The 57,671-nt window shown below is 43.5% G+C and carries 56 protein-coding genes, 1 pseudogene and 1 riboswitch (1 of these 58 running past the window's edge); of the genes and pseudogenes, 42 read left to right on the top strand and 15 right to left on the bottom strand.

All coding sequences use genetic code 11. From position 1 onward, the window contains the following. Positions 1-587: the 5' portion of a flagellar motor protein MotB gene (gene motB, locus LRR81_RS18080; protein ID WP_231790802.1), read on the bottom strand. Its footprint begins 160 nt before the window's first position; 587 of the gene's 747 nt are visible here — the first part of the coding sequence; its start codon is at positions 585-587; its stop codon lies off the left edge, out of view. Further along, positions 580-1,371 carry a flagellar motor stator protein MotA gene (gene motA / locus LRR81_RS18075; RefSeq protein ID WP_231790849.1) on the bottom strand — a complete coding sequence of 264 codons (792 nt, stop codon included), beginning with the start codon at positions 1,369-1,371 and terminating at the stop codon, positions 580-582. Before motA ends, motB begins: the two co-directional genes overlap by 8 nt. Positions 1,372-1,543: 172 nt before the next feature. Here motA and LRR81_RS18070 point away from each other — a divergent pair, with 172 nt between their 5' ends. From LRR81_RS18070 to LRR81_RS18060, 3 genes and pseudogenes are all read left to right on the top strand, one after another. Beyond that, positions 1,544-3,241 (top strand): M3 family oligoendopeptidase, encoded by a 1,698-nt coding sequence (locus LRR81_RS18070; protein ID WP_231790801.1) that lies wholly within the window; start codon positions 1,544-1,546, stop codon positions 3,239-3,241. A gap of 21 nt (positions 3,242-3,262) precedes the next feature. Beyond that, positions 3,263-3,571 (top strand): annotated as a pseudogene (locus LRR81_RS18065) (VOC family protein); the annotation flags it as partial. Positions 3,572-3,922: 351 nt separating this feature from the next. Continuing rightward, positions 3,923-4,300 carry a VOC family protein gene (locus LRR81_RS18060; RefSeq protein ID WP_231790848.1) on the top strand — a complete coding sequence of 126 codons (378 nt, stop codon included), beginning with the start codon at positions 3,923-3,925 and terminating at the stop codon, positions 4,298-4,300. Between the two features lie 39 nt (positions 4,301-4,339). Here the strand turns inward: LRR81_RS18060 and LRR81_RS18055 are convergent, their stop codons facing one another. After that, on the bottom strand, positions 4,340-6,472 hold the full coding sequence (locus LRR81_RS18055; protein WP_231790800.1) for an ATP-dependent Clp protease ATP-binding subunit: 2,133 nt from the start codon (positions 6,470-6,472) through the stop codon (positions 4,340-4,342). Positions 6,473-7,477: 1,005 nt separating this feature from the next. Between LRR81_RS18055 and LRR81_RS18050 the strand changes: the two genes are divergently transcribed. The 10 genes from LRR81_RS18050 to LRR81_RS18005 all read left to right on the top strand — a co-directional run bounded on the left by LRR81_RS18050 (position 7,478) and on the right by LRR81_RS18005 (position 15,848). Beyond that, entirely contained in the window at positions 7,478-8,512 is a 1,035-nt protein-coding gene (locus LRR81_RS18050; protein ID WP_231790799.1) for a YkvI family membrane protein, read from the top strand. Positions 8,513-8,551: 39 nt separating this feature from the next. After that, positions 8,552-9,289 carry a metallophosphoesterase family protein gene (locus LRR81_RS18045; RefSeq protein ID WP_231790798.1) on the top strand — a complete coding sequence of 246 codons (738 nt, stop codon included), beginning with the start codon at positions 8,552-8,554 and terminating at the stop codon, positions 9,287-9,289. 290 nt (positions 9,290-9,579) lie between these two features. After that, positions 9,580-10,932 carry a hemolysin family protein gene (locus LRR81_RS18040; protein ID WP_231790797.1) on the top strand — a complete coding sequence of 451 codons (1,353 nt, stop codon included), beginning with the start codon at positions 9,580-9,582 and terminating at the stop codon, positions 10,930-10,932. Between the two features lie 119 nt (positions 10,933-11,051). Then, positions 11,052-11,807: a hypothetical protein gene (locus LRR81_RS18035; protein ID WP_231790796.1), complete on the top strand. Its 756-nt coding sequence runs from the start codon at positions 11,052-11,054 to the stop codon at positions 11,805-11,807. A gap of 12 nt (positions 11,808-11,819) precedes the next feature. Continuing rightward, a complete protein-coding gene (locus tag LRR81_RS18030) occupies positions 11,820-12,299 on the top strand; it encodes a hypothetical protein (protein ID WP_231790795.1) in 480 nt (159 codons plus the stop codon). Between the two features lie 74 nt (positions 12,300-12,373). After that, positions 12,374-12,418, top strand: a riboswitch (PreQ1 riboswitch). A gap of 93 nt (positions 12,419-12,511) precedes the next feature. Beyond that, complete coding sequence (gene queC, locus LRR81_RS18025; RefSeq protein WP_331716355.1) at positions 12,512-13,201, top strand: 7-cyano-7-deazaguanine synthase QueC; 690 nt, start codon at positions 12,512-12,514, stop codon at positions 13,199-13,201. Then, on the top strand, positions 13,198-13,644 hold the full coding sequence (gene queD / locus LRR81_RS18020) for a 6-carboxytetrahydropterin synthase QueD (RefSeq protein WP_231790793.1): 447 nt from the start codon (positions 13,198-13,200) through the stop codon (positions 13,642-13,644). The genes queC and queD overlap by 4 nt, the downstream gene beginning before the upstream one ends. Continuing rightward, entirely contained in the window at positions 13,634-14,365 is a 732-nt protein-coding gene (queE, locus tag LRR81_RS18015) for a 7-carboxy-7-deazaguanine synthase QueE (RefSeq protein WP_231790792.1), read from the top strand. Before queD ends, queE begins: the two co-directional genes overlap by 11 nt. A 14-nt stretch (positions 14,366-14,379) precedes the next feature. Beyond that, positions 14,380-14,877, top strand: a complete 498-nt coding sequence (gene queF, locus LRR81_RS18010; RefSeq protein WP_231790791.1) for a preQ(1) synthase — start codon at positions 14,380-14,382, stop codon at positions 14,875-14,877. A 323-nt stretch (positions 14,878-15,200) separates the two neighbouring features. Further along, positions 15,201-15,848, top strand: a complete 648-nt coding sequence (locus LRR81_RS18005) for an esterase/lipase family protein (RefSeq protein WP_231790790.1) — start codon at positions 15,201-15,203, stop codon at positions 15,846-15,848. A 308-nt stretch (positions 15,849-16,156) separates the two neighbouring features. On the opposite strand, the gene LRR81_RS18000 is transcribed toward LRR81_RS18005, so the two are convergent. Then, a complete protein-coding gene (locus LRR81_RS18000) occupies positions 16,157-16,726 on the bottom strand; it encodes a GNAT family N-acetyltransferase (protein ID WP_231790789.1) in 570 nt (189 codons plus the stop codon). Positions 16,727-17,005: 279 nt separating this feature from the next. Here LRR81_RS18000 and LRR81_RS17995 point away from each other — a divergent pair, with 279 nt between their 5' ends. Continuing rightward, positions 17,006-17,797, top strand: a complete 792-nt coding sequence (locus LRR81_RS17995; RefSeq protein ID WP_231790788.1) for a peptidoglycan-binding protein — start codon at positions 17,006-17,008, stop codon at positions 17,795-17,797. Between the two features lie 54 nt (positions 17,798-17,851). On the opposite strand, the gene LRR81_RS17990 is transcribed toward LRR81_RS17995, so the two are convergent. Next, positions 17,852-18,034, bottom strand: coding sequence for a YkvS family protein (locus tag LRR81_RS17990; protein WP_231790787.1), 183 nt, complete (start codon positions 18,032-18,034; stop codon positions 17,852-17,854). A 165-nt stretch (positions 18,035-18,199) separates the two neighbouring features. On the opposite strand from LRR81_RS17990, the gene LRR81_RS17985 reads away from it, so the two are divergent. The 3 genes from LRR81_RS17985 to LRR81_RS17975 all read left to right on the top strand — a co-directional run bounded on the left by LRR81_RS17985 (position 18,200) and on the right by LRR81_RS17975 (position 20,090). Beyond that, positions 18,200-19,054 carry a patatin-like phospholipase family protein gene (locus tag LRR81_RS17985; protein ID WP_231790786.1) on the top strand — a complete coding sequence of 285 codons (855 nt, stop codon included), beginning with the start codon at positions 18,200-18,202 and terminating at the stop codon, positions 19,052-19,054. 124 nt (positions 19,055-19,178) lie between these two features. Beyond that, entirely contained in the window at positions 19,179-19,823 is a 645-nt protein-coding gene (locus LRR81_RS17980) for an SDR family oxidoreductase (protein WP_231790785.1), read from the top strand. A gap of 72 nt (positions 19,824-19,895) precedes the next feature. Next, positions 19,896-20,090, top strand: a complete 195-nt coding sequence (locus LRR81_RS17975) for a hypothetical protein (RefSeq protein WP_231790784.1) — start codon at positions 19,896-19,898, stop codon at positions 20,088-20,090. A gap of 482 nt (positions 20,091-20,572) precedes the next feature. On the opposite strand, the gene LRR81_RS17970 is transcribed toward LRR81_RS17975, so the two are convergent. After that, positions 20,573-21,049 carry a sigma-70 family RNA polymerase sigma factor gene (locus LRR81_RS17970; RefSeq protein WP_231790783.1) on the bottom strand — a complete coding sequence of 159 codons (477 nt, stop codon included), beginning with the start codon at positions 21,047-21,049 and terminating at the stop codon, positions 20,573-20,575. Between the two features lie 248 nt (positions 21,050-21,297). Between LRR81_RS17970 and LRR81_RS17965 the strand changes: the two genes are divergently transcribed. The 3 genes from LRR81_RS17965 to LRR81_RS17955 are packed head-to-tail and all read left to right on the top strand — an operon-like array spanning position 21,298 to position 24,948. Beyond that, positions 21,298-22,773, top strand: coding sequence for a spore germination protein (locus tag LRR81_RS17965; RefSeq protein ID WP_231790847.1), 1,476 nt, complete (start codon positions 21,298-21,300; stop codon positions 22,771-22,773). A 16-nt stretch (positions 22,774-22,789) separates the two neighbouring features. Continuing rightward, positions 22,790-23,887 carry a GerAB/ArcD/ProY family transporter gene (locus LRR81_RS17960; protein WP_231790782.1) on the top strand — a complete coding sequence of 366 codons (1,098 nt, stop codon included), beginning with the start codon at positions 22,790-22,792 and terminating at the stop codon, positions 23,885-23,887. Next, the gene (locus tag LRR81_RS17955; protein ID WP_231790781.1) at positions 23,884-24,948 is read left to right on the top strand and encodes a Ger(x)C family spore germination protein; all 1,065 of its coding nucleotides are present in this window, start codon (positions 23,884-23,886) and stop codon (positions 24,946-24,948) included. Before LRR81_RS17960 ends, LRR81_RS17955 begins: the two co-directional genes overlap by 4 nt. A gap of 43 nt (positions 24,949-24,991) precedes the next feature. Here LRR81_RS17955 and LRR81_RS17950 read toward each other — a convergent pair whose 3' ends face one another. The 3 genes from LRR81_RS17950 to LRR81_RS17940 are packed head-to-tail and all read right to left on the bottom strand — an operon-like array spanning position 24,992 to position 28,689. After that, a complete protein-coding gene (locus tag LRR81_RS17950) occupies positions 24,992-26,116 on the bottom strand; it encodes a Ger(x)C family spore germination protein (protein ID WP_231790780.1) in 1,125 nt (374 codons plus the stop codon). After that, positions 26,097-27,206, bottom strand: coding sequence for a GerAB/ArcD/ProY family transporter (locus LRR81_RS17945; RefSeq protein ID WP_231790779.1), 1,110 nt, complete (start codon positions 27,204-27,206; stop codon positions 26,097-26,099). The genes LRR81_RS17950 and LRR81_RS17945 overlap by 20 nt, the downstream gene beginning before the upstream one ends. Further along, entirely contained in the window at positions 27,196-28,689 is a 1,494-nt protein-coding gene (locus tag LRR81_RS17940; protein WP_231790778.1) for a spore germination protein, read from the bottom strand. Before LRR81_RS17940 ends, LRR81_RS17945 begins: the two co-directional genes overlap by 11 nt. Positions 28,690-28,839: 150 nt before the next feature. Between LRR81_RS17940 and LRR81_RS17935 the strand changes: the two genes are divergently transcribed. The 4 genes from LRR81_RS17935 to LRR81_RS17920 all read left to right on the top strand — a co-directional run bounded on the left by LRR81_RS17935 (position 28,840) and on the right by LRR81_RS17920 (position 33,711). After that, positions 28,840-30,168, top strand: coding sequence for a polysaccharide biosynthesis protein (locus LRR81_RS17935; protein ID WP_231790777.1), 1,329 nt, complete (start codon positions 28,840-28,842; stop codon positions 30,166-30,168). A gap of 560 nt (positions 30,169-30,728) precedes the next feature. Next, on the top strand, positions 30,729-31,169 hold the full coding sequence (locus LRR81_RS17930) for a NucA/NucB deoxyribonuclease domain-containing protein (RefSeq protein WP_269448727.1): 441 nt from the start codon (positions 30,729-30,731) through the stop codon (positions 31,167-31,169). Between the two features lie 34 nt (positions 31,170-31,203). After that, positions 31,204-31,626, top strand: coding sequence for a competence protein ComJ (comJ, locus tag LRR81_RS17925; RefSeq protein ID WP_231790775.1), 423 nt, complete (start codon positions 31,204-31,206; stop codon positions 31,624-31,626). Between the two features lie 168 nt (positions 31,627-31,794). Next, the gene (locus LRR81_RS17920) at positions 31,795-33,711 is read left to right on the top strand and encodes a heavy metal translocating P-type ATPase (protein ID WP_231790774.1); all 1,917 of its coding nucleotides are present in this window, start codon (positions 31,795-31,797) and stop codon (positions 33,709-33,711) included. Between the two features lie 283 nt (positions 33,712-33,994). Here the strand turns inward: LRR81_RS17920 and LRR81_RS17915 are convergent, their stop codons facing one another. After that, positions 33,995-35,110, bottom strand: a complete 1,116-nt coding sequence (locus LRR81_RS17915) for a glycosyltransferase (RefSeq protein WP_231790773.1) — start codon at positions 35,108-35,110, stop codon at positions 33,995-33,997. An 83-nt stretch (positions 35,111-35,193) separates the two neighbouring features. After that, entirely contained in the window at positions 35,194-36,699 is a 1,506-nt protein-coding gene (locus tag LRR81_RS17910; RefSeq protein ID WP_231790772.1) for a phytoene desaturase family protein, read from the bottom strand. Between the two features lie 165 nt (positions 36,700-36,864). Here LRR81_RS17910 and LRR81_RS17905 point away from each other — a divergent pair, with 165 nt between their 5' ends. The 3 genes from LRR81_RS17905 to LRR81_RS17895 are packed head-to-tail and all read left to right on the top strand — an operon-like array spanning position 36,865 to position 39,587. Next, positions 36,865-37,983: a glycosyltransferase gene (locus LRR81_RS17905; RefSeq protein ID WP_231790771.1), complete on the top strand. Its 1,119-nt coding sequence runs from the start codon at positions 36,865-36,867 to the stop codon at positions 37,981-37,983. After that, complete coding sequence (locus LRR81_RS17900) at positions 37,980-38,459, top strand: glycosyl-4,4'-diaponeurosporenoate acyltransferase CrtO family protein (protein WP_231790770.1); 480 nt, start codon at positions 37,980-37,982, stop codon at positions 38,457-38,459. The genes LRR81_RS17905 and LRR81_RS17900 overlap by 4 nt, the downstream gene beginning before the upstream one ends. Positions 38,460-38,483: 24 nt before the next feature. After that, positions 38,484-39,587 carry a M24 family metallopeptidase gene (locus LRR81_RS17895; protein WP_231790769.1) on the top strand — a complete coding sequence of 368 codons (1,104 nt, stop codon included), beginning with the start codon at positions 38,484-38,486 and terminating at the stop codon, positions 39,585-39,587. 44 nt (positions 39,588-39,631) lie between these two features. Here the strand turns inward: LRR81_RS17895 and LRR81_RS17890 are convergent, their stop codons facing one another. Further along, the gene (locus LRR81_RS17890) at positions 39,632-40,645 is read right to left on the bottom strand and encodes an EAL domain-containing protein (RefSeq protein WP_231790768.1); all 1,014 of its coding nucleotides are present in this window, start codon (positions 40,643-40,645) and stop codon (positions 39,632-39,634) included. A 369-nt stretch (positions 40,646-41,014) separates the two neighbouring features. Next, entirely contained in the window at positions 41,015-41,494 is a 480-nt protein-coding gene (locus tag LRR81_RS17885) for a hypothetical protein (RefSeq protein ID WP_231790767.1), read from the bottom strand. Between the two features lie 226 nt (positions 41,495-41,720). Here LRR81_RS17885 and LRR81_RS17880 point away from each other — a divergent pair, with 226 nt between their 5' ends. The 4 genes from LRR81_RS17880 (at position 41,721) to LRR81_RS17865 (ending at position 42,896) form a co-directional block, all read left to right on the top strand. After that, positions 41,721-42,086: a PilZ domain-containing protein gene (locus tag LRR81_RS17880; protein ID WP_231790766.1), complete on the top strand. Its 366-nt coding sequence runs from the start codon at positions 41,721-41,723 to the stop codon at positions 42,084-42,086. A gap of 128 nt (positions 42,087-42,214) precedes the next feature. Continuing rightward, entirely contained in the window at positions 42,215-42,433 is a 219-nt protein-coding gene (locus LRR81_RS17875) for a DUF1659 domain-containing protein (protein WP_231790765.1), read from the top strand. A 35-nt stretch (positions 42,434-42,468) separates the two neighbouring features. Beyond that, on the top strand, positions 42,469-42,687 hold the full coding sequence (locus LRR81_RS17870; RefSeq protein ID WP_231790764.1) for a DUF2922 domain-containing protein: 219 nt from the start codon (positions 42,469-42,471) through the stop codon (positions 42,685-42,687). Positions 42,688-42,749: 62 nt separating this feature from the next. Then, positions 42,750-42,896, top strand: a complete 147-nt coding sequence (locus tag LRR81_RS17865; RefSeq protein WP_231790763.1) for a YvrJ family protein — start codon at positions 42,750-42,752, stop codon at positions 42,894-42,896. An 80-nt stretch (positions 42,897-42,976) separates the two neighbouring features. Here LRR81_RS17865 and LRR81_RS17860 read toward each other — a convergent pair whose 3' ends face one another. Next, the gene (locus tag LRR81_RS17860; protein ID WP_231790762.1) at positions 42,977-46,186 is read right to left on the bottom strand and encodes an efflux RND transporter permease subunit; all 3,210 of its coding nucleotides are present in this window, start codon (positions 46,184-46,186) and stop codon (positions 42,977-42,979) included. Positions 46,187-46,327: 141 nt separating this feature from the next. Here LRR81_RS17860 and LRR81_RS17855 point away from each other — a divergent pair, with 141 nt between their 5' ends. Next, entirely contained in the window at positions 46,328-47,308 is a 981-nt protein-coding gene (locus tag LRR81_RS17855; RefSeq protein ID WP_231790761.1) for a LacI family DNA-binding transcriptional regulator, read from the top strand. Here LRR81_RS17855 and LRR81_RS17850 read toward each other — a convergent pair. Continuing rightward, a complete protein-coding gene (locus tag LRR81_RS17850; protein WP_231790760.1) occupies positions 47,305-47,526 on the bottom strand; it encodes a hypothetical protein in 222 nt (73 codons plus the stop codon). The two genes, LRR81_RS17855 and LRR81_RS17850, sit on opposite strands and share 4 nt — an antisense overlap. A gap of 110 nt (positions 47,527-47,636) precedes the next feature. Here LRR81_RS17850 and LRR81_RS17845 point away from each other — a divergent pair, with 110 nt between their 5' ends. The 10 genes from LRR81_RS17845 (at position 47,637) to LRR81_RS17805 (ending at position 57,646) form a co-directional block, all read left to right on the top strand. After that, positions 47,637-47,831 carry a hypothetical protein gene (locus LRR81_RS17845; protein WP_231790759.1) on the top strand — a complete coding sequence of 65 codons (195 nt, stop codon included), beginning with the start codon at positions 47,637-47,639 and terminating at the stop codon, positions 47,829-47,831. Between the two features lie 108 nt (positions 47,832-47,939). After that, complete coding sequence (locus tag LRR81_RS17840; RefSeq protein ID WP_231790758.1) at positions 47,940-48,197, top strand: hypothetical protein; 258 nt, start codon at positions 47,940-47,942, stop codon at positions 48,195-48,197. Positions 48,198-48,746: 549 nt separating this feature from the next. Beyond that, positions 48,747-48,830 carry a putative holin-like toxin gene (locus tag LRR81_RS21455; RefSeq protein ID WP_408631624.1) on the top strand — a complete coding sequence of 28 codons (84 nt, stop codon included), beginning with the start codon at positions 48,747-48,749 and terminating at the stop codon, positions 48,828-48,830. 252 nt (positions 48,831-49,082) lie between these two features. Beyond that, on the top strand, positions 49,083-50,126 hold the full coding sequence (locus tag LRR81_RS17835; protein WP_231790757.1) for an oxidoreductase: 1,044 nt from the start codon (positions 49,083-49,085) through the stop codon (positions 50,124-50,126). A 240-nt stretch (positions 50,127-50,366) separates the two neighbouring features. Further along, the gene (glcT, locus tag LRR81_RS17830; RefSeq protein ID WP_231790756.1) at positions 50,367-51,212 is read left to right on the top strand and encodes a glucose PTS transporter transcription antiterminator GlcT; all 846 of its coding nucleotides are present in this window, start codon (positions 50,367-50,369) and stop codon (positions 51,210-51,212) included. Positions 51,213-51,448: 236 nt separating this feature from the next. Continuing rightward, on the top strand, positions 51,449-53,548 hold the full coding sequence (gene ptsG, locus LRR81_RS17825) for a glucose-specific PTS transporter subunit IIBC (protein ID WP_231790755.1): 2,100 nt from the start codon (positions 51,449-51,451) through the stop codon (positions 53,546-53,548). A gap of 98 nt (positions 53,549-53,646) precedes the next feature. Next, on the top strand, positions 53,647-53,913 hold the full coding sequence (locus tag LRR81_RS17820; protein WP_231790754.1) for a phosphocarrier protein HPr: 267 nt from the start codon (positions 53,647-53,649) through the stop codon (positions 53,911-53,913). Then, the gene (gene ptsP / locus LRR81_RS17815; protein ID WP_231790753.1) at positions 53,913-55,628 is read left to right on the top strand and encodes a phosphoenolpyruvate--protein phosphotransferase; all 1,716 of its coding nucleotides are present in this window, start codon (positions 53,913-53,915) and stop codon (positions 55,626-55,628) included. Before LRR81_RS17820 ends, ptsP begins: the two co-directional genes overlap by 1 nt. 134 nt (positions 55,629-55,762) lie before the next feature. Continuing rightward, on the top strand, positions 55,763-57,310 hold the full coding sequence (locus LRR81_RS17810; RefSeq protein WP_231790752.1) for a two-component system sensor histidine kinase NtrB: 1,548 nt from the start codon (positions 55,763-55,765) through the stop codon (positions 57,308-57,310). A gap of 90 nt (positions 57,311-57,400) precedes the next feature. Next, on the top strand, positions 57,401-57,646 hold the full coding sequence (locus LRR81_RS17805) for a transcriptional regulator SplA domain-containing protein (RefSeq protein ID WP_231790751.1): 246 nt from the start codon (positions 57,401-57,403) through the stop codon (positions 57,644-57,646). Positions 57,647-57,671: the final 25 nt, after the last annotated feature.

Here is a 57,671-nt window from a genome sequence, read left to right as displayed (position 1 = left end):
ACCTTCATAAACTCTACTGCTCTCATAACGCTCAGCTCCCAGTTAGATTCATAGAGGGAGTTTCTGATCGGAATGTTGTCAGTATGGCCGCTCACAATAATATTTCGCGGCGGATCGGATACAAGCAGCTTAGATATCTCATTTGGCAGGTTTCTGTCTTTATTTTTGATAACGGCACTTCCAGAGTCAAATAGAATATCATCATGAATCGTGATAAGAAGGCCTTCATCTGTTAATACAGCTTTCAGCTTGGATTGAAGATTTTTCTCTTTAATATAAGCATTCACTTTTTCTTCTACCTGTTTTAGCTTTTGCTTTTCTGTGCTTTCTGCGGATTTCTTTTCCTCTTTATCGAGCTGTTCCATTTCGCCATCCGGAACAGGACTTGGATACTCCAGAACACCAGTACCGCCAGTGAACGTACTGTTAAATGCTCTGGACATCAGCTGGAACTTCTGTGCGTCAATTGAGCTCATTGCAAACAGAACGATAAACAGGGCGAGCAATAGAGTAAGGAGGTCCGCATATGGAATAAGCCAGGATTCATCAATATGCTCATCATCGTGATGTTTTTTTCTTCTAGGCAATGTCCTGCTCTCCTTCAGCTTTCAGTTTTACCCTCTCAAAAGCAGGAAGGTAGGTGGAAAGCTTCTGTTCGATGGCTTTCGGTGCTTGTCCTTCAAGTACCGACAAAACGCCTTCTATCATAACCTGGCGGACTTTTATTTCCTGTTTTGATTTTCTTTTCAGCTTATTCGCGAAGGGATGCCATAACACGTATCCTGTGAAGATCCCGAGCAATGTTGCGACAAATGCCGCACCGATTGCATGCCCAAGCTCATCTGTATTGTCCATATGAGAAAGAGCGGCAATCAAACCGAGAACAGCCCCGAGCACCCCGAGAGTTGGCGCATACGTGCCGGCTTGAGTGAAAATGGCGGCTCCTGACTGATGGCGTTCTTCCATAGCATCGATCTCTTCCTGCATCACATCTCTGATAAACTCGGCATTTTGGCCGTCAACCGCCATGCTCAGTCCATTTTTCAAGAATGGATCTTCCACATCCTCAATTTTAGCCTCAAGCGCCAGAAGTCCTTCTTTTCTTGCAACCTGTGCCCAATCTGAAAACAGCGGAATCAGCTCCTGAATGGAAGGCATTTTCTTTTCTTTAAAAAGAATGCCGAAAAGCTTAGGAATCTTCTTTAATTCACTTGTCGGAAAAGCAATGGTTACCGCTCCGATTGTTCCAAGAATAATAATCAATAGAGCTGCAGGGTTTATGACGACCATCGGACTGACCCCTTTAAAAACCATTCCGACCCCGACAGCTATAAACGCAATAATAATCCCGACTAACGATGTAACATCCATTTGCATCAATTCCTTTTTCAATGGGCTATGGCCCTTTTCTCTTTACTGTACATATCGACAAAATACAAAAAATTCTTTAGTAACAAAGGGAGCTTTTTCAGAAAACAGGAAATCAGAGGAAAAATGGCGAATAAGTAGAGGGAGTCAGTATGCAATTATAGGAGGCAGCGATATGGAAAAGTTTGCAGAATATGAATATGTCCGGCCGGATCTTGAGAAAATCAGGCATGAGTTTCTAGGGTATTTACAAGAGTTTAAAGAAGCAGATACATACGAACAGCAGGACGAAGCAATGAAGAAAATTTATCAGGTCAGGAATTACGCTGATACGATGGCCAATCTCGTCTATATCCGCCATTCCATTGATACAGCAGATGATTACTACAAAAATGAGCAGGATTTTATTGATGAGCTTGATCCGCATTTAAAAGGGCTTGCTGATCAGTTTTACCAGGAGCTTGTACAGTCGGCATTCAGAAGCCGCCTTGAAGAGAAATGGGGAAAGCAGCTGTTTCAGCTTGCAGAATGCCAGCTGAAAACCTTCTCTGAAGAAGTCTTGGAGGACCTTCAGAAGGAAAATAAGCTTTCCAGTGAATACACAAAGCTCGTAGCTTCAGCAAAAATAGAGTTTGATGGCGGAGAATACACGCTGGCACAGCTTCAGCCTTTTATGGAATCAACAGACAGAGATGTCAGAAAACGCGCAAACGAAGCAAAATTCCAGTTTTTTGCCTATCATGGAGAAGAATTTGACCGCATTTATGATCAGCTTGTAAAACTGAGGGATCAGATTGCTAAAAAACTTGGCTTTGCAAATTTCATTGAGCTCGGATATGCCCGCATGAACAGGCTTGACTATAACGCCAGCATGGCAGCAGCATTCAGAGATCAGGTTAAGGAATATATCGTGCCGGCTGCATCGCGCTTATACGAAAAACAAAAGAAGCGGATTCGTACAGAAGAATTGGCTTACTATGATGAGCCCGTAGAATTTCTTACAGGAAATGCTGTCCCAAAAGGGGATGCGGAATGGATTGTAAATAACGGACAGAAAATGTACAGCGAGCTGTCAGGGGAAACAGACGAATTTTTCAAGTTTATGAATGAAAGAAACCTTTTGGACCTTCTCGCAAAAAAAGGGAAGGCAGCAGGAGGCTATTGCACCTATATTGCTGACCACCATGCCCCTTACATTTTTGCCAACTTCAACGGCACAGCTGATGATCTGATGGTGCTGACACATGAAGTAGGGCATGCTTTTCAAGTTTACATGAGCAGAGGGTATGAAGTATCTGAATACCACTTTCCGACCTATGAAGCCTGTGAAATTCATTCCATGAGCATGGAGTTTTTTACTTGGCCTTGGATGGATCTTTTCTTTAAGGAAGATACGGATAAGTATAAATTCTCCCACCTTGCAGGAGCGCTTCTGTTTATTCCATATGGCGTCGCGGTCGATGAATTTCAGCATTATGTATACGGTAATCCTGAAGCTTCTCCTGAAGAAAGGCATCAGGCATGGAGAGAGATTGAGCACAAATATCTTCCTGACCGAAATTATGCCGGAAATGAGTACCTGGAAAAGGGCGGTTTCTGGCAAAAGCAGAGCCACATTTACAGCTCGCCTTTCTATTATATTGATTACACGCTTGCGCAAATCTGTGCGCTTCAATTCTGGAAAAGACTTCAGGATGAAGATCAGAATGCATGGGAGGACTATTTGAATCTGTGCAGGCAGGGCGGCAGCAAATCCTTCCTTGAGCTTGTGAAAGAAGCGAACCTTGAGTCTCCGTTTAAAAAAGGCGCCCTTGAGAAAACAGTAGCTGAAGCAGAAAACTGGCTGAACAGCATAGATGATCTGGCGCTTTAATAGCCCTGAAAGGAGACAGCAATGAAATTTCTCCAGGTGCAGCTCGTCTGCAAAAACATGGCTGAAATGAAAAGGTATTATACGGAAACGCTGGAAATGAAGCTTTCAATGGAGAGGGAAGACAGCTTTGCCGTTTGGGCGGGGGATACCCGCCTTCTCTTTCAGGAGTCAGAGGAAGAGCCCTACTATCATCTGTGCTTCAGAACAGACGAGAGTTACTTTGAAAAAATGTATAAGAGGCTCGAGAACACTCTGCTGCGAAATGAAGAAGGAGAAACAAAGCTGTATTGGGAAGGCAGCCAGTGCTATTTCAAAGATCCCGACGGCAACATCCTCGAAATGCTTGTCAGGTTCAAAGAGAGAGCTGACAGAGGGTGGCATGATGTGGGAGAAGTCGGCCTTCCTGGTGAAAATCTTGATGAGTTAGTCAATGAACTTCTTTCAGGATTCGAAAATCACTTTCAGGAGGAATCAGATACCTTTCGATTTTTCGGCGACAAGGATGGCGTATTTGTTCTCGGAAAAGAAGGAAGGCCATGGTATCCACTCAGCAGGCCCGCACCAATCCTTCCATTGAAGGCCGTAGTGCTGGGAGGAAAAGAAGGACAAATCCATTCTGAAAAATATCCTTACAGGATCTCTGTCAGAACAGAATGGCAGGGAGAACTTCCAGCTGTTCAAATGAGAATGGCAAGACCTACAGACAAGCTGGAAAAGGTCAAGGAGTTTTATGAAAAGGGCCTTGGCCTTAAAAAAATTGGCGGTTTTTCAGGCCACAACGGCTATGAAGGGGTTATGTACGGATTGCCGGACCAAGGGGTGCATCTTGAATTTACCTCACATGAGGAAGGCACTCCATGCCCTGCGCCAACGAAAGATAATTTGCTTGTTTTCTATATGGCAGATAGAAAAGCGCTGGAAAGAATAACAGCTAATCTGGAAGCGCTCGGAGCAAAAGAAGCAAAACCTGAAAATTCATACTGGGAAACAGACGGCAAAACCTTTGAAGATCCTGATGGGTGGCGGGTTGTGCTCATGCACTCCCCAGGTATTTTATAGCAAGAAAAAATGCCGGGCAGATGCCCGGCATTTTTAGTCTTACTTGATAACAATTTTGTCTTCTTCCACAACAACATTAAGTGCTTTATTTCCTTGATCATCAAGCAGTACATCAGCAATTTGATCCTCAAGCTGTTCCTGAATTACCCTGCGCAGCGGACGTGCGCCAAAGGCCGGGTGGTAGCCAAGCTCGGCTAATTTCGCTTTTGCTTCATCACTTACAGATAAGGTGATTTCCTGTTCATTTAATGCTTGAGAAAGTTCAACAAGCATAATATCCACAATTTGAAGCAGATCTTCTTTATCCAGTGCCTGGAATTCCACAATCGCATCAAAGCGGTTCAAGAATTCCGGCTTAAAGAAGGAGCCGAGAGATTCCAGGATATTGCTTTCTTTTACAGCAGAAGAGCCTGTATCAAATCCCATAGCGGATCGTTTTTCGCCTGTACCCGCATTGCTCGTCATGATAATGACAGTATCCTTAAAGTTTACCGTTCTGCCCTGGCTGTCTGTCAGACGGCCGTCTTCCAGAATCTGCAGGAACATGTGCTGCACATCTGGATGAGCTTTTTCAATTTCATCCAAAAGAATGATGCTGTACGGATTGCGGCGTACTTTTTCAGTCAGCTGTCCAGCTTCATCATGGCCGACATAGCCTGGAGGAGAACCGATGATTTTAGACACCGCATGCTTCTCCATGTATTCGCTCATATCAAGGCGAATCATCGCATCTTTGGAACCGAACAATTCCTCGGCCAGCGTTTTGCTCAATTCTGTTTTACCGACACCGGTAGGTCCGACGAAAAGGAAGGAACCGATCGGGCGTGTTTTAGATTTCAAACCTGCTCTGCTGCGGCGAACAGCTTTTGCAACCTTCGTCACAGCTTCTTTTTGGCCGATAACTTTTTGAGACAGACTTTCTTCCAAATGCTTCATTTTCGTTTGTTCATCTTCATGCAGTTTGCCGACAGGAATGCCTGTTTTCTTTTCAATGATATGCTGAATGTCAGTCACATCAACAATCATTTTATCTTCCTGGGCATTTTTATCAAGCTGTTTTTCCAGAATGATTTCTTCCTGGCGAAGCTTTGCGGCAAGCTCATAGTTTTCTTTGGATGCCGCTTCTTCCTTTTCTTTTGCAATTTGAGCCATACGCTCGTGAATAGAAGCTTCACTGTCCCTGTTCAGCTTCAAATTCGCTTTAGAACCAGCCTCATCCATCAGATCGATCGCTTTGTCCGGAAGGAAGCGGTCTTGAATGTAGCGTTTAGAAAGGGTGACACAAGCCTGAATCGCTTCTTCTGAAAACTGAACTTCATGATAATCTTCATATTTGGATTGAATGCCTTTTAAAATGTCAATCGCTTTTTCAACACTTGGCTCAAGCACCATGACTGGCTGAAAACGTCTTTCAAGCGCTGCATCCTTTTCAATCTGGCGATACTCTTTAAGAGTTGTGGCACCGATGACTTGCAGCTCGCCTCTCGCAAGAACAGGCTTTAAAATGTTTCCGGCATCCATAGATCCTTCAGCTGAGCCGGCACCCACAACAAGATGGATTTCATCAATAAAGAGAATGACGTTTTTCCTTGACTGTACTTCTTTAATCAGCTGTTTCATTCTTTCTTCAAACTGACCGCGAATTCCAGTATTAGCAACAAGTGACGCAACATCAAGAAGATAAATCTCCTTGTTTTTCAGTTTTGCCGGCACATCGCCTTCTGCAATCTTCAGCGCCAGGCCTTCCGCAACAGCAGTTTTACCAACACCAGGCTCACCGATGAGCACAGGGTTGTTTTTATTGCGGCGGTTCAAGATCTCGCTGACCCGTTCTACCTCATCCTCGCGGCCAATAACCGGATCAATCAGCCCAGCCCGGGCTGCCTGAGTCAAATTGCGGCCGAGCTGATCAAGCAGCCCGCCTCCGCCTTGTCCGTTTCCAGCCTGCTGTGTTTGAAAACCTTCAGCTTCCTGCTGACCTGAAAAATTCATATCTTTGAAAAACTGATCAAACGGAAATGACCCGAATCCTCCTCCGCCAAATCCTGACGGAACCTGCTGTTTATATTGTGCATAACAGGACTGGCAAAGGCTGAATTGCTTTTTATTCCCGTTCAGCTGCACATTTAATTGAATAGTAGCTTCGTTTTGATGACAATTTTGACATTTCATATTAAATAGCCTCCTTAGTAATTGACTATCTTTGACCAATACTTGAAAAAAATTTTTAGATGCCTTGGACATTAAATAGTCCGTTTGACTATCTTTGACCTTATTATACTCTGACCAATTTTGACTTTCAAGTATTTTGTTTGATTTACTTTGACCAATTAAGATCTTGAGAACAGTATACTTTGATCTTTGCTGACTTTTCAAGGGATTTGATTTTTGGGTGGTTGGACTCTTTCCAATATATAAAACTGGACCTGGCCCTCACCCCTTTAAAGGAATAGAGGACAGGTAACCGGATCTTGTAAACACTGTCATTACTGGGATTTATCTTAAGGGGGACACACCTTTAATACACTGCCAGACTAAGGGACAGGTGCACAGTTGCATACTCCTGTCCCTCAGTGCGCTAATTGATAAAAGGACAGGCTGCAAAGTGCCGCACACCTATAGCACCAGTAGGTTTGCCTGAAGGGGGACAGATCTTTATCCTGCTAGTATACCGGGGGACAGGGACCTGTTAAAACTGGGGTCAGGTGATTTTCACCTCAGTGAAAAGTGTTTCTTATGGGCAAAATCACCTGTCCCCTTCCCTATATAGTGACCTGGCCCTCAATGCTTCACCGCAGCAGGGGACAGAGACATGGTAAAAAGTACGTTGATCTAACGCTATTTGCAGATAAGGGGGACACCCCTTTTATAATGCAGAGAACTGGGGGACAGGTGTAGCTGTCCTGTAACCTGTCCCCCAGCCTATTATTGTAATAAAGGACAGAGACCGGCTGCTTGGAAAGCTTATTTGTAAAGGGGCTGACGCTATGGGGACAGGCCTTTAGCTCATTAATGAAGCGGGGGTCAGGACCAGAGGTGTAAACCATGGGTCAGTACACAGCACCTCTCAATCCCCGCAAACCACCCACCCCAAAAAACACACCCCAACAAAGGAACTTCTTCTTACTTCACAACTTGTCTCATACTTATATAGAAAGACAACAAAGCAGGTGAGACATGAGGCGTGATTTTGCTGGTGTGATTCAGGTGGCATTTGTTTATGTCGGGACAGTAGTGGGAGCAGGGTTTGCGACAGGCAGGGAGATTGTAGAGTTTTTTACGAAATATGGGCCTGCAGGGTCGTTTGGGATTGCGGTTGCCGGGGTGCTGTTCATGGTGTTTGGGACGAAGATTATGGTGATTTCTGCAAGGATCCGTGCCAAATCGTTTGAAGATTTTAATCGATTTTTGTTTGGGAAATGGGCCGGGGGGTTAATTAATGCCATAATGATGCTGTTATTGTTCAGTGTCACCTCTGTCATGCTGTCAGGAGGAGGAGCTATTTTTAAGGAAAGGCTTCATCTTCCGGCACAAGTTGGGATTCTGGCGATTTCTTTTTTAACGATATTGGTTATGATGAGAGGGGTCAAAGGACTGGTCGGGGTGAATATGCTTGTTGTTCCGATGCTTCTTCTGCTGAGCTTGACGGTTACGGTTTCTTCCTTTTTGGGAAGTGACTTTTCCATTATGATGAATAAGAAGGAAGCAGTGTCCTTTCAGTGGCTTCAGGCAGCTATTTGCTATGTGGCATACAATTTGGCTTTATCACAGGCGGTGCTTGTCCCGCTTGCGTCAGAGGTGAAGGATGAAAAAGTGCTGAAGTACGGCGGGTATTTAGGCGGCGCGATATTGGGGTTTATTCTGCTCGGGAGCCACTTTGCTCTTTTGCTGCTGCCTGATGTGATGAAGTATGATATTCCAATGGCACAGGTGATGCAGACGGTTTTTTTTGCTGCCTACTATATTTATGTTCTTGTTATTTACGGGGAAGTTTTTACTTCTGTTATAGGGAATATATACGGAATGGAGAAGCTGCTTCTGCGGTACGTTAAAGCTCCAAGAATGGCGATTGTGGCGGGCATTTTGGCTGTCTGCTATGTGATCAGCCTTTATGGATACAGCAAATTGATTTCTTTTATTTATCCTCTTCTTGGTTTTATCACATTAGGGTTTCTTGTACTGCTGGCTGTTAAGAGGATGCCTGCTAAGTAAGCGGTGCGGCAAAATGAACATTTTTCAGGGGGAAAAAGAATGGATAAAATTGCGGTTATATCAGATATACATGGAAACATTCCGGCACTTGAGGCCGTTCTGGAGCAGATTAGCAGGCAGAATATCAGCAGAATTTTCTGCCTCGGCGATTTGGCGGGAAAGGGCCCTGAATCAAAAAAAGCAATTGCGATGATTCAGGAAGCCTGTGAGCTGACGGTTAAGGGGAATTGGGATGATTTCATTATTAAGGAGACGGAGTTTGAGACATTGAAATGGCATCAGGCCCAGCTGGATGAGGGGGACTGCAGCTATTTGGCGGGTTTGCCTTTTTCTAAGGATTTGGTGATGAGCGGCAGAAGGATCCGTCTTTTTCATGCTTCTCCATACAGCCTTTATACAAGGGTTCAACCCTGGGACAGTCTGGAAAAGCGGCTGGGCATGTTTGAAAATACGGAATTAACAGGAATGGATGAGCCTCAGCCTGATGTAGTCGGCTACGGCGATGTTCACCAGGCGTTTGTACAGCATTTTCATGGAAAAACGCTGTTTAATACAGGCAGTGTCGGAAATCCGCTTGATTTGCCGCAGGCATCCTACGCGGTTATTGAAGGGGAAATTGGCATGAAAGAGAAGGCGCCATTTTCGATCCAGCTTGCAAGAGTTCCATATGATATTGAACGGGCCATTAACATCGCAAGGGAGATGAAAATGCCTGAACTGGCTCCTTACGTGCAAGAAATTACCACCTCGCGCTACAGAGGTTTAAAGGAACAGTAAAAAGCCCTTTCTCAGGGGCTTTTTTGCGTGTGAATGGCCCTAAGCTGTTTTCAAAAAAGCCGGTAAGAGGAAGATATCCTGCAAAAAGGTAAGAACCGGCAATGCCAGAGGGTATTTTTAAAACATTTTCGTCATATTTATTAGAAAATCGTTGAAGTATTACGTTTGACTGATTGGTTTTTTTTAGATTATGATTCTCTTAATAAGAAAGGTGTGTTAAACGCTATTTGTTTAATTCATAAATTCAGGAGGTGACTTCCTTTTCCGTCTTGCCGGAAACAGGAAACTACTTGGACATAGTAAATTTGGTGCTTATCGCACTATTGATTGCCTTAACCGGATTTTTTGTTGCATCGGAATTCGCCATTATCAGGGTAAGAAGTTCCCGCATCGACCAGCTGGTAGAAGAAGGCAGTCATAATGCACTTGCAGCGAAAAAAATCATTCATAATCTGGATGAGTATTTGTCCGCATGCCAATTGGGGATTACAGTAACAGCCCTTGGCCTGGGATGGATCGGCGAATCAACGCTTGAGCATATTATCAGCCCCTTGCTCGGCAGCTTCACTTTTTTAAAGCCAATTTCGCCTGTTTTATCCATTTTGCTGGCGTTTGCCATTGTTACATTTTTGCATGTCGTGATTGGAGAGCTTGCTCCCAAATCCCTTGCTATCCAAAAAGCTGAAACAATCAGCCTGTGGTTTGCAAGGCCGCTTATCCTTTTTTACAAGGTGCTGTATCCTTTCATATGGGCTTTGAACAGTTCCGCGAGATTTGTTACGGGTATGTTCGGCTTGAAGCCTGCTTCAGAGCATGAAGGAGCGCACAGTGAGGAAGAGCTGCGGATCATTTTGTCTGACAGCTACAAAAGCGGGGAGATTAACCAATCTGAATTCAAATATGTGAATAAAATATTTGAATTTGATAATCGGATTGCAAAGGAAATTATGGTGCCAAGAACTGAAATTGTTTCTCTTTCAATTGGTGAACCTCTTGAAGAGCACCTTGAAACGATGAAAAATGAAAAATATACGCGCTATCCAGTTGTAGATGGGGATAAAGACCATATCGTCGGCATGGTCAATATTAAAGAGGTTTTTACAGATTTGATTCAGAACAATCCGAGCGGAAAGCTTTCCCTGGAAAAATATATGAGACCTGTTATTCAAGTCATTGAGTCAATCGCCATTCATGATCTCCTCGTTAAGATGCAGAAGGAGCGGATTCATATGGCCATCCTGATTGATGAGTACGGCGGCACGGCAGGACTTGTGACAGTCGAAGATATTTTAGAGGAAATTGTCGGGGAAATCAGGGATGAGTTTGATTCAGATGAAGTTCCGTATGTTCAAAAAGTAAATGAGAACAAATATATCCTTGACGGAAAAGTGCTTGTCAGTGAAATCAACGATCTGTTCGGACTGGAGATCGATGATAAGGATGTTGATACAATCGGGGGCTGGATTCAGACTGAAAAGTATGATGTGCAGCAGGGAGACGTTATTGAGCTTTCCCCTTACACGTTTCGGGTCAGGGATATGGAAAACCATCACATTCAATATTTGGAACTGACGCGCCACGTAAAAGAAGAGGAACAGGTGCCTGTTATGGATTCACAGGGCATTGCTGCCACTCCTCAATAAACTTGAAAAAAACGCCTTATGCCGAGGCGTTTTTTCTTTTTAAACCATCTTTTTAGCCATGCTGCATATTTAAAAGCTGTTATAACCAAACTAGAGAAAAAGTTTGCCGGAGAACGAAAATGACAATCCGAAGGTATGCTGCTTCTATCAGCCCGACAACAACAAATATTTTTCATTTAAGAAATCCGTGGATTATTGCCTGGTGGTCTGCAGCATTTCCGGGGTTTGGCCATTATTTGCTGGGGAAATACATGACAGGGTTTATTCTAATGGTTTGGGAAGTAGTGATGAACAATTACTGCCAGCTGAACAGGGCCATTTATTACAGCATGATCGGCAAAGCGCCTCTAGCCCTGGAGATGATGCGGGAAGAAGGCTTATGGCTGTATATTACGGTGTATGTTTATTCAATCTGGGACTGTTACCGGAGAGCCAATGCTTACAATAAATATTATATTCTTGCCTGCAGAGAGGGCTATCATATCAAAATGAAAAATTTCTGCTCCTTTGAAATTAATATTTTGGAAAAGAGAAAGCCGGTACTGGCGCTGTTTTGGTCAGCTCTCACCCCTGGTTTGGGGCACATTTACCTGAATAGGCTGCCTTCCATCATTTTTGGGCTTGTTCTTTGGATTTATGCTGCTTACTATGCAAAATTGTATCCGTGTATTTTATATACGGCAGGCGGGTGGTTTGGAAAGGTTCATGCTGGAGCTGACCCTCAGTACTTTCTTTATCTGCCTTCCCTGTATGTGTTTATTATATACGATTCCTATGTGAATACGGTTGAGTATAACAAGCTGATGGATAAAGAACAGGCTCTTTTTCTGGAAAGGGATTATCAGAATCAGGGGTTTAGAATGCCTCAACAGTAAGGGCGTGATGAAGTGGAATATTTGTTTTCGGCGTTTCCGCATTCCGTAAGCATTGAAATGGCATTAACCGAATTGGAAGAAATCGGCCTTGGCAAACAGCAAATCCTCGCCGTTCCGCTTCAAATGAAAGAAAAAGGAGCGGCATTGATGGACCAAAGCTATCATACAGATGGGAAAAGCATGGTGGACCTTGCTGCTGCTTTTGGTGCTGTGTTTATGCTTCTTGGCTCCATCTACGGCCTTCATCTCTATTTAGGCCCTGTCCTTTGGGGGCTTTTCGGCCTTTTGGCAGGCATTTTCCTCGGTCTTGCGGTCAATTTTCTTTATAAGAAAAAGAAAGGCATCAGCATGCGGAAAAGATCTGGAAGAGAAATGGATGTTGTCCTTCTAATCCACTGCCCGCGGGGACAGACAGAAAAGGTCCAGCAAATCCTGCTCGCAAATGGAGCATGCGGTGTCGGACGGCTGAAAAGAGACAGCGGATTAAGTTAATAGACAGTGGAAATATGAGTGAGAGCGTGATATAGTAGAATAGCTTAAACAACTTTATAAAAAAATCCGTACATGCGGGAGAGGTTCTAGCACAACCCTCTATAAAAAACTAAGGACTATATCCTTGGATATGGTTATTTTTTTTGTTTTTATAGAATCCTGGGGCACCTCTGTCATATAGAGGTGCTTTTATTTTTGTAAATGAACAGGTTGTGAGAGCCTCCAAGAGGAGGAAAAACATGAAAAACGAAAAGGCCATCGTCGTTTTCAGCGGCGGACAGGACAGCACGACCTGCCTGTTTTGGGCTCTTCAGCAATTTAAAGAGGTGGAATGTGTCACTTTTCATTATAATCAGCGGCACCATCTCGAAATTCAATCAGCGGCAAGCATTGCAGAGGAGCTAGGAGTAAAACACCATCTTCTTGACATGTCTTTGCTCAGCCAGCTTGCGCCAAGCGCCTTAACGAGAGATGAAATTGAGATAACAGAAAAAGAAGGAGAACTGCCATCTACCTTTGTTCCAGGCAGAAATTTGGTTTTTCTTTCTTTTGCTTCTATTCTCGCCAAACAGGTAAACGCAAGACACATTGTAACAGGGGTTTGTGAGACGGATTTCAGCGGCTATCCTGACTGCAGAGACCAGTTTGTCAAGTCCTGCAATGTGACGATCAATCTTGCAATGGATGAACAGCTTGTGATTCATACACCTCTTATGTGGCTTGATAAAGCGGAAACGTGGGAGCTTGCAGATGATCTTGGCGCTTTGGAGTTTGTCCGGACAAAAACGCTTACCTGCTATAATGGCGTAATTTCAGACGGCTGCGGGGAATGTCCGGCATGCAGACTGCGGAAAAAGGGTCTTGATGCATATCTTGCGAAAAAGGCAGGTGCAGCGAAATGATTCAGCAAATCTATCCACAGGCGAACCATCCCTTTTGCTATGAGCTGAATAAGGATTTTCACCTTTCAGCGGCACACTTCATCCCGCACACTGATGCTGGGAAATGCCAGGATATGCATGGCCACACATATTTTATTAATATCACGATTGCAGGGGATGACCTAGATGACTCGGGGTTTTTGGTCAATTTTAAACGCATCAAGGATCTCGTTCATAAGAAGTTTGATCACACTGTTTTGAATAATCATCAAGATCTTTTTACTATGGAGAATAGAAATTATTTTCCAACAACAGAAGTGACAGCGAGGATCATCTATGAGGTAATCCAAAAGGACCTTGATACACTGGCAAACAAACCCACATGCGTACAGGTTTTTGTCAGAGAAACACCAACAAGCTATGTGGTTTACCGGCCGAAAAAGGTGAAAAGCCATGAGGGATAAAATTCCTGTACTGGAAGTATTCGGGCCGACGATTCAAGGTGAAGGCATGGTTGCTGGACAGAAAACAATGTTTGTCAGGACGGCTGGCTGCGATTATTCCTGCAGCTGGTGTGATTCTGCTTTTACATGGGACGGTTCTGCAAAAGAAGATATTGAAATGCTCACTGCAGAAGATGTATGGGAAAGATTGCGAAAGGCAGGGGGAAGCCGGTTTTCACATGTGACCATTTCAGGAGGAAACCCTGCACTGCTGAAAAATATCGGGCACCTCATTGATCTTCTTCATAAGGAGAACATAGCTGCTGCTATTGAAACACAGGGAAGCAGGTACCAGGACTGGTTTTTGCGTGTGGATGATTTAACATTGTCTCCTAAACCGCCGAGTTCAGGAATGAAAACGAACTTTATTGTTTTGGATGATATTATCGATCAGCTGGAAGGCAGCGGCAGACTCAGCCATACGAGTTTAAAGGTTGTCATTTTTAATGAAGAGGACCTGGCTTTTGCGAAAGCAGTTCATAAGCGGTATCCGATGATTCCGTTTTATCTGCAGACTGGAAATGAAGACCTTGCTGAGCGGGATGATGCGAAGCTGCTTTCCATCCTTCTGCAAAAGTATGAATGGCTGATCGACTTAGTAACAGAGGATGAAGAATTAAACAATGTCCGCGTGCTGCCTCAGCTGCACACGCTTATATGGGGAAATAAACGCGGCGTATAAAAAGGAGAATAAACATGAGCGGAAGAAATGAAAATGAACTGAAGGGTGTCACTCTTCTCGGAAATCAGGGAACAAATTATTTGTTCAACTACTCCCCTGAAGTGTTGGAAAGCTTTGAAAATAAACATGCTGGCCGGGATTATTTTGTGAAATTCAACTGCCCGGAATTCACCTCTCTTTGCCCAAAAACAAACCAGCCTGACTTCGCTACCATTTACATCAGCTACATTCCGGATCAGCTGATGGTAGAAAGCAAATCATTAAAGCTGTACCTCTTCAGCTTCCGGAATCATGGGGATTTTCACGAAGACTGCATGAATATTATCATGAACGACTTAATCTCTTTAATGAATCCAAGATATATAGAAGTATGGGGCAAATTCACTCCAAGAGGCGGCATCTCTATTGATCCTTACACAAATTATGGCCGTCCCGGAACAAAATACGAGAAAATGGCAGATTACCGCCTGATGAATCATGATCTTTACCCGGAGACAGTGAATAATCGCTAAGGATTAGAGGAGGCAGGAAACTGTCTCTTTTTTTGTTCCTTAATTCTTCTTTGGCTCGCTTATGGAACTCCAAAGTGATATGGCCCAAGCCGAAAGAACGTCACCCGCAAATGAAAGAAACCCTAATAATAATTCCATAATGATCCTCTCCTTTACTATCATTATCGCATATTTCGATATCCTATTTCCTTCCTTTTTCTCTTAAGGTTTTTTGGCTTTAATAACCTGAAAGCATTCCATCATTGCCAGGCATTACCTCTTGTTTGCTTCTCCTGGATATAGAACAATGAAGGTAGCAAGAAAGCAAACAAAAGGAGGGCATTATGAAAAAAAATCATTTTTTCTTTTCTGTCATTACTGCGGCAATTCTTTCTATTGCAGGTGCAGGCTTTCTTCCCGCGTCAGGCCATGCAGCGGAAGCAAAAGACCATGATCCTGTCATTTTCATTCATGGAGCTGGAGGCATCGGTGCTTCTTTCTACAGCATTGAAAATTATTTGAAAAACCAGGGCTGGTCAGATGATGAGCTCTATGCAATTGAAATGAACGATAAAACAGGAAACAATGCTCATAATGCCAAACAGCTGGCATCCTATGTTGATGAAGTGCTGAAGAAAACCGGAAAATCAAAGGTTGATATTGTCGGCCACAGTATGGGTGGGCCAAATGCGCTCACTTACATCTTAAAGTACGGCGGCGGAAGCAAAGTGAATGATGTGGTGACCTTCGGCTCGCCGAATAAAATGGTCACAAGCGAAGCACCCGCTGGAACGGACCCAAATCATAAAATCTTGTACACTTCCATTTACAGCAATAACGATTTTGTGGTAAACAAATGGCTTTCCCCTCTAAAGGGTGCAAAAAACGTCCAAATTACAGGCCCTGGCCACCTTGGCATGCTGGTAAACAGCCAGGTCAATGAATTAATTAAAGAAGGCCTGAACGGCGGCGGAAGCAATACAAACAAATAATGCCAAAAAGGAGCTGCATTCTGCAGCTCCTTTATTATGTTCTGTATAATGCCGTTCGTTTATTAAGACATCAGGAGGCGGCTTTGTAAAGAGCACTGTTGATTGGAGCGGAAGTCGGCGAAGACTCCTGCGGGAGTACGGGGCAGGGGAGACCCCGCAGGCGCTAAAGCGCTGAGGAGGCTCCCCGGCACGCCCGCGGAAAGCGAAGCCGTCTGGAGCGGAAATCAACATCCTGGATTATGTCACCAAACTAAGCTTTTCTAATGCCCCTCAGTAAGTACTGAGTACAACAAGGATGCCATCAATAACTACAGCACATTCAAATAAGCAACATCGCTCCGCTCATTCCTTATCGAAAGAAGCATTAAATCATGGAAGCTTCCTTGTGAATATTGATATCCTTTCAAAATGCCTTCTTCTTCAAAGCCCATGTTCTTCAAAAGCATTAAGGACGGGATATTTTCAGGTCTTACTGTTGCCCCGATCCGGTGCAGATTTAACGATTGATATCCGTACTGAATGATGCATTTTAAGGATTCGCTGGCATATCCTCTTCGCCAAAAATCAGGGTGGATTTCATAGCCGGCTTCGGCTCTGAAATGAGTTTTGTTCCAGTTGTGAAATCCTGCTGTACCGATTAATTCGTGTGTATCTTTTATGGTAATCCCCCAGCGAATAGAGGTACCTGATTGAAATGCTTCAATAAACTTTCCGGCCAGTTTCTCCGCTTCAGCATACTCAGTCATTTTTTCCATTCCATAAAAGCTTACAACTTCATCCTTTGAAAATATTTCAAAGAGTCTTGGGGCATCACTTTCCGTTATCTCTCTTAATTGCAGCCTGTTTGTGGAAAGGGAAGGAAAATGGTTGGCAATCATCATTTCGCCTCCTAACATAGTTATTTACTGCGCTTTTTAGGCTGTGCGGCTATCCTTACCTATTCCTCTTTTTTTCGCTAATTCCTGCCATCTCCTTAAATTCTCTGGATTAATATGTAAATATAGTAGTGTTTTTTAGATTTTAATGGGAAGTCCCTGTAATTACTAGAATCTAGTAATTAATAGTCCTTCTGCATTGTTTTCCCGGTATAACACCTACAAACCTGGCAAGCAAGCGTATTTGTTTAAATGGAACATTTATCAGTCAGGAGGAGCCGCATGTTTAAAAAAGTAAATTTTGCTCTTGGAACGCTTCTAATCGGAGCGGCAGTCATCAGTCCTGCCAATAGCTATGCAGCAATAGGAGATACACCGATAAAGCCGGGGTCAAGCAGCAATGATGTGAAAGAGCTGCAGGAATATTTAATGGCCAAGCACGTATTCCCTTACACAAAAGCTACAGGGTATTTTGGCAGCATAACAGAAAAATCAGTAAAAGAAATTCAAAAAAAGTATCATCTAAAAGAAGATGGCATTGCTGGAAAGAAAACAGCCGGAATCTTGAAAATTCTCCGAAAAGGGGATATGGGAAGGCCTGTTATAAAGCTTCAGCGTCTCTTAAGCGAATGGGATTTACTGAACGGTTCGCCTGACGGACTTTATGGGGCAAGTACAGCAGATGCTGTCAAAAGATTTCAGAAGAAAAAAGGATTGGCAGCTGACGGAATAGCTGGACCGAAAACAATGGCGAAGCTTGCTGAAAAGCAGGCGAAAAAACAAGTGAAAACCATGACGGTAACCAGTACGGCTTACACTGCGAATTGCCAGGGCTGTTCAGGAGTTACCAAAATCGGCATGGATCTGAAGAAATACTCAAGCGGTAAAGTAATTGCGGTAGATCCTGATGTCATTCCGCTTGGATCTGTCGTTGAAGTAGAAGGCTATGGAAAAGCAATAGCGGGTGATATTGGCGGAGCTATTAACGGAAAAGAAATAGACGTATTCACGGCAGAAAATCATGATGCCATGAAATGGGGCCGCAAGCCTGTCAAAATTACTGTATATGAATAAATAAAAAACGGAGGGATCTCCCTCCGTTTTTTGAGTGTTAAAAAGTAAGCGCTGTTAATTATCTGAAAGAATTTTATAATTTTTGTGGTTTACTACAGTACGGCTTTCAAGTTCAAGGTCTTGAAAATTCTCCATATAAGTTAAATCAACAATAACGGAATTTTCATTCACTTTTTCTACAATACCTTTTAAGCCGTTCTTAAACTCAATGATATTCCCAATTTTGGCGATTTTCAATGTCCTCTCTCCTTCTATATTTGCTGTAAACCCCCATTAGAGAACATTTTGCACTATTTCTTTTATTATGTAAAGAGCAGAATTAGAAAAAAATGTGAATGAATTGATAGTGAAGCAAAAAAAATTATACTATAGTGTCATAGAGGGAAAGGAGAGAGAGCCGCAATGAATTCAACCGGTCTTGTACTGGAAGGAGGAGGAATGAGAGGCGTTTATACGGCAGGCGTGCTGGAATATTTCATGGAAAAGGATCTTTATATTCCCTATGTGATAGGAGTTTCGGCAGGTGCCTGCATCGCTGCTTCTTATTTGTCCCGCCAAAAGGGCAGAAACCGCACAGTTAACATAGATTATGCAAGAGATCCTCAATATCTCTCATTTCAAAATTTTATTAAAAAACGCCAGCTGTTTGGTATGGATTTTATTTTCGACCAGATTCCGAACAAGCTTGTGCCGTTTGATTTTACTGCTTTTATGCAAAGTCCTGAGACTTTCCTAGTTGGAACAACCGATTGCTATACAGGCAAACCGATGTATTTTGACAAAGAAACGTATGGAAGCGATATATTAACGATTTTGAGGGCTTCAAGCTCGCTTCCGTTTATCTCGCCTGTTGTGCCTTACCAAAATAAACAGCTGCTGGATGGCGGCATAACAGATTCCATTCCTATCAAAAAATCAATCGATGACGGCAACAGTAAAAATGTTCTTATTCTCACAAGAAATGCCGGGTACATAAAAAAGAAGCCCAGGATGGACTGGCTGATGAGAAGAACATTCCGCCAATTTCCAAACCTCGTCTCAGCCATTCTGAACAGGTACAGCATGTATAATGACACAATGGCTTTTATTGAAGAACAGGAAAAAGCGGGGAAAGCGTTTGTTATTAGACCGGCAGAGCCGCTGGAGATGGACCGGATTGAACGAAATCCAGCAAAGCTTGAGAAGCTTTATGAGCAGGGGAAGAGAGACGCTGAAAAAACATACGGCAGTTTAGTCACCTGGCTGAATGCCCAGTAAAACCGGCTCAATTGTTTATCCTCCTTTTTGGATGGGAAAAGTACACCATACTTTATCAAAAGGTTCTGTTCAAGGAGTTCATCATTCCATTAAACAGAACCAATCCATAAAAAAGGGTGATACCATGAAGGTACTAGTAGCAGGAGCACACGGAACAACTGGCAAGCACATAGTAAAAAAGCTGGCTGCAAAAGGACATGAGCCGATTGCCATGATCAGGGATGAAAGCCAGTCTGAAGAATTGGAGAGCTTAGGTGCAAAGACTGTTATAGGCGATCTTGAAGGAGACGTAACAGAGGCTGTTAAAGGAACAGAGGCCGTTATTTTCGCAGCAGGCTCCGGCGGTTCAACAGGGGAGGACAAAACGATAGCAGTAGACCAGGAAGGGGCTAAAAAGCTGATCGATGCTGCTAAGCATGAGAATGTCCGTCATTTTACCATGCTTAGCTCAATGGGAGCCGATATCCCTGAAGAGCAGTCCGGTGCCATGGCAACATATCTTAAAGCAAAAGCGATAGCTGACGAGTACTTAATGGAATCAGAGATTCCTTATACAATTGTCAGACCGGGACCGCTGACAGATGATCCTGAAACAGGGAAAATCATGGCTGAAACTTCTTTGGGCCAAAGTGATGGTGAAATTCCGCGGGAAGACGTAGCTGAAGTGCTCGTCCAATCTCTTGAAAATGAGTATACGAAGAACCTGACCTTTGAAATCTTATCCGGAAATTTAGATATTAATGAGGCACTGAGAAACCTGTTTGAATAGAAAGGTTGATAATGGTGCTTGCCGGCTGTAAACTTACTATTAAAGAACAGAGCCTGCAAGAGGAGGAGCACCATGGACAGCAATACAGCTTCATCTTTAATGGACCAGCTGAAAAACAATGAAATAAAAGAATGCTATATCACCAAGGAAGACTTTCTCCCTTTTCGGGAAGTACTTGTTAAAAGACCAGACTTTAAGCATTTCAGAGGAATCGGCCAGCGTGGAGGAGCCGTTCTTTATCAATACATGGAAACTCCCAGAAGCTAAAAAGGAAAGAGTGCCGCGCACTCTTTCCTTTTTTTATGCTATCAAAACTTTTCGGATTTTTCCTCCACCGCTCGGCGGGGCTGAACGAGCCGCTTGCGCTTTTCTTGGTGTCCAGCTCCAGCCGCTATCCCCTCGAGGTCATAAGCCGCTCATCCACGGAAAGGAAAGGTCGCCTTTCCCCGGCTGATCGTCTTATGCTTGTCGGGGCTGAACGAGCCGCTTGCGCTTTTCTTGGTGTCCAGCTCCGGCCGCTAGCCCCTCGAGGTCATAAGCCGCTCATCCACGGAAAGGAAAGGTCGCCTTTCCCCGGCTGATCGTCTTATGCTTGTCGGGGCTGAACGAGCGGCCTCCGCTTTTCGTGATGTCCAGCTCCAGCGGCTAGCCCCTTGAGTCGCTTCAGAAAAATCCAAAAAGTCAAACCCGGACTTTTCGGATTTTTCCTCCACCGCTCGGCGGGGCTGAACGAGCCGCTTGCGCTTTTCTTATTTCCGGATGGCTTTTAAGGCCCCTTTTCTCCAGCTTTTTACCGCTGCTTCTGTTGCCCCTTCCATTGCGGCGATATCTTTCACTGTCAGCCCGTAAAGTGTGTAGGCGGCAAGCCATTTGTACTGCTTTTCAGTCAGCAGCGGGCGAAAACGCTGAAGCTGATCAAGAACAAACAGCTGTCCGTTTTCTTTGTATTCCGCCGCATTTTCAGGCACTTGTCCAATTAAAAAATTGCCGCTGTTCCATCTGGAATTTGACGAGAGCTCATTCAGCAGTGTTCCTTTCATGCAATGATAATAGTAGGAATCAAGCGAGCCTTTTTCGGGATCAGCTTTTAATGATGCCTCCCATAGGGCAAGAAGCGCTGACTGAAAAAATTCTTCTTTGCCTGAAGTAATGTTCAGTTTTTTCAGCAGATGAAAAATCATCGGTGTGTATTGAATGGCAGTTTCCTCAAATTCCTGTCTGATCACTTTTCTCGTTCCTTGTAAGAACGCGTTCTTTTTTATTCGGCCGTTACCTGTATACTAAAAGTTAATTTTGAAGAGGAAAAATCTCGTTTTCTGCTAGATGATAACTGGATTTTATTTATTATGGCATCTATGAAATTCATTTTTTTATAAGTAAGCGGTTGCAAAAACCCTTGTCGGTATATTTGCCATGTTTTTTCACAAAATAAGAACACTACATAAAAAGCCGTGGTGATATCAGCATGAGAAAAATGAACAAGCTGGATGGCAGCCCGAAGTCTTCCATGGAAGAAGTAATGGCTGTTCTTCAGCGTTCCTCTGACTTCATCCGGTTTGAGGCGGAAGGAACTGAGGTGCATTACTGGGTTTCTTATTTCCGCACCCTTGTTGATCCGAAAATCCTGCAGGAAAGCATTCTTCCTTATGCTGCCGGCAAACAGTGGGGTCAGCTGCAGGACTTAAAAGATATGCTGCCGATGGAAGAAGCATCCATCTCTATTGATACAGATGACATTAGGGAGAAGCTTAACCAGGGATATGTCATGATCTCGTCATCAAGGTATGCTCTTCCTTGTTTGCTGATTAAGGCCACTCTTAACAGAACCCGCGCTGTTACTGTTCCTGAAGTGGAATTCAGTGTAATCGGCCCTAAAGAAGCTTTCGTTGAAAGCATCGATACGAATCTTAATTTGATTCGTAAAAGGCTTCCGGCAGATGATTTAAAGGTAAGGGAGCTTCAGGTCGGGGATATTTCCAAAACCGTAATCGCGGTTGTTTATCTGGAGAATATTGCGGAAAAGGAAAATGTGAACACGGTGTGGCAGCGGATTTCCGATATTCAATACGATCAGATTGTCGACAGCTCTTTCATTACACAGATTATCGCTGATAACCAGCATTCTCCTTTTCCGCAGCTGCTGGATACGGAACGCTCAGACAGGGCAGCGTCAGCCATTGCACAGGGTAAGGTAGCAATCGTTGTTGACGGCTCTCCGCATGTTCTGCTCGGTCCAACCACACTGATGGAATTTTTCTTTGCTTTTGATGATTATTATTTCAACTATATCCTTGCGTCTTTTTTCAGGATGCTCCGCCTGTTTTCGGTCGCTTTTTCGATATTGGTCACGCCTGTCTATGTGGCGGCCCTGAATTATCATTATGAATTGATACCAAGAGATTTGCTGAACACGCTTGTGAGTTCAAGAGGAAATGTCCCGCTTACACCTCTTTTGGAAGTGCTGTTTCTGGAGCTTGGCATTGAGCTTCTCAGAGAAGCCGGTGCACGGCTGCCGACAAAGGTCGGCCAGACGATCGGCATTGTGGGGGGAATTGTCATTGGGACTGCGTCAGTAGATGCGGGATTGACAAGTAATGTTCTGCTGATCATTGTCGCACTTGCCGCACTGGCATCCTTCAGTACACCGCTCTACCTTGTGAGCAATACAATCCGTTTTCTGCGCTTTCCATTTTTATTCTTTGCAGAATTTTACGGGCTTGTGGGAATTGTCTTTTGCTTTAACTTCCTGGCAGTACATCTGCTTCGGCTGACCTCTCTTGGCAGACCGTATCTGGCACCGATTTTTCCTCCAAGACTGAAGGATATGAAGGATTCCTTCATCAGGCTGCCATACTCCGTGATGACCAAACGCCCAGTTCAGCTGCGGACAAAGGATGAGAAGAAAACAGATCCTAAGAAGGCAAAGCAGAACAAAGATATTGACGAATAGGAAGAAGGCATCCGCTATGTCGAGGATTTCTGAAAAAGCCCAAATATCGCCCTTTATGATTTTCTATCTAACCCATTCCATTCAATTTGGTGTGGGTGTTTTGGGTTTTCAGCGCATCATAGCAAAAGAAGCAGGAAACGATGGCTGGATGGTGGTTATTTTATCAGGAATCATTGCTCACCTTTCTTTTTGGATGATTGTCACGATGCTGAAAAGGTCGAAGGGGAAAAATATTGTTGATTTGCATAAGGAATACTTGGGGAAGTGGCTTGGTCACGCTTTTTCATTATTGATTACAGGCTATTTTATGTTTCTCGGGCTGACGGTTCTCATCACCTATACAGAAATTGTGGAAGTATGGGTTTTTCCGGATTTAAATGTGTGGGTGTTCACGTTTTTATTTTATTTGCTCGTGTACTATATTTTATCCGGTGGATTCCGGATTGTAGCAGGAATCGCCTTTTTAGGCGTTATACTCCCTGCATACTTGATTTTTACATTCATTTTCCCTCTGAAGTACGCTCACTATTATAATCTGCTGCCGATTTTTCATCATTCTCCAATGGAGCTTTTCGGGGGAATGTACAAAATGTCGCTTTCTCTGCTCGGTTTTGAATCCATTTTCTTTTACTATCCTTTTATAAAAAATCCAGAAAAATCAGCCAAATGGGGCCACTTTGGGATTGCTGTTACAACGTTTGTTTATTTGCTGATTGCGGTTGTTTCCATTATCTACTTCAGCGAAGAGCAGATTCAGAAAAACATCTGGGCAACACTGACTCTATGGAAGGTAGTTGAAATGCCTTTTGTTGAACGGTTTGAATACATCGGCATTGCCAACTGGAATTTAATTATTTTGCCGAACGTTGCTTTAATGCTTTGGTGTGCGTCAAGAGGGATGAAGCAGGTGTTTTTAATTCGTCAAAAGAAGACGATCGTGATTGTTTTAATTATCTGCTACTTTATGACCAATCTTTTTAGAAACAGAGCGCAAATCAATTTTCTAAATGACTTTATGGGACAGGCCGGCTTTTATTTAACCTATGTATATATCCCGCTCTTATTTGTTTTGACATTTGTAATCCGTAAGGTAAAGGAGAAGCAAAAAGGATGAAAAAAATCTTGCCAGTCTGCTTGCTGCTCTTATTTACAGCAGGATGCATGCAAAAAGAAGTCATAGATGAAGTAAACTTTGTAATGGGCTTTGGGGTAGATAAAGCGGAAAACGGCGGTTTTACTGGAACAGATGTCATCCCGGTTTACCTAAAAGATCAGCCAGTACAAACAGAAATCATAACAGACACGGGAAAATACTACAGAGAGATGTTCATCAATTTGCAAAAGCAGTCCTCAAATCCGCTTGTTTACGGAAAGCTTGAAGTGGCGTTATTTGGAGAGGATATGGCAAAAGAGGGGTTTTACGATGTAATTGATACCTTTCAAAGAGATGCAAGCATCGGATCAAACGTTTTCCTTGCTGTGGCAAGAGGGAAGGCGAGTGAAGTGCTGCAGGCAGACTACGGAACTCAGGGAACAGCTGATTACCTATACAACATGATCAGGCAGAATATTGAAACAAGGGATGTGCCAAGAAATAATCTGCATCTTTTTCTCTACAATTATTACTCAGAAGGAAAGGATAACTTTTTGCCGATTTTCAACAGTGCCGGGGAAGGGAAACTGGAAATTGACGGCATGGCGCTGTTTCATAACAAAAAAATGGTGGGGGAAATCCCTGTTGATGATATGATGTTTTTTAAGCTGCTGACAGATGAGTATACGAAAGGAAACTATAACCTTGTATTGCCAAATGGGAAAGTTTCATCCATTAAAACCATCAGCTCAGATTCCAAGCTGAAAATTGATAAAAAGAATCCTAATAAAGTTTTTATTTCCATGAAGGTTACTGGCTCCATCCCGGAGTATTCAGGCAAGAAGCTGACGCCCAAAGTATTAGCGACAATTGAAAAAACATTTAAAAAGATCATTGAGAAAAAAACGAATGAAATGATTACTCAGTTTAAAGAACTCAATACAGATCCAATCGGGATTGGCGAAAAGGCCAAACACACGGTAAGAGGGCTTAATCTCAGCGAATGGAAAAAGAATTATCATAATTTAGATGTTACCATTAAAGCAGATGTTGAGGTTTCTGAATCAGGGGTTGTAGAGTAAAAACAGGAAGCCCGCCGGGAAAACCGGCGGGCTTTTCTATAGGCTAACTCACAATGCCTTTTTGAATAATGTTTACCTGTACTTTAGGAATAATTTTGATGTTCGGATAAACTTCTTTCCATTTCAGCTTTTTCCATGTCTTCGGATGCTCTGAAATTAGATGCCTGCCAATGGCCAGCCCATCACAATTCGCTTCCTGAAGTTTGGAGATGATGGCTTCTGCTCTTGCAGTCAAATTCTGCGACAATTTTTTGTTTAAAGATTTGACAAGCTCCGTGTTGGTCAGCTCGTTATGCGGGAATTCAATCACTTTCGCATTCACCTTCAGCGTAAGCCTTGCGGAAATGCTGTTCTCGTCAGGTGCTGAGATGGACAGCTCTCTTTTTAATCCGGCAACGTCAATTGTCATATAATCCATAAAAGGATACGCATGCCCTGTCAGCACTTTATCGGTAAGACGGGCCTGTTTGCTTAATACATTATCCATCAGCTGATAGAGGACGGCATCTGAACCGTAAAGCTTTCCGGTCATTTTATATGTGTCAAACAAAGCAAGCCCATTAATGGAAGGAACCTGGTCAACATCTGTTTTAATCATGGGAAGCGTAAAATCCTGTCCGGGATCCACCATTTCCGAGCAGATCGATTGAATATTAATGTCCCTCGTGAAGGTGGCTCTTTGGGCGCTTTCAATTAAATCGGCAATATAATCGCTGGCCTTTATTTCCTGTTCTGCAGAGGTTTTAATAAGTTCGCCTGCTTCGCCTTCAACGACAAGAACTTTTGCATTGATTGCAGACTTTGGATCACGGTAAAAAACATCCATTAAATGAAAAATGTCCGTTTTCGCCAAGCTTTCTCCAAACAGCAGCACTCGGAGCTTAGATGCTTCAAAACGCTTATCAATCTTTCTGTCAAGCACATCCCTTATGCTCCTTGGAGAGGGCCCTGTGCCGTCATATACCTGAAGGTCTTCCTCTGTGGCTGCTCCTCCGCCAGCGTTTTTTGCTCTTCTCACCAATACTGAATTTTTCAGCAAGCCGTCTTTATCGAGATCATAAGCCGCTACCCGGATCAGCCGGACATCCTTCAGCAGGTTTTGATCCCAGCAGCCAGCCAGAAGAAAAAGCATGGCTGCCGCTGTGAGGCTAAGCCTTTTGATTTTCACGATTATCAGTCTCCTTTTTCTTTATAAAAAGGCTGAGCAAAATGACGGCGCAGGGAATCAGAAACACAAAAAGGTAGCTGCTGTAAGAAACATATTTTGAAAAAGCCGTCACAGCTTCATCTGTTTTCTCTGGAAACAATGTCCCGATAAAAAGGGAAATGGCAGGAATCCAAATAAACTTCCGGTGCGATTTTTTCTTTTTCTGCAAAAATGTCAAACCGGCCGAAGAAAGATAGAGATAGGATGTTAGCGTATTATGAACAAGCACAACCCAGAGCGACAGAAACAAGAGATCTGTCCGTTCAATCACTCTGAAGGTGAACGATTTCAGCAAATATAGAATAGGCTCCGGCACTAGCGGAATTTCTTCCGGACTGAAATAAATAAAGCTGACAATACAGGCGTACAAGTACAAAAGTGTTGTAGACATAAAGCCAAGGATGCCCGCAAGAATCTTCTTTTTCTCAGATCCCTCTGTCATCGGTGCTGCGAAAAAAAGAATCTCAAACCCAAGGAGGGAAAGCATCGCATTTTTACTAGTTGAGATAATGCTCATTAACCCCTCCTCGCCAATAGGAAAGATGAAGAGGTAATTGGCATCCTTAAGAGCAAAAGATATAAAAATGACCAGGACAAGCAGGAAAGGAGAAACCAGAACATCAAAGCGGCTGATGATCACTAAAGATTCCTTGGCAAGATAGGCTGCAAGGAAGATCAAAAACAGTCCGATGATCCAAGTCGGAGTTTCAGGAAGCACCCAGCGGCTGATGATTCGTTCAAACTGCACTACAATGGTGATTCCTATAGAAAGGAAATAGGCGGCATACAGCAAAATAAAGAGCTTGCCTGCTTTTTTTCCGAAAAAAAGCAACAACACTTCGTAGAGCGTTTTATCCGGGTGTTTTTTCAGAAGCAGAAAATAGAGCAGCAAAACCCCATCAATAATAAAACTGCCGATTAAGAGCGATATCCAGCCGTCCTTGCCTGCTCCCTGGAACAACAGGGAGGGAAGGGAGAGGACGCCTATTCCGACCTGGGTCTGGATAACAAGCATATACAGCTGAAAAAGAGTGAGCTTTTTATTGTTCATTTTTATCCCATCCTCTTCCAGCACGCTTCTTTTTCTTTAAAAAGCTCCCCTTTTCTTTTTTCATCCAGACAGGAAGCCTGATGAAGGTATCTGTGAGCCCTTGCAGATTAAAAGGAGCTGCAGGAGCGAAATAGGGTCTTCCAAAGGACTCCAGCTTGCAAAGCTTTGTCAAAATAAATATAATCCCGAAAATCATGCCGATGAAACCGAAAATGGAGGCAAGGATCATTAATGGAAAGCGGAGAAGCCTTACGGTCGTGCTCATTTCACTGGACGGCACAACATAGGAAGATACCGCAGTAACGGCTACCACCACAATCATAAGGTTGGAAATTAAGCCTGCCTGGACGACGGCATCGCCAATGACCAAACCGCCTACGATGCCAATGGTTTGGGAAATCGGAGTTGGCAGCCGGATTCCAGCCTCCCTGATTAATTCAATCGTCAGCTCCATCAGCATGGCCTCTAAAATTGGAGGATAAGGAATGCCTTCAACAGAGTTCTTCATTTGAACAATCAATTCCTGAGGAATAATTTCTAAATGAAACGCAACTGTTGCAATATAAAAGGCCGGCAGGTTAATGGCAATGACAAAGCTCGCCAGCCTCAGAAGCCTGACAAACGTGGAAGAAATCCAGCGGCTGTTATAATCGTCCGTTGATTGGTAAAAGGCAAAAAATGTAGTCGGCATAATTAATACGGTCGGACTGCCGTCCATAAACAGCGCAATCCTGCCATCAACAAGATTGGAAGCTACTCTGTCTGGACGTTCGGTATTCAGCATTTGCGGAAAAAGCGACCAGGGATCATCCTCTATGTATTCCTCCAAATAGCCAGGTGTCAGCACAATCTCTGCATCCACATAAGAGATCCGCCTCTTAATCTCCTTCAGAAGATTAGGGTCGTAGGACGTTTTCAAATAGGCAAGAGCTGCTTTCACTTTATTTTTCTTTCCAATATCAAACGTTTCAACCGCCATATCAGGGTTTTGAATACGGTACCGCATAATGGACAGATTGCTTTCCAAATCCTCAATAAAACCATCGTGAGAGCCGCGGATAATGCGCTCAGAACTAGGTTCTCCCGCGGAGCGCTTGACCTTATTTCTGAAAGAAAGCAAGTACACCTGCTTTTCATTATTAAGAAAAACAGCTGTTTTTCCGGACATGATTTCTGGAAGAATTTTTTTAAGATCGCCAGTGTTCGCCGTATCCGCTGCCTCAAGCATGCTTTGCAGATTTTTTTCTCCAGCCTGAAACAGCTTTGGGATAAACTCATCATGAATTTTCTCCTCTGAAGCCATTGGCGACAAATAAAAAAAGGAAAGGACGGAATGATTGATTTCCACTGTGTGCAGCTTCGCATCCTTCGTATCCGAAAATATCGATTGCAGCTGGGTAATTTTTTCCCTCACTGTTTTTCCGGTCCACTTTTCCCGTTCTGTAAAAAAAGTCTCTTTAGAACCGTCCTTTGGTGTCTGCATTCTGCATCCCTCACTTTTCTCTATCTTTTAGTTTGATACAGACGATGTAAAATATGCAGAAAAAGAGGGGAGAAAGGGAGGAGTGAAATAAAGAGGCAACTTGTCTCATATCCTGATAGTGGGAATTCTATGAAGGCAAGGAGAGAGAGAATGGATTCGTTTATAAAAGGAACAATGCTGCTCGTCATTGCAGCTTTTGCCGGGGAATGCCTGGAGTTTTTTGTTAACATGATTTTGGCAAAGCAGCTTGGTGAACATGGAATGGGAATGTATATGTCCATCCTCCCCTTTATTTTTTTCGTTGTTGTTATCTCAAGCCTCGAACTGCCAATCTCTATTTCAAAGTTTGTGGCAGAAAAGCAAAAAGAATACCATTACAGCATGCTCCACCATGCCTTCAAACTGACAGTAAAAGTAACTATTATGGTCCTTATGCTGATGGCAGCCGTCATTCCTTTCCTGCCGATCTTTAACGACTACCATCCGTATGTCAGGTATCTGCTGTTTTTGCTCGTGCCGATTATTGCTTTCTCCTCTCTCGCAAGAGGCTATTTCATGGGAATACAGCAGATGGATAAAATTGCGGTTTCCCAGTTTTTAAGGAAGGTCTTTCAGCTCGCCGTCCTTTTTGCATTATTCAGATGGATCAGCTTTAACCCGGAAACCTCCCTATTTGTCTCAATGGCAACTCTTGTTGCAAGCGAAGCTGTTGTCTTTCTGTACCTGATCACACACTATGTCCTTCAAATAAAAACTCTGAAACAAGCTGATTATACGGCAATGACAGGCAAGGAAGTCAGAAAAAGCCTATTATCCGTCTCACTTCCGACAACAGGACTGCGCATATTTCATGCTGCCGCAAACGCCATAGAACCCTTTCTCATTAAAAGCGCCCTGATCGCGGCAGGACTTTCAGGAACAGCGGCAACCGGACAATACGGGCTTCTGGCAGGAGTCGCCATGTCCATCGGATTCTTTCCGGCTTTTATCTCCCACTCGCTCATGGTCGCCCTGCTGCCGAACGTCTCTGATTCTGCAAGCAAAGGAGACAGCGCGAGGCTCAGGAGGCTTCTGCAGCAATCAATGCGGGCAACATGCCTATATGGAATACCAGCTGTAACAATAATGTACATTTTTGCGGATCCGCTCACACACCTGTTTTTCCACTCTGTCAAAGCGCCAATTTTCCTGCAGCTGCTCTGGCCGTATTTTCTCTTTCACTTTTTTATCCATCCGCTGCAGGCCTATCTGATCGGGCTTGGGCTTGTAAAGGATGCCTTTTACCACAGTGTTTGGTCAAACATTGTCTCCTTTCTGATCATGTACTGGCTCGGCTCCATGGGAAGCTTTCAAATGAACGGCATCATCATCGGCATGAATGTGGGGATTTTACTGCAAACCATGCTGCACTATTTGACCATATGCCGGAAAATTGGGTTGACTGTGTTTTTGGGGGAGAGCGGGAGGAAGGCTTATTGATGGAAGGGTGGGGTGGGGGAGAGAAGAGGGCTTTGAGTCTCTGTCCCCTTTTTTAATAGGCGCCTGTCCCCTGGTACAGCGCAGAACTAAAGACCTGTCCCCAAACGGATAAACACTTGAAAATGCAGGGCTTTTCATGGGCAGTCTCTGTCCTTTTATACGTTACTTAGCTGAGGGACAGGGACACACTAAGTGTCACCTGTCCCTTGGTGTGCTAAAGGACTGAAGGACTGGTACAGTATGATTTAGCCTTTGTCTGTCAACGCTCAGGGGAAGGATGACGTGTCCCTTGATGCTTTAACGCAATGGGGGTCAGGTTCCTAATATTAATGGGGACAGAGACCTCCCCGTCCAAACCTCTTGGCCCAATCTTCCCTTTTTTTCACCCCAACCCCCTATATTCCATAAAAACCCCCTTTTCAGGATATTTGCCGCAGGACAGGCCAACCACATTTACAATTCAGCAATTCACCTTTTACTTTTCCTTCATGGAGCAGTAAAGGAAAGTTAGCATCCATGATTTATTTTGAAAGGGTACAAATAAAAACTTTGGGGGATATATGACCATGAAATGGATGAAAGCTCTGGTTGCTGCTGCTGCGGTTTTGTTTGCTTTTGGTTCTGGTGCTCCTGCTGAAACGCCTTTTGCTGCGGAAAAAGCTGAGGCTGCTGCAAGCTATGATGAAGTGATTTATTTCCCTTCTGACCGCTATCCTTATACAGCGGCTCATATGAACGATGCAATCGCTGCCGGGCACTCGGATGTTTGCACAATTGACCGCGCTGGGGCGGATCAGAACCGTGAAGAATCACTTGCAGGAATTCCGACTAAATCCGGATATGACCGGGACGAGTGGCCGATGGCGATGTGTGAAGAGGGCGGATACGGGGCGGATGTGGAATATGTGCCTTCCTCAGATAACAGGGGAGCAGGATCATGGGTAGGCAACCAGCTTGAGGATTATCCGGACGGAACAAGGGTATTGTTTGTTGTTCAATAACATCAGAGACTTTCGTTCTATGGGAGGTGACTTGATGAAGCAGTGGCCGCCGGAAAAATTAATGATTTCCTACCAGCAGTTCACAGTGTATCAAAAGGGGGCAAAGAAGCCTCATTTGGATTGGTCTGATGATGCAGTAGAGAGAGGATTTACGGCAGGAGAAGATGCTGTTTCCTTTGCAGCGCTTGCAAGTACTGAGGCTGAAATTGAAGTTTGGATGGATGCAGAGCCTGATGAAAAAGGTGCTGTTCAATCGGTAACAGTTCCGTTTCAGGTGGTTGATGAAGGGATAGAAATCCGGAGCATTCTTTCAGGAAAGCTGTCTTATCCGATCCCGGCAGGGAATTACTATGTCACTTGCCAGGCAATCCCACTGGAAAAGCCAAACAAAGAAGGACTTTATAAAGTGAAATATGTCATCATTTTTAAAAGGGATGGATTAAAGGAAGCCAGCTGAAAAGCTGGTTTTTTTAAGGAATATAAACGATAATAATTATTATTTAAAAACTTTTATTGAAAAAAGCAGGTTATTTGCTATAATGTTGATATAGCAAATGATAACAGATTTTTTCGATATTGATTATGTAATTGATTATGATTATGATTCTCAATTAGGGGGATGCAGATGACACAAAAGGAAGCAGTATTAGCCAGGGAGCGCCCATCTGTCAGTCCTTTCCTTGCCAAGTGGAAAGAGCATGGAGAGCTGGCTGCAGCTATTTTTTCAGGAGTGCTGATTTTAGCCGGCTGGCTTCTTGAGCGCCAGTATTCAGGTTCAGCACATATATGGTTATATCTTTTGGCTTTTGTCATTGGCGGATATGCAAAGGCAAAAGAAGGAATAGAGGAAACCATTGCAGAGAAAACATTGAACGTTGAACTGCTGATGGTCTTTGCTGCCATTGGCTCTGCCGTAATCGGCTATTGGGCTGAGGGTGCAGCTTTGATTTTTATTTTTTCTCTCAGCGGAGCGCTTGAAACGTATACGATGAATAAAAGCAAACGGGAAATTTCATCACTGCTGGAATTGCAGCCTGAAGAAGCGGTCTTGCTTGTAAACGGTAATGAAACACGGGTTGGTGTTTCAGCGCTTGCTGAAGGTGATGTGATCCTTGTAAAGCCTGGAGAGAGAGTGCCGGCAGACGGGGTCATTGCGAAGGGAAATACAGCGATTGACCAGTCAGCCATTACAGGCGAATCAATACCTGTTGAGAAGAACGTGCAGGATGAAGTGTTCGCTGGAACAGTGAACGTAAATGGTTCTGTTGCGGTAAAGGTCACGAAGAAAAGCAGTGAAACGCTTTTTCAAAAAATTCTCGTGATGGTGCAGTCTGCACAATCCGAAAAGTCACCCTCTCAGCAATTTATTGAAAGGTTTGAGGGCACATATGTAAAAGGAGTTCTCGGGGCGGTTGCTCTTATGCTGTTTTTGCCTCATTTTCTTCTTGGATGGAGCTGGGGTGAAACGTTTTACAGGGCGATGGTGCTGATGGTAGTGGCCTCTCCTTGTGCGCTTGTAGCGTCCATTATGCCTGCCACCTTGTCAGCCATTTCAAACGGAGCAAGAAACGGCCTTCTCTTCAAAGGAGGAGTTCATTTGGAACAGCTGTCAAAAGCAGGCGTTATTGCATTTGACAAAACCGGCACACTAACAAAGGGAACGCCGGAAGTGACAGATGTTCTGATCAGAGATGGTTTGGCGGAGGAAAGCTTTTATAGAGCTGTTCTTTCTCTTGAAAAGCAGTCCAATCATCCGCTGGCAAAAGCCATTGTAAAGCATATTGAAGAAAAGCACGGCCATCTCAAGGCTGACTGGATAGCTGCCAAAGAGCAGTCAGGCTTTGGCGTGAGTGCTGAGCTTGAAGGGGACAGCTGGAAAATTGGGCGTGCTGAGCTTGCTGGAAAAGAGGAAGCAGCGGCGTTTTTGCAGAGCCGCAACGCAAATTTTGCTGAAGAAGGAAAAACTGTCGTTTATATCCGTGACAATCAAGGCATCGCAGGCGTGCTGGCATTAAAGGATGTTCTCCGGCCTGAAACAGCAGCTGCCATCAGGGAACTTAAGAAACTTGGCATCCGTACGGTTATGCTGACAGGCGACAGTGAAGAGACAGCGAGGGCTATTGCTGCTGAGGCAGGGGTTGACCGTTATATAGCCGGCTGTTTGCCTGAAGACAAAGTGAACGAAATGAAAAAGCTTGAAAAAGAGTTTGGAACTGCTGCCATGATTGGTGACGGTATCAATGATGCGCCTGCTCTTGCTTCTGCAAGCATCGGGATCGCAATGGGGGAAGGAACGGACGCTGCACTGGAAACAGCTGATATCGTTCTAATGAAAAATGAGCTTTCCAAATTAACAAAGGCTATTTCCATCTCTAAGCGGATGAACGGGATCGTGAAGCAGAATGTTATTTTCTCATTAGCTGTTATCTGCCTGTTGATCTGTTCCAATTTTCTTCAGGTGCTTGGACTTCCTGTCGGTGTTATCGGGCATGAAGGAAGTACAATCCTTGTGATATTAAATGGTTTGCGGCTGTTAAGGTAAAAAAACGGAGTCCGTTTGGGCTCCGTTTTTTTGGCTCTGTTAAAGTTGGCTGTTGATTTCCGTTTCAGGCGTCCGCTTTCCGCGGGCAGTGCGGGAGCCTCCTCGTCGATTCTCTCCTGCGGGGTCTCCCGTCACTTGCACTCCCGCAGGAGTCTCCCGCCTTCCACTTCAATCAACAGGTGCTCGAAAATCAACATTCTTTTTATAGCCTTTTTTTATAAAATCAGAATTTAAAAATATACGAAGGTCCAGCCGCTAGCCCCTCAATCCGCTGCCGCTTTTCTTAATCATACGTCCGCCCTTTCCATGTGTAGCCCTGCTTTTTGATGGATATTCCCATAGAGGCATACAGCAGAGCGAGAAATGTCCCTGCTATTGCCGGCATCCAAAGCGATATGGAAAGCTTCTGGCCTGTGCGCCAGTCAATGTAGGCTTTTTGCAGAACAATGATGATATAGGGAAGGAAAAGCAGCCAGTTTGCTTCCTGCCGGAAAATCAGCTGAACAATTCCTGCTAAAAGAAGGAATCCTGGAAGCAGATAAAAAACACTATAGAAGAGGGTCATGAGTCCGGCAAGGAGAAAGGATCTTCCAAAGCCGGGAAACACGTTTTTCCGAAACCCTTCCCATACTTCCCGGTTCGAGCTGTACATAAAGCAGGCAGCATAGCGGGTGATGTTGGCAAGAATCACTTTCTCTTTGCCTTTTTTTATTTTGACGGCAATGTGTACATCATCTACAAGCGAATCCTTGATGCTTTCATGCCCGCCGGCTTTTCGGTACTTCCCGGCATGAAACAGCAAAAATGCGCCGTGGGCTGCGGTAGAAGAAGGAATGACCGTAAAATTTGCCAGCAGAAATGGAAGGTGAAAATAAACGAGAAAGTGCTGCATCGGCACAAGCCATTTTTCAAGCAAATGAACAACCGGAAATCGGGGAAAGCCTGTGACAAGCGCCGCATTCTTTTTCATTAGAAGGGCAAGTGAGCTTTCAACGATGCTTTTGGCAAGCCTGACATCAGCATCAAGAAAAAGAAAATACTCCCCGTTTGCTTTAAGGCTCAGCTGATGGCACGCATGCACTTTCCCTGACCAGCCTTCAGGCAGCGGAGCCCCGTCAAGAACTGAAAACCGCTGATCATTGCCGATTGCCTGTAAGAGCAGCTCTTTTGTACGGTCCTGTGATCCATCATCAAGCAGGAAAAATTCGATATTCGGATAGGTGAGTTTTTGAAGCATATGAACCAAATCCTGTGCATTCCGTTCTTCATTGCGCAGAGGGACAAGCACGGATACCAACGGGAAATGAGACGGTTTCTCTTCTTTTAAGGCAGGAATAAAGCAAGAATTAAAGAGGGTCCATAATAGAAATGCCAGTAGGATACAAAGATAAATCATCATAGTTTTTCACTCCTGCTGCTAGTAAACGCCTTTTCTTTTGTGTAAAAGAAGGATTGCCTGTCTCCTGACAGGCAATCGATTTTTCAGCCGGTTTGCTGGCTTTCTTTCAGTTCATCTTCAAGAATAAGGTCTGCTGTCAGCTGCCCTGAGAGCGTGACCATTGGAACTCCGCCGCCCGGGTGAGTCGATCCTCCGGCAAAGTAGAGATTGCTGAGCACACTGCTTCTGCCGGGTATTTTAAAGCCGCCGTTTTTCTTGCGGTCTGTTTCAACGCCGTAAATGGATCCCCCGTTTGAGCCGTACAGCTCCCTGATATCGTCCGGTGTAAATGTATATTGGAATTCAATATGCTTTCTTAAGTCTGCAGCACCCATTCTTTCAAGCTTGTCCAGAACGAGTGATGTGTATTTTTCTTTCATGTCTGCCCAGTTTTCGCCATCCTTTAATGGCGGAACATGCGTGAGCACGAAGAAGTTTTCTTTTCCTTCCGGAGCCTGCATAGGATCGGACTTGGAGGAGATTCCTATGTAAACTGTAGGGTCGTCTGCAGGGACCCCTTCATCAAAAATTTGGCTGAATTCCTTTTTCGGATCTTCCGAAAAGAAAAAATTATGATGGGCAAGATGTTCATATGTTTTATCAACGCCAAGCAAAAGAACGAGTCCTGATACGGTCGGAGCGTATTTTTCCAAATCCTTTGCTGCCTTGGCGCTTCCGCTGTGCTCTTTTAGTACTGTGTTATAAAACGGAATGGCTTCAAGGTTGGATACAACAATGTCCGCTTCGACGACAGTGCCGTCTTCAAGTTCAACGCCAGTTGCTTTCATCCCGTCAGTGTGCAGCCTGATAACTTTTGACTGCAGCCTTACTTCTGCTCCAAGCTCGCCGAGCACTTCTTTCATCGCTTCAGCAATTTTGTACATGCCGCCGTGAACATAATAAATGCCGAGGCCAAGCTGTACGTGTGCAAGCTGTGAGAGAATCGCCGGTGCGTGATATGGTGAAGAGCCGATATACATGACGAGAAAATTAAAGAGCTGCTGCAGGTGTTTGTTTTTGAAATGCTTTTTCGTAATCTGGTCCATGGATTTCATCGGCTCCATTGAAAGCATTTCTTTCAGCGTATGATGGACCCTTAAATCATTTACGCCGTTAAGGCTTTTCTTGTAAAAGCTCTTCAGGCAATAATCATACATTTTGCTGCAATATTGCAGATAGTTGAAAAATTCAGCAGCATCTTCAGGGCTTTCCTTTTTAATTTGCTCAAGCATTGATGGAAGATCGCTTGTTAAATCAAGCACTGTACCGTCCTCAAAAAAAGTCCGCCATTGCGGTTCAATTCTGACAATGTCAAGATAGTCGGCAATGTCGCGGTTGGCGCTCTTGAAAAGCTGTTCAAGCACCCATGGCATCGTTAGGATGGATGGGCCAGTATCAAAAGAATAGCCTTTCCCGCTTCGAATATTGAGCTTTCCTCCAAGCCGTTCGCCCTTTTCCAGGATTGTGACGTCATATTGGTCTGAAGCAAGCCTGATCCCTGCGGACATGCCGCCGAGTCCGCCGCCGATAATAACCGCTTTCTTTTTCAATTATACTCCTCCTTTATACTTGTGAGAGACTGTGAAAAAGCCCTGTCTTTCTTTTCCTTTAAATCTTCCAATAGAAACATACTTCTGCGCATTCGAAAAATTTCCTCCCTGGGAATGTTTTTTAGTATGATAGAAGAAAGTGATAGAGAGATGGAGGGGTGATTTTTGTTCTTTTTGCTAGTATCATTGATGGCAGGTCTTGTGCTGTTCTGGCATGTCCCTTCAATGGAGCACATTCCCCCATACAGGCGAAACGAGACAGTAAAGGAAAAAATGTCAGTGATTATTCCAGCGCGGAATGAGGAGCGCAATCTTCAGGCTTTGCTTGCTTCCATCCATGCCCAATCCATGCTTCCGTTTGAAATCATTGTAGTCAATGATCAATCTGAGGATCAGACAAGAGAGATTGCCTCGAAATACGGGGTAAGATTAATTGATAATCCGGAGCTGCCTGCAGGGTGGCTCGGCAAATCCTGGGCGTGCTGGAACGGAGCGAATGCAGCAAAGGGAGAATGGCTTGTTTTTTTGGATGCAGACACTGTTATTGAAAAAAACGGACTGGCAAGACTTGCCGAGAATTTCGAAAGAAAAGCGGCATACGGCCTTCTGACGGTTCATCCTTATCATAAGATTAAAAAGCCGTACGAATCTTTATCAGCTTTGTTTCACCTGATCATCATCGGCTCTTTTGGCCCTTTCCTTCCCTTTGCTCAAAAGGTGAAGCCGAAAGGTGCTTTCGGTCAATGCCTTGTTTGTACGAAAGAAGAATACTTTTCTTTGGGCGGACATGAAGCAATAAGAGCAGAGGTTGTTGAAAATATGGCGTTGGGTAAACTGGCTGCTGCCAAAGGGCGCCGCGTTTTTGCAATGAGCGGGTGCAGAGCCGTCAGCATGAGGATGTATCCGAACGGAATCAAAGAGCTTGCTTTCGGGTGGGCGAAAAGCTTTGCTTCAGGAGCAGGAACAGCTCCTTTTTGGTGTCTGTTGCTCATTGTTATCTGGATTGGAGGAATTCTGTCTTTTGTTTTTCAGCTCCCAAAGCTATGGACAGAAGAATGGCTGCCTTATGCACTGATTTATGCGGCATTCGTCATCCAGCTCTCGTCTGCCCTCAGGAAAATTGGAAACTTCCGTTTTCTGCAGCTCCTCGTTTTTCCGCTTCATGCCTTATTTTTTCTTGCCGTCTTTATCCTTTCGTTCTTTTTAACCTTTATTAAAAAGAACGCCAAGTGGAAAGGGAGAAATATCATATTGGAAAAAAACAAAGCGGCGGACCGGAAATGAGCGCGGCGCTGGCTGTCCTATGGAATGTCTTCGCCCTTGTTCTTTACCAGCTTGGTATCGCCTATGCCTGCTCAAGGCTATCAGGCGCTTCTGTTGAAAAGCCGCGCTGGCTATATGAACAAAAGCCATTTGAGAAGTCCGGGAAATTCTATGATGTGTTTGCCATTAAAAAATGGAAGGACAGGCTGCCTGATGCCGGCGGTTTTTTTAAAGGCGGCTTTTCGAAAAACCAGCTTCGCGATAAGGATAAGGCTTATCTAGCCGTCTTTATATTGGAAACAAAGAGAGGGGAGCTTGCACACTGGCTCCAAATACCCCCTGCAGGGCTTTTCTTTCTTTGGAATGATGCAGCAGGGGGCACTGTGATTTGCCTGTATGCGCTGCTTTTTCACTTGCCGTTTATCGCTGCACAGCGATATAACAGGCTCCGATTAAACAGGCTGCTAAAAAGAATGGAAAAGCAGCAAACAATTTAAACTAACGAAGGATGGTGCTGTAAGATGAGAGAAGCGAGAATGGAAAAAGTGAAAAATTGGCTGAGCGAAAAAAATATCGATGCTGCTTTTATTCATTCAACTGAAAATGTGTTTTATCTGACCGGATTTTATACAGATCCGCATGAAAGACTGATGGGGCTCTTTGTTTTTAAAGAAGGTGAACCTTTCTTCATCTGCCCTGGAATGGAAACAGGACAAGCCAGAGAAGCTGGTTGGAACGGAGAATTGATCGGTTACGGAGATCATGAAGATCCTTTCCAATACATAAAAAATGCAGCAGACAAAAGAATTGGCGGAAAGGCAGCAAAGCTTGCAGCTGAAAGTGAATTGCTTTCTTATTCAAGAGCTGAGCAGCTGATAAAAACCGTTCAATCAGAGGGATTGCATCCAATTGAAGAACTGCTGAACGAAATTCGGCTGGTCAAAGATGAAAAGGAAATTGAAATTCTTGAAAAAGCAGCAGAGCTGGCCGATTTCGGTGTGCAGGCTGGAGTCAATGCTTTAAAAGAAGGCGTAACCGAAATGGATGTTCTTGCGGAGATTGAATATCAGCTGAAGCGAAAAGGCGTCAGCCAAATGTCCTTTTCAACAATGGTTTTGTTCGGCAAGAAATCAGGACAGCCTCATGGCAACCCAGGGCTTGATACCCTGAAAAAGGGAGACTTGGTTTTATTTGACTTAGGTGTTGTATTGGATGGCTATTGCTCTGATATTACCCGAACCGTTGCCTTTCAAAGTGCTGATGAAAAGCAGAAAGAGATTTATCAAACATGCTTAGAGGCGAATTTAGCCGCATTGGAAGCATCAAAACCAGGTACAAGAATTGGTGATTTGGATCTGGCAGCAAGAAAAGTAATAGAAGATGCAGGCTATGGAGAGAATTTCCCGCACCGTCTTGGGCATGGTCTTGGCATCAGTGTTCATGAGTACCCTTCAATGGCCTATACAAACAATGGGGTTCTAAAGGAAGGCATGGTTTATACAGTTGAACCGGGAATCTATGTACCGGAAATCGGCGGAGTTCGAATTGAAGATGATGTACTCGTCACAAAAGACGGATGCAGAACGTTAACGAAATTTCCAAAAGAACTTCAAATCATTGAATAAAAAAAACCCGGCTGCTTTCTGCCGGGTTTTCTGCAGTATGAATGTCATGCAGCAGGGAAAGGAGCAGGCTTGAGGGCAGGCTTTCCAATGTAATATCCCTGTCCAAGGGAAATACCGAATGCACGAAGAAAATCATATTCCATTTTTGTTTCAATTCCTTCGGCAAGCACTGTAATGCCGAGACTGTCCGAGAGAGCAGCCACTTTTTTTATAAAGTTTTGTTTCTCATTGCTTGCATCACAGCCATCAATATAATGGCGGTCTATTTTGACAAAATCAGGCCGCAGATCCTTCAGCACTTCAGGTGTTGAAAACCCTGCGCCAAGATCATCAAGGGCGACCTTCATTCCATTCTTCCGGTAGGTGTCCAGTATTCTTTTCAAATGATCAATATCCGCAATTTTTTCTGTTTCCACAACTTCAAATACGAGATCATCAGGCGAAATGCCATACTTTTCGACAAGGTGAAAGGTGTGCCTTAAACAGTAATCAGGATTGTAGATGGTAGAAGGCAAGAAGTTAATAAATACTTTTTTTCCATCTTCAATTCTCTCTTTTTTAGCTATAATAGCCTGTTCTCGTGCTCTTTTATCCAAAAAGGAGTGAGTGTGCGTCTGTTGGGCGATTGTAAATAATTCGCCTGGAGATATTCCTCCGCCAGTCCTAAGCAGTGATTCATACCCAAAGATTTCTTCATTTTGCAGAGAAATGATCGGCTGCAGATAACTGACCAGATCCCCGTGCAGGATAACATCTACCGTATCTTTATGAATGACCTGGCTGTAAATGGTTTGAAGAGGAAGAAGAGGCAGTGCTTTAAGGTCTGCTTCCCGTCCGCCGAGGGCAGCATCATATGGTGCAAGATTTATTTCACTGTCAAGCTGAGATAAAGTTTTTTTCAGCTCTGATCTGGTCCCATACTTTTTTGTAAAGTAACCGGGTATATGAGCGGAAAAGCCGGAAGATGAAAAAACTCCTTTTGTTTCCTCCCCTTTTATGGCCAGTATTCCTTCCTCTCCCGTTCGTGCCGGCTGAAAACACATGTGGCATTGCTCCATTTTTTTTTCTCCTTTCGTCAGTTGCTATACCAATTCTACCAAAAATAGTTCTAATGTACTGGTTTTTTCGCATAAAAAATAAGGCCTTTTTTTAGGCCTCATTTTTGATATCTATTGAAAGCATTTTTTTATGTAAATTGAATGGCTGAAACCATTCAGCTGGGAAGTATGTTTCCCATCATGATGCCTTTTGCTCCTGCTAAACACTTAAACAGTATAAGCCCTTCCTCTCTTATACCCTTGCGGCTCCAAGACCGCGCCAGATGAATAAGTTAAGGCATCCTTAACGCTTCTGGTAGTTTTATTCCCCGATTTTTCTTGAGTAAAACTACTTAGAGCACAGTAGAACAAATATATTTTTTAAACCTTTTAACTAGTGGCTTTTTTTCGGTTCATCCACCATTCTGTTATTTTTAAAATGAAAAATCCTAAAGCAAATCCAGGAAGAAGCATCAGCATGGGGAAAAATACCGGCCCAGGCTGTACGCCGAAAAAGACTGCTTTAGAAGCAAAGATCAATCCTAGCGTGACGAAGTAGGCACCAAAGGCAAACGGAATAAAAATAAGCTTTCTTGAGGGTCCCTGTCCGAATTTATAGGCATCATATACAGCAAACATATAAATACAAGGGTAAAACAGCAGCCATTGAAGGTTCAGCACTTGCCCGGCACCCTCGATGTTTCCTTGAAAACTTTCAATGATGCCAAGGTTGAAATTGGACTTTACGTTAATCAATATTTCTAAAAAAATAAAAACAAGGCCCTTTACCAGGTGGCCGTTCAGAATTTGGCCAAAGCCCGGAAGTGCAATGCTCCATAATACTGCTTCCGTTTTAGTCGTTTTTGTCATTTGATTACCCTGCTTTGCCATTTAGAGTAAGCGCTAAATCCGCTTTATTTCCACACAGGAAAGTAACAATTAGTGTAACCAAAGGGTAAAGGTTCATACTGTAAAGGAAGAAGATGGAGAATTATAGGTTAAATGTATTATTTTTCCTTGAAAAAACAAAAAGGATAAGATACTTTAGACTTATAAGCCGAAAAAGGCTATTTTACATGAACAGGAGCTTATGGCTATGAGATACAACCGGTATGAACCCTTTCGCTATGAGTTTGCCCGGCCGCTTGATATGACGTTTCGAATCATTGAAATGAATGGCAAAGCCGTGCAGACAAAAGAGGGGAAAGCAAGACTTGCTGATATTAGCCCCACAGGCCTCAAAATGGTTTCTTCCCTTGATTTGCCTGTTGAACACAATACTTTAACAGGTGAAATGATTGTCACGATCACGAATGAGCCAATAACATTGCATGGTCAATTTCTTTGGAAGAAAAAGTTTTTCCGGGAGTTTGTTTATGGTGCCAAGCTCGAGAAAAATGAAGCTGCTTCAGAAAAAATCATTAAAGAACTAAAAAATCATGCAAGCATGAGCATGAAGTAAAACGCATTTAAATCCCCTCGAGGGATTTTTTTATTGATGAAATGAAATAAATAGAAAAAAGTTTATATATGATGCTCCTTTTTTGCCTCCTTTTCTTTAAGTAATAAGTGAAAGGAGGTGATGAACAGATGGCTGAAACAATTTTAAAAGAAACACAGCTTCGCCTGGTTTTTGACATGGGTCTTAACGAGAAAGGAAAACAGGTTTTCAAATTCAAAAATTACAACAATGTGAAAACAACATCAACACCAGATCAGCTTCTTAATGCCGCACAGGCACTGGCAAATCTGCAAACAAACATTCTTTTTGGAGCGGAGCGCAATGACAGCAACATGCTTCAAGGGTAACAAAATAAAAAAACGGGAAAGGAGGCTGAAAATAGATGGCTAAAACAATTGAACTTCAATTCTCTAACATGGAAGGAAAAAGCGTCAGTATTTCCGTTGAGTCACCGAAAGAAGGGCTAACACAAAGTGAAATTTCTGCTGCAATGGATACGATTCTTGCTTCAAATGTTTTCACATCTGCCGGCGGGGAGCTTATTGGCAAGAAGGGCGCCCGGATTGTGGAAAGAAATGTAACAGAGCTTGAGCTGAAGTAAAAGCAGAAGCCGGCCCTTCAATGGGCTGGCTTTTCCTAAAAACAACAGAAAGGAGATGCCAAATGGACCAGTGGCTGCAGATCGTAGGCGATGTCGGCTTTCCAATCCTTGTAACCTTTTATTTGCTGAACAGGGTGGAAGGAAAATTGGATGTTTTGATTCAATCGATTCAAATGCTGCCTTCTGAGCTGAAAGAGCTGAGAGGATAAGAAAAGCGCAAGCCTTTTGCTGGTGCGCTAAGCTTAACAAAATAGGCCTGGTATCTTGGCAGATACCAGGCCTTGCTGTATTACTGGCTCATTTTCGCTCGTTCCTTTTTCACTTGCTTGAAAAAGAACAGTTCATATACAACCGGAACAATGATTAAGGTCAGCAGGGTTGATGAGGTAAGACCTCCAATAACTGTGATGGCAAGCCCCTTTGAAATCAATGTACCTGATGAAGTAGTAAAAGCCAGCGGGATTAAGGCAGCAATTGTAGCAAAGGCTGTCATCAAAATTGGGCGCAATCTTGTTTTGCCCGCTTCGATAAGAGACTCTCTGATGGACAGCTGCTTTATTTCCCTGTTTTGGCCGATTCTGTCCACCAAAACGATGGCATTCGTCGTAACGATTCCGATAAGCATCAATAGCCCGATCATCACACTGACGCTCAGCGGCTCTCTTGAAATGGACAAGCCCAGAAGCGAGCCGATCGGCACGAAGATTAGGGAAGTCAGAATAATAAATGGAATTCGTGCTTTTCCAAAAGTAATCAGCATGGTGATGTAAACAAGACCGATTGCTACGAGCATCGCAAGACCAAGCTGCTGGAAGGTCTGCACCGTTTCATCACTTCCGCCGCCGCCTTCAAAGGATACACCTTCAGGCAGATCCACATTCTGCTTTACGCCGTTTATTACATCTGCTGAAACCTTCTGTATATTATCAGAATTAATTTGAGCTGAAACTTGAGCATAAACTTTTTCGTCAAGCCTTTGAATAGAGGTGAAGGAGTCCTCCTCTTTTATATCAGCCACTTGAGAAAGCTTGATTGGCCCTTGCTTGCTGTAAATTACAGCATCTTTAAGTTCGTCTGCATCGGCAAGGTTTTTGTTGTATTTAAGCTCAACACTTTTCTCCGAGCCGCTCAGCTTTAATTCCCCGGCATCTACCGGTTTCGTCTGATCTGAAACTGTTCCAAGGATCTGATAGCCTGATACCCCGAATTTATCCGCCTGATCTGTTTTTATGTTCACCGCAAGCTGCTTTTGCTTATCAGCAAAATTGTTGGTGACGTATTTCAGCTGGCCGTTTTTCTTCATGTAATCTTCCACTTTTTTGGCGCCTTCTGATAAAGCAGCAAGATCATTGGAATAAAGGTTAATATCTACATTATTGTTGGACGGAGGACCGCTAGTCTGGTTTTCCTGAACGCCGAGCTTAGAGCCCGGAGCTTCAGAGTCTGCAATGCTTTCCATTTTTTTCTGCAGCTTTTCAATATAGGACGTCGTATCCGTCCCATCTTTTAAATTAATAAAATAGCTTGCCTTGTTTTCTTTTTTAATGCCTGTCTGGAAGTCTCTGCTTCCGACTCCTGCAGTCACTTCCTTGATCGCATCCTCTTTATCAAACATCTGCTCCAGCTTCAGGGAAACATCGTTTGTTTTCGCAATCGAGGTGCTGGAAGGCAATTCAATGCTTGCGACAAGCGTTTTTTGCTGTTCATTCGGAATAAAAGTAAAGCCCAGTCCGCTGACAAAGAATCCTGAACCGAATAACAGAACAACGGAGATAAGAAGCACGATAATTTTATGATTCAGAGACCATTCAATCACACCGGAATAAAATCTTTGAAGCGCACCTTCTTTCTCTTCCTTTGGCACCTTCTTGAAAGAAAATCTGGCCAGTATCGGCACAATGGTAATCGAAACAAGAAGTGAAGTGATCAAGGAAAATACGATCGTTAAAGCAAACGGAAGGAAAAATTCCCCTGTAATGCCGCCGACAAAGCCAAGCGGCAGGAATACTACGACTGTTGTAATAGTAGAAGATGTAATAGCTTTTAGTATTTCTTTGGTTGAGTCCTGGACAAGCTCATTGGATATGACCCCGCTCGATTTGCGGACGCGCCTGAACACGTTTTCGATCACGACGATACTGTCATCCACAACCCGGCCTACAGCAACAGCCATGCCTCCAAGCGTCATGATATTAAGCGAAATATCAAGCTGCTTTAAAAAGATGGAGGAGACTAAGAGTGATAGAGGAATAGAGATAATGGCAATGATAGTTGCCCTTATGTTCCTCAAAAAGATCAGAACAGCAAGTGAAGCAAACAGAGCGCCGAGCAAGCCTTCCCTGACGAGGGATTCTACAGACTGTTTTATGCCTTCAGCTGAATCATAGCCAATGCTGTAGCTCATTTTATCATCATATTTTTTCAAAGTGCTGAGGACCTTTTCTGCAACTTCCACAGTATTGGCATCCTGCTTTTTAGTAACAGCCATCGATAATGAATCTTTTAAATTGTATCGGGTAAACTCTTGTTTCTCCGTTACATTTTCAATTTTTGCAATATCCTTCAGTTTAACAGGGCTCGGTGCAGGCTGCTGCTGTGCACCGCCTGATGGAGCAGCTGAAGAGCTGCCGGCTTGAGGACTTCCCTGCTGTGCCGCCTGGCCTCCGCCTGGTGCACCGCCTGCTGTGCCTGCTTGAGGACCGCCCTGCTGCTGCCCTTGAGATCCGGGCTGTGCGGAAGCTCCGCCAGCACTTCCTGAAGCAGGCTGTCCGGAAGAGATTTGAAGATTTTCGAGTTCCTTTATGCTATCCAGTCCTTCTTGAACGCGGATTGGAATGTCTGTATCATTTTGACTTAAGGTTCCAGCAGGAAAGGATAAGTACTTGCCGGTGATGGTGTCTTTAATTTGTGAAAGGGACAGCCCTGCTTTTGCTGCCTTGTCTTTATCAACCGTTATTCGGACGGCTTGTTCCTTAAGCCCTCCGACAGATACGCTGTTGATTCCGGGAATTTTGTTTAATTCTGGAATCACTTCATCATTCAGAAGCTTTTCTATGTTCTCATCATTTTTGGAAAACAGTGAGATGTTGAAAATCGGGAAGGTACCGAATGAAAAACGGTTAACATTCGTTTGGGCAGTATCTGGGAGGCCTGCATCTTTCGTTAAAGTGTTGATTTGATTTTCCACATCATCCATGTTGGTGTTAAAAGGAAATTCCAGGTTAATGATACCGGCGCTCTCAAATGAAGTGCTCGACACCTGCTTAATGCCTTCAATGGTCTTGAATTTTTCCTCAAGCTTAGAAGTGACTTGTTCTTCAACATCTGAGGGAGAGGCACCTGGGTAGACGGCCTCCACTGATATTTGAGGAAATTCAATGTTCGGCAGCAAATCAACCTTTAGCTGCGAAAAAGAATAAAGGCCGCCAAGAATTAAAAGAAAAGCGATAATAAATACAGCTACTGCGTTTTTTAAGCTGAATCTTGTTAAAAAACTCATATGTTCACCTCTCCTGAAAGTTATACAAAACTTATACAAACATAACTATACCGTGTTTAGGTGAAAAAATCATCAGCGGATATGCAGGAATGTGAAGAAAATGCTACAGTTTTTATAACGCGATAAAAGGAGCGGACGAAAATGGCTAACATTCGGGAAATTGCAAAAGCATCTGGAGTGTCACAGGCGACTGTATCAAGAGTTCTGAATGGGTATCAGTATGTACGGGCGGAAAAAAGGGAAAGCGTATTAAAAGCAATGGAAACGCTCGGATATTCGAGGAATTTAAATGCGGTTAACTTGTCACAGGGAAAAACAGATATGGTCGGTGTGGTTCTGCCTGCAATTAATCATCCGTATTTTGGGGCAATGGTTGAGGGGATTGCAGAAGAAGCAATCAAAAAACAGGTCCAGCTTGTTCTGTTTCAAAGCAGCTATGAGGAAAAGAAAGAATTGGAGGCCCTAAGCCTTCTTCAGGGGCGGAAGCTTGATGGAATTATTTTTTGTTCAAGGGCGGCAGGCGACCAGGCGCTAATTAAGCACAAGTCGTCCGGCCCGATTGTGCTCGGAGAAGATTCTGACTTAGAATTTTTTTCGTCCGTCAGTATTTCTCATGAAGCGGCATTTCAATCAGGTCTGCAATATCTCATGGCAAATGGGCATACGGATATTGCCGTCTGTCTGAGCAGAAAAGAAGGCATTAACAGCCTAAAAAGAATAAAGGCCTATAAAGAACAGCTTGGAAACAGAGCAAGGCAGGAATGGATTTTTGAGGGCTGCCTTAAGCTTGAAGACGGAATGAAGGTAATAGGGCAATACAGAAATTTAAAGAAAAAGCCCTCAGCTTTTCTTGTTACAAATGACCAGGCTGCAGCAGGCATCATGCTTGCCGCTAAAAAGGAAAACATCCGCATTCCGGAAGATTTGTCACTGCTGAGCTTCGACAATCAGCCTATTTCAGGAATTTTTGGATTAAGTACAATTGACATTCCGGTAAAAGAAATGGGGAGGCAGCTCCTCGCAGCTCTTTTGGCCAAAAGGGAGGTCCCTGGTTCTTCTGAACGCAAGCTTGTTTTGCCGCACAGTATTGTAGAGCGGAAAACTGTGAAGAAAATTACTTAAGAAGCGGGGTGATTGTGCCTCCGCACACCGCCTGCAGAAAGGATACTGTCCAATAGAAAGCTTCTTATCTGCTTTTTATGAAGACAGCAGGCGATTACATGGTCTTCTTCTATACGTTTTACAATAATCCGGCGCTGAGAAATCAGGCCGTTTTTTGATTGATAAATAATTTCTGCAGGTATTTGCTTTTCCAGACTTTGTTTCAGCCAATAATTCATGCTGGAAGCTCCTTTCCAAATGATATTCTTATTATATACGAACAAATGTACGATATACTATGAATATGGTATAAAAAAGTGACCGTTAATAATTGGAAAGGAGAAGTACTATGTATCGGATCATGCTGACCTATCAGGAGCGTGGAATTCTGCATGTTAAAGTCATGGACTTTCACAATAGCAGAATCGTTGATTTTACACTGGATGAATTGGAGAGGGAGGAACTTGATCAGGAATTGAAGCAGTATATAACATCAAATGCAGAAAGCATCCATGAGGGTAAATGGGAATATAAAAAGCGCTGAGCAAAGAAGGAAAACAATGGGTTTAGTCGAATACATAAAAGAAAGACGCCAGCAGCAGGAGATAGGAAAACAATTGCCCGCATACACTAAATTGAAGGGGTGAGCGGTATGGCAGAGTACGAGAGAATCAGTGAAATAAAAAGTATTTCAGAGGATATTATGAGAACTTTGCTTCAGGACGGATTTCAAGAAGACAGCAAAAAACTGAAAGAAGCAGTCGAGCTGCTGTCAAGGACCGTATATGACCTGTCTACAGTATGCATGAACAGAGAGAGCAATCACGAAGAGACGCTGAAAGGGACCCTTGCCAAAGTGAAAATTTCATACAATGCCGTATCAAAGCCGCAAGCAAATTCAATTATATAAGAAAAGCGGAAGCCGCTCGTTCAGCCCCGACAAGCGCTGGAGCAAAAATCCAGAAAGTCCGGTTTTGACTTTTTGGATTTTTGTGAAGCGACTCGAGGGGCTAGCGGCTGGAGCTGGACAATGAAGAAAAGCGGAAGCCGCTCGTTCAGCCCCGACAAGCGCTGGAGCAAAAATCCAGAAAGTCCGGTTTTGACTTTTTGGATTTTTGTGAAGCGACTCGAGGGGCTAGCGGCTGGAGCTGGACAACGAAGAAAAGCGGAAGCGCCTTGATCAGCCCCGACAAGCATAAGACGGGCAGCCGGAGAAAGGCGTTTTTTCCTTTCTCTGGATGACCGGCTTATGACCTCTAGGGGCTAGCGGCCGCAAATTTTAATAAAATTAAAAAAGAACACGACGATACTGTGTTCTTTTTATTTTGCCTGAAGCAATAAATTTTTTTAAAGCAAAAACCAAACGTATGTTCTTGCGTGAGGGAAATTATGTTATAATGGACATGCAGACTTATATCCTGACTGCCTGTGGATCCCCTTCTGAAAGGGGGTGAGCTAGTTGTCCGTATATGAAAGCCTTGTTGTCATGCTGACGTTCTCGTCACTGGTGATTGCTATTCTTTCATTTCACAAAAAGAAATAGCCTTCTCAGTAGCAGAGAAGGCTGCAGAATTAGTTAATCTCAGGATATAAACTGTGTAGGCAGGCTTGTTTAGATGTGGCAGCATCTAGACAGGCTTTATAGTACTTTCATGAAAATTATAGCACATAATTCCCTATTTTCACACGGAGATTTCTAGGTCTTTTGGACATTTGTCTGCTGGATTTCCTGCCTGCTTATTTTTTGCTGTTTCAAATAGGCTTCTGCTATTCTTTAGGAGAGGTGATGAAAAAAATGGAAAGTATTCGTGCAGGACTGGTTGGGTACGGAATGTCTGGACAAACTTTTCATGCCCCATTCCTTTTTTCGTCTGATAAAATTCAGCTGGAAAAGGTTGTGGAAAGGCACAGCAGAAAAGCCGAGGAGAGGTACCCTGAGGTTAAAACAGTTAAATCACTTGATGAATTGCTGGCAGATGAAAGCATTCAGCTCGTTGTCATTACCACACCGAATGAACAGCATGAACCAATGATCCGCAATTCACTTGAAGCAGGAAAGCACGTAGTTGTGGAAAAGCCTTTTACCGTAACTTCAAAGGATGGCTTTGAGCTGTCCGCTCTGGCAAAGGAAAAAGATCTTGTACTCAGTGTTTATCATAACAGGCGCTGGGATGGAGATTTTTTGACAGTCAAAAAGCTGATTGAATCAGGTGCACTCGGAGATGTGGTTTCTTATGAAGCTCATTTTGACAGGTTCCGTCCTGATCCAAAGAGAAACGCATGGCGGGAACAGGACAGGCCAGGGTCAGGCATTCTCTACGATCTCGGCTCTCATTTAATAGACCAGGCAGCTGTTCTTTTTGGCATTCCTATAGCTGTAACGGCAGAATCAGGCAACCAGCGTAAAGTTTCAGAAGCTGATGATTACTTTGATATCCGTTTTCACTACGAAAATATGACAGCTGTACTGAGGGCAAGCATGCTTGTCAAAGAACAGGGTCCGCATTTTCAAATACACGGCACAAAAGGCTCTTTTATTAAATACGGCATGGATCCTCAGGAAAATGCATTAAAAGAAGGTGCAATACCAGGTGATAAAGGGTTCGGAGAAGATCCGGAACATCAATGGGGAACTTTGAACACAGATCATGGCGGCTTGAATATGAGAGGCAAAGTACAAACACTAAAAGGAAACTACACCGCCTTTTATGAGGACATCTGCCAGGCGATATTGGAGCATAGAAGTCCTCGTGTCACAGCTGAACAGGCAGCTTGGACCATACGGCTGATTGAAGCAGCAAAGCAAAGTGCTGAAGAAGGAAGAAAAATAGAGCTGTAGCACCGCGTGCCGCCGGCAGGGACATGCCGGCGGCATTTCCAGGAAAATGATGAAAAAACCTAAAAATTGGACATAATCTCCTTAAGCCGCCCTTGTTCAATGTTTGCCCCGCAATCCTCACCCCCCTTTCCCTTCATTTCCTCCACACTTAGAATTTTCTGAAAAAATAGGATGTTGACGATTGCGTAAAACATTTGTACTATATGGAGGGTCGGAGCTTGTAAAGGAGCTGGGAAGATCGTGGGAGACCTTTTTACTGTTAAAAAGGCTTTAAATAATAATGTTTTAATCGCGGAGCACGAGCAGTACGGCGAGGCAGTGCTTATCGGAAAAGGGATCGGGTTTGGGAAGAGTAAGGGAGATCATCTTTCCCAAGATGCTTATGAAAAGATGTTCGTACTGAAGAATGAAAAGGAGCAGGAGCAGTATATGAAGCTGCTGCCGCATATTGATGAAGATTTTATCGGTTTAATGAACGATATCATTCACTTTATCTCTTCAGAGATGAATCTTCCTCTAAACGAACATATTCATATTGGACTTACAGATCACCTGGCCTTTGCCTTGAACAGGCAAAAGCAGGGGATAGAAGTTAAAAATCCCTTTTTAAACGAGACAAAATCTCTTTATCCGAAAGAATTTGCGATCGCCAAGGAAGTAGTGGAAATGATTGAAGACAGATTTCTGATCCGTCTCCCTGCAGGAGAGGTTGGTTTTATTGCCCTCCATATTCATGGAGCGGCGACTAATAAGCCGCTGTCTGAAATTAATCAGTACTCCCAGCTGATTGCAAGGCTCACAAACGTGATTGAAGATTCAATGAAAATTGATATTGATACAGACAGCGTTGATTATATGAGGCTGATCAGACATATTCGCTATACGATTGACAGAGTCAACGCAGGCGAAAAACTGATGGAACCTGAAAAAATCACAAATTTGTTGAAAAATGAATATCCGTTATGCTATACTACTGCATGGAAACTAGTTAAAGTCATGCAGCAGGCATTGAAAAAACCTGTTTATGAAGCAGAAGCTGTTTACTTAACAATGCATTTATACCGTTTATCCAATAAAATATATTAGTTTACAGCCGTAAACGTGTTACTGATTCGATCAGGCATGAGTGTACAGGGTTGTGAGCAGTTTGAGTTTAAAGGATTTTCCTTCAAGCCCATTTTCTGCCACCCTCGTGACATTCATGCCTTTTTTGCGTCCTGCGAACAAAATGTAAACGTTTGATTTTTGAGAAAACGGTTTCATAAATAGCTTGGTTTTTTTGGCTCATGCATGTACAAAATATTCCCAAGGAGGGTCACGCTATGTTTAAAAACGCATTTGGCGTCCTGCAGCGAATTGGACGCGCTTTAATGCTTCCGGTAGCGATTCTGCCGGCAGCAGGTATTCTTTTGGCTTTCGGTAATGCACTTCAAAATCCGCAGCTGACGGCTAAAATTCCTGCATTAACAAATGGAACATTCACAATGATTGCAAAAGTCATGGAATCTTCCGGTGATATTGTATTCTCGAACTTGCCGCTGCTCTTTGCAGCAGGGGTAGCCATTGGACTTGCCGGTGATGGTGTTGCGGCAATCGCTGCTATTATTGGTTATTTGATTATGAATGTTACGATGAGTGCTGTATTAACATCCAGCGGAAAAATTCCTGCCGATGCAGTTGAACAGGCGAAATTTTTCCAGGCGGGTCACCCTGAATACATTCGCATGCTCGGTATACCAACGCTTGCGACAGGGGTATTCGGCGGGATCATTATCGGTGTTCTTGCCGCCTTTTTGTTCAACAAGTTTTATAAAATTGAACTGCCTCAATATTTGGGCTTCTTTGCAGGGAAACGTTTTGTACCGATTGTAACAGCTATTTCTTCCCTTATTCTTGGATTGCTCATGCTTGTTGTATGGCCGCCTATTCAAGGAGGACTTAACTCTTTCTCAAACGGCCTCCTGGCTTCGAATCCAACGCTTGCCGCATTGATTTTCGGTATTATTGAACGATCATTGATTCCATTCGGATTGCATCACATTTTCTATGCTCCTTTCTGGTTTGAATTCGGGCAATACACAAGTAAAGCTGGCGAATTAATCCGCGGTGACCAGCATATCTTTATGGCTCAGGTAAAAGATGGTGTTCCGCTTACTGCCGGAACATTTATGACTGGTAAATTCCCATTCATGATGTTCGGTCTTCCTGCTGCCGCTCTTGCGATTTACCATGAAGCACGCCCTGAAAATAAGAAATATGTAGCAGGTATTATGGGTTCTGCTGCCTTGACGTCTTTCCTGACAGGTATTACGGAACCGCTTGAATTCAGTTTCTTGTTTGTAGCACCAGTTCTTTTCGGAATCCATGCCGTTTTTGCAGGTCTTTCTTTCATGACCATGCAGCTGTTAAATGTAAAAATCGGCATGACCTTCTCAGGCGGTGTGATCGACTACATCCTGTTCGGTATTCTTCCTAACAGAACAGCCTGGTGGCTTGTTATACCTGTAGGCCTTGTGCTTGCTATTATCTACTATTTCGGTTTCCGATTCGCGATACGCAAATTCAACCTGAAAACTCCAGGACGTGAAGATGCAGAAGTGGAAACGGCAGATACTAAGAATACAGCTCAATTTGCAGGGGACCTTCCGTACAACGTACTTGAAGCTTTAGGCGGATCAGAGAATATTACAAACCTTGATGCATGTATTACACGTCTTCGCGTCTCTGTGAGCGATCCGAAGAACGTTGATAAAAATCGTTTGAAAAAGCTCGGAGCTTCTGGTGTTCTTGAGGTTGGGAACAATATTCAGGCGATTTTCGGTCCTAAATCAGATAACCTTAAAACGCAGATTGCTGATGTAATGTCTGGGAAAACTCCTCGTCCGCTTCCTGTTCATGATCCAAAAGAAGATGTCCAGGAACAGGTGGAAGAGGTTATTCCGGGAGCTCTCCAAAACGACTTGGCAGCAGATGATTTTGTATCGCCGGTCACAGGAGAAATTCACCCGATCACAGATGTTCCTGACCAGGTGTTTGCAGGAAAAATGATGGGAGATGGCTTTGCCGTCCTTCCTTCAAGCGGAACGATTAAATCTCCAGTAAACGGGAAAGTATTAAACATCTTCCCGACAAAGCATGCTCTCGGAATTCTTTCTGAAAATGGAAGAGAAATTTTGATTCATGTAGGCATTGACACGGTTAACTTGAAAGGCGAAGGATTCACTTCTTTTATTTCAGAAGGTGATACTGTGAAAAAAGGCCAAAAGCTTCTGGAAGTCGATTTGGATCTTGTCAAAGAAAAAGCGCCATCTATTATGACGCCGATTGTCTTTACAAACCTGAAAGAAGGCGAAGCTGTCAAAATCCTGGCATCAGGAAGCATTGCAGCTGAACAAAAAAATATCATTTCTATTGAAAAATAAACAGTTTAATACGCCTCACTTGTCAGAATGACGGTGAGGCTGATATGATTATTTATTGAGCAAGTAAAATGGATATTTAAAAAGGAGTAGGATAAATCATGGCTGAAAAAACATTCAAAGTAACTGCAGAAACAGGAATTCACGCTCGTCCGGCAACTGTACTTGTACAAACTGCGAGCCGATTTGATGCTGATGTAAACCTTGAATATAACGGTAAAACGGTTAACCTCAAATCAATCATGGGTGTTATGTCTCTTGGAATCGCAAAAGATTCCGATATTAAAATTACTGCCAACGGTTCTGATGAAGCAGAAGCTATTGCTGCGATCGAAGAAACAATGAAAAATGAGGGGCTTGGAGAATAATGTCCAAGCTTTCCGGAATTGGCGCCTCTGCCGGTATAGCAATAGCAAAAGCATACCGCCTGGAAGAACCGGTACTGACCGTTGAGAAGAAAGCAGCTGCTGATACAGCTGCTGAATCTGCACGGTTTGATGAGGCCATTGCCAAATCTAAAATCGAACTCGAGAAAATTAAGGAGCATGCACTGAAGGAGCTTGGCAAGGATAAAGCTGATATTTTTGCAGCACACCTTCTTGTTTTAAGTGATCCAGAGCTTTTGAATCCTGTAAAAGATAAGATTCAAAGTGAAAATGTGAACGCAGAGTTTGCCCTGAAGGAAACTTCTGATATGTTCGTCAGCATGTTCGAATCAATGGATAATGAATACATGAAAGAGCGCGCAGCGGATATCCGTGATGTAACGAAACGCGTCATTGCCCATCTTCTTGGAGTAGAGATTCCTAACCCAAGCATGATTTCCGAGGAAGTTGTCATTATTGCGGAAGACTTAACTCCTTCCGATACTGCCCAGCTTAATCGCCAATTTGTTAAAGGGTTTACAACAGACATTGGAGGACGGACTTCTCATTCAGCCATTATGGCGAGATCAATGGAAATTCCAGCTGTTGTAGGAACAAAGGAAGCCACTTCTTCTATTAAAAACGGTACACTTGTTATCGTTGACGGACTGGATGGAGACGTCATTATTGATCCTTCCAAGGAAACGATCGCAGCATATGTGGACAAGAAGGAAAAATACGATCTTCAAAAAGCAGAGTGGGCCAAGCTTGTAAATGAGCCTACTGTAACAAAGGACAGCCAGCATGTTGAACTGGCTGCCAATATCGGCACACCTAAAGATGTAAAAGGTGTTCTCGAAAACGGCGGTGAAGCAGTCGGTCTTTACCGTACGGAATTCCTTTATATGGGCCGCGACCAGCTGCCTACAGAAGAAGAGCAATTTGAAGCATATAAATCTGTTCTTTCTGATATGAAAGGTAAACCGGTTGTTGTCCGTACTCTTGACATCGGAGGAGATAAGGAACTTCCTTATCTAAAGCTTCCGAAAGAAATGAATCCTTTCCTCGGCTTCCGTGCGATCCGCCTTTGCCTTGAAGAGCAGGACATTTTCAGAACCCAGCTTCGTGCATTGCTTCGTGCCAGCACGTTCGGCAATCTGAAAATTATGTTCCCGATGATCGCAACGGTAGCTGAATTCCGTCAGGCGAAAGCGATTCTTCTTGAAGAAAAGCAAAAGCTGCAGGATTCAGGCGCCGAGGTTTCAGATAGTATTGAAATCGGGATTATGGTAGAGATTCCATCAACAGCAGTAATGGCAGATGTCTTTGCTAAAGAAGTGGATTTCTTCAGTATCGGCACGAATGACCTCATTCAATATACAATGGCTGCAGACCGTATGAATGAAAGGGTTTCTTACCTTTATCAGCCGTATAATCCGGCCATTCTGAGGTTGGTATCGCTAGTGATTGAGGCAGCGCATAAAGAAGGCAAATGGGCTGGAATGTGCGGGGAAATGGCAGGAGATCCTCTTGCGATCCCGCTGCTTCTTGGCCTCGGTCTGGATGAGTTCTCCATGAGTGCTACATCTATCCTGCCTGCCCGTTCTCAGCTTAAGCAATTGTCCAAAGAGGAAGCTGTTTCCTTCAAGGAAAAGGTCCTCAGCATGTCTACAACAGAAGAAGTTGTGTCATTCGTTAAAGAAACTTTTATGGTATAAACAGGAAAAAAGGGGGACTTGCCTGCAAGTCTCCCTTTTTTTATTGGCTTTTTTAACAGCAATTATTCCTGTGCATTTAAGGGAGCAATACGGTATGATAGTATGGAAAAGAAATCCAATCAAAGAGGTCAGTTATGAACAAGCAGCAGCTAATCATCAAACGGAATAAGCTATTTTTGCTCCTATTGTGGGCATGTTATGTCATGGACACAGGGGTACTGTTTTTCTTGTCCTTTGAAAGGTATGTCTATTACTGGGCTTCCTTTCTCATCCCTCTTCTTGTTCTAACAATCGCAATGAATAAAATTAAAAGGCCCATTTTAATGATGTACCTTCTTAGTTCTCTTATTTATGCGTATATCATCATGCTGAATGAAGCCTATCCAAGCCTTGTGAATTATGTTTTTCTGCTGCTTCCGCTTTTACTCGTTATGGTTTTTCAGGACAAATACATTTTAATTTATTGTGCTTCGGTTACAGCAGTGCTTCAGATTTACTATTTTGTCACGAAGTATGATGTGATGGCAGGCACCTTTGAACAAAGGGATTTATTTTATTACATATTATTAACGTTCATGGTCTTTATTCTTCTGTTTTTTTACTTGAGATTTATTAACAGGCTTTGGAATACTGCAAACAAACGGACAGCACAGGTTGTGGAAGAACTGAACTCTGCAAAAGCCCATTTCAGCCTTATTTTTAAGCAAAGCCAGGATGCTATTGCCATCTTGGATATTTCCTGCAGGGTATTGGCTGTAAACCCTGCCTTTGAAGAGCTTTATGGCTGGAAAGGAGCAGAGCTTGAAAAACAACCCTACCCTTTGAGAGGCAAAATGAACGGCAGCTATAAGGAATACTCCAGCCAGGTAGTGAACAGGACTGATATGAGCAAAGATGGCAAGCGGCTTGATGTAGAAGTAAGAATCTCCCCTATTTATGATGAGTCAGGCACGCTGATTGCTTACTCTGAGATGATTCGGGATGTAACTGACAAGCTTGAGCAGGAGCAGCTTCTTTTCCAGGCAGAAAAGCTGAAGGTAGCTGGTGAAATGGCTGCAGGAGTAGCCCATGAAATCCGCAATCCACTGACAGTGCTGCAGGGCTTCATCCAGATTATGAAGGAAAAAAATCCGGATGACGAGCTGATCAACAGCCTCATGCTATCAGAATTAAAAAGGGTAAACGATATAGTGAGTGAATTTTTAGTGCTCGCAAAGCCACAGGCTGTAAACTTTTCTTCTTTTTCCCTGAACACGGTGCTTGAAGAAACCATGCAGCTTTTTAACTCTGAAACATTATTGAAAAATATTTCTCTGCAGTACAAGCCTAATAAAGAACCGCTGGTTGTATACGGAGAACGAAATCAAATCAAGCAGGTGCTAATCAATCTGCTGAAAAATTCCTGTGATGCAATTTCTGCTAATGGTGAAATTCACGTAAGGGCTGTGCGGCACCTGCAGGATAAGATATTGCTCACTATTGCAGACAATGGATCTGGCATGGATGATGAAACGCTCAATAAAATCAGGTCTCCTTTTTTTACAACAAAAGAAAAAGGAACAGGACTGGGTCTTGTTATTACAGAGAAAATAATCAGCCAGCATGAAGGAACTCTTGCTTTTGAAAGCAGGATAGGGGAAGGGACAATGGTCTCCATTATCCTTCCGTATTTTAAAGGATAGATGAAATAAAAACGCTCCCTATTGGGCAAAATAAAGAAAAGGCAGTGCGGGACTGCTTTTTCATTTCAGGTCTATAGGAAGGTGAAGAAAATGCTTGAAAAGCAGCAGCTGAAAGACGGAGATAAAGTATTTGTTATTTATCGCAATCCCCATGCAGCAAACGTAGCAACAATTGAACAGGCCGAAATTGTCCCTCATCCGAAGGACAAAAGTGATCTTGCCCTTTTTATACATAATTCCTATCATCCCTTAACAGAGGATGACGCCATTTTTGCCTCATACCAGGATGCCGAGTATTTGTATAATGAATTATTTGATTATCAGCAATATGATTGAGAAGAGGCTGCCTGCAAGCCTCTTT

It is taken from the genome of Metabacillus kandeliae (genome assembly GCF_021166585.1).
Lineage (GTDB): Bacteria > Bacillota > Bacilli > Bacillales > Bacillaceae > Metabacillus_B > Metabacillus_B kandeliae.
This window is presented reverse-complemented; position numbering and strand designations above follow the sequence as displayed.

Coding starts and splice junctions, on each gene's coding strand:
- LRR81_RS18050 (WP_231790799.1), top strand. CDS start 7,478: ATGAGGCGTGATTTTGCTGGTGTGATTCAGGTGGCATTTGTTTATGTC.
- LRR81_RS17895 (WP_231790769.1), top strand. CDS start 38,484: ATGAGAGAAGCGAGAATGGAAAAAGTGAAAAATTGGCTGAGCGAAAAA.
- LRR81_RS17935 (WP_231790777.1), top strand. CDS start 28,840: ATGGATTCGTTTATAAAAGGAACAATGCTGCTCGTCATTGCAGCTTTT.
- LRR81_RS17835 (WP_231790757.1), top strand. CDS start 49,083: ATGGAAAGTATTCGTGCAGGACTGGTTGGGTACGGAATGTCTGGACAA.
- LRR81_RS17985 (WP_231790786.1), top strand. CDS start 18,200: ATGAATTCAACCGGTCTTGTACTGGAAGGAGGAGGAATGAGAGGCGTT.
- LRR81_RS18060 (WP_231790848.1), top strand. CDS start 3,923: ATGAGAATGGCAAGACCTACAGACAAGCTGGAAAAGGTCAAGGAGTTT.
- LRR81_RS17850 (WP_231790760.1), bottom strand. CDS start 47,526: ATGAATTATTGGCTGAAACAAAGTCTGGAAAAGCAAATACCTGCAGAA.
- LRR81_RS17955 (WP_231790781.1), top strand. CDS start 23,884: ATGAAAAAAATCTTGCCAGTCTGCTTGCTGCTCTTATTTACAGCAGGA.
- ptsG (WP_231790755.1), top strand. CDS start 51,449: ATGTTTAAAAACGCATTTGGCGTCCTGCAGCGAATTGGACGCGCTTTA.
- LRR81_RS17975 (WP_231790784.1), top strand. CDS start 19,896: ATGGACAGCAATACAGCTTCATCTTTAATGGACCAGCTGAAAAACAAT.
- queD (WP_231790793.1), top strand. CDS start 13,198: ATGATTCAGCAAATCTATCCACAGGCGAACCATCCCTTTTGCTATGAG.
- LRR81_RS17805 (WP_231790751.1), top strand. CDS start 57,401: ATGCTTGAAAAGCAGCAGCTGAAAGACGGAGATAAAGTATTTGTTATT.
- LRR81_RS17900 (WP_231790770.1), top strand. CDS start 37,980: ATGAGCGCGGCGCTGGCTGTCCTATGGAATGTCTTCGCCCTTGTTCTT.
- LRR81_RS18035 (WP_231790796.1), top strand. CDS start 11,052: ATGACAATCCGAAGGTATGCTGCTTCTATCAGCCCGACAACAACAAAT.
- LRR81_RS18045 (WP_231790798.1), top strand. CDS start 8,552: ATGGATAAAATTGCGGTTATATCAGATATACATGGAAACATTCCGGCA.
- LRR81_RS18055 (WP_231790800.1), bottom strand. CDS start 6,472: ATGAAATGTCAAAATTGTCATCAAAACGAAGCTACTATTCAATTAAAT.
- LRR81_RS17995 (WP_231790788.1), top strand. CDS start 17,006: ATGTTTAAAAAAGTAAATTTTGCTCTTGGAACGCTTCTAATCGGAGCG.
- LRR81_RS17875 (WP_231790765.1), top strand. CDS start 42,215: ATGGCTGAAACAATTTTAAAAGAAACACAGCTTCGCCTGGTTTTTGAC.
- LRR81_RS17865 (WP_231790763.1), top strand. CDS start 42,750: ATGGACCAGTGGCTGCAGATCGTAGGCGATGTCGGCTTTCCAATCCTT.
- LRR81_RS17860 (WP_231790762.1), bottom strand. CDS start 46,186: ATGAGTTTTTTAACAAGATTCAGCTTAAAAAACGCAGTAGCTGTATTT.
- LRR81_RS17890 (WP_231790768.1), bottom strand. CDS start 40,645: ATGGAGCAATGCCACATGTGTTTTCAGCCGGCACGAACGGGAGAGGAA.
- LRR81_RS17845 (WP_231790759.1), top strand. CDS start 47,637: ATGTATCGGATCATGCTGACCTATCAGGAGCGTGGAATTCTGCATGTT.
- LRR81_RS17930 (WP_269448727.1), top strand. CDS start 30,729: ATGACCATGAAATGGATGAAAGCTCTGGTTGCTGCTGCTGCGGTTTTG.
- motA (WP_231790849.1), bottom strand. CDS start 1,371: ATGGATGTTACATCGTTAGTCGGGATTATTATTGCGTTTATAGCTGTC.
- queE (WP_231790792.1), top strand. CDS start 13,634: ATGAGGGATAAAATTCCTGTACTGGAAGTATTCGGGCCGACGATTCAA.
- LRR81_RS18000 (WP_231790789.1), bottom strand. CDS start 16,726: ATGATTGCCAACCATTTTCCTTCCCTTTCCACAAACAGGCTGCAATTA.
- LRR81_RS17980 (WP_231790785.1), top strand. CDS start 19,179: ATGAAGGTACTAGTAGCAGGAGCACACGGAACAACTGGCAAGCACATA.
- LRR81_RS17820 (WP_231790754.1), top strand. CDS start 53,647: ATGGCTGAAAAAACATTCAAAGTAACTGCAGAAACAGGAATTCACGCT.
- LRR81_RS17965 (WP_231790847.1), top strand. CDS start 21,298: ATGAACAAGCTGGATGGCAGCCCGAAGTCTTCCATGGAAGAAGTAATG.
- LRR81_RS18070 (WP_231790801.1), top strand. CDS start 1,544: ATGGAAAAGTTTGCAGAATATGAATATGTCCGGCCGGATCTTGAGAAA.
- LRR81_RS17880 (WP_231790766.1), top strand. CDS start 41,721: ATGAGATACAACCGGTATGAACCCTTTCGCTATGAGTTTGCCCGGCCG.
- LRR81_RS17855 (WP_231790761.1), top strand. CDS start 46,328: ATGGCTAACATTCGGGAAATTGCAAAAGCATCTGGAGTGTCACAGGCG.
- LRR81_RS17840 (WP_231790758.1), top strand. CDS start 47,940: ATGGCAGAGTACGAGAGAATCAGTGAAATAAAAAGTATTTCAGAGGAT.
- LRR81_RS17940 (WP_231790778.1), bottom strand. CDS start 28,689: ATGCAGACACCAAAGGACGGTTCTAAAGAGACTTTTTTTACAGAACGG.
- LRR81_RS17920 (WP_231790774.1), top strand. CDS start 31,795: ATGACACAAAAGGAAGCAGTATTAGCCAGGGAGCGCCCATCTGTCAGT.
- LRR81_RS17915 (WP_231790773.1), bottom strand. CDS start 35,110: ATGATGATTTATCTTTGTATCCTACTGGCATTTCTATTATGGACCCTC.
- LRR81_RS17945 (WP_231790779.1), bottom strand. CDS start 27,206: ATGAACAATAAAAAGCTCACTCTTTTTCAGCTGTATATGCTTGTTATC.
- LRR81_RS17870 (WP_231790764.1), top strand. CDS start 42,469: ATGGCTAAAACAATTGAACTTCAATTCTCTAACATGGAAGGAAAAAGC.
- LRR81_RS18005 (WP_231790790.1), top strand. CDS start 15,201: ATGAAAAAAAATCATTTTTTCTTTTCTGTCATTACTGCGGCAATTCTT.
- LRR81_RS17960 (WP_231790782.1), top strand. CDS start 22,790: ATGTCGAGGATTTCTGAAAAAGCCCAAATATCGCCCTTTATGATTTTC.
- LRR81_RS17885 (WP_231790767.1), bottom strand. CDS start 41,494: ATGACAAAAACGACTAAAACGGAAGCAGTATTATGGAGCATTGCACTT.
- LRR81_RS17810 (WP_231790752.1), top strand. CDS start 55,763: ATGAACAAGCAGCAGCTAATCATCAAACGGAATAAGCTATTTTTGCTC.
- comJ (WP_231790775.1), top strand. CDS start 31,204: ATGAAGCAGTGGCCGCCGGAAAAATTAATGATTTCCTACCAGCAGTTC.
- queF (WP_231790791.1), top strand. CDS start 14,380: ATGAGCGGAAGAAATGAAAATGAACTGAAGGGTGTCACTCTTCTCGGA.
- ptsP (WP_231790753.1), top strand. CDS start 53,913: ATGTCCAAGCTTTCCGGAATTGGCGCCTCTGCCGGTATAGCAATAGCA.